Annotated in this window: 38 protein-coding genes, 1 tRNA gene and 3 rRNA genes (2 of these 42 cut by a window edge); 6 read left to right on the top strand and 36 right to left on the bottom strand. The window is 48.0% G+C overall.

The features are described from left to right. From cysS to Q0V21_RS18265, 6 genes are all read right to left on the bottom strand, one after another. A protein-coding gene (cysS, locus tag Q0V21_RS18240; protein WP_301879986.1) for a cysteine--tRNA ligase crosses the window boundary here: on the bottom strand, positions 1-337 show its beginning. 1,064 nt of this gene lie to the left of the window's left edge; the window shows 337 of its 1,401 coding nt (coding positions 1-337); its start codon is at positions 335-337; its stop codon lies off the left edge, out of view. A gap of 29 nt (positions 338-366) precedes the next feature. Continuing rightward, positions 367-1,032 (bottom strand): serine O-acetyltransferase, encoded by a 666-nt coding sequence (gene cysE, locus Q0V21_RS18245; protein ID WP_079348929.1) that lies wholly within the window; start codon positions 1,030-1,032, stop codon positions 367-369. Positions 1,033-1,626: 594 nt separating this feature from the next. Beyond that, positions 1,627-3,090 (bottom strand): glutamate--tRNA ligase, encoded by a 1,464-nt coding sequence (gene gltX, locus Q0V21_RS18250; protein ID WP_301879987.1) that lies wholly within the window; start codon positions 3,088-3,090, stop codon positions 1,627-1,629. Between the two features lie 33 nt (positions 3,091-3,123). Continuing rightward, complete coding sequence (ispF, locus tag Q0V21_RS18255) at positions 3,124-3,600, bottom strand: 2-C-methyl-D-erythritol 2,4-cyclodiphosphate synthase (RefSeq protein ID WP_024633608.1); 477 nt, start codon at positions 3,598-3,600, stop codon at positions 3,124-3,126. Beyond that, positions 3,597-4,289, bottom strand: coding sequence for a 2-C-methyl-D-erythritol 4-phosphate cytidylyltransferase (ispD, locus tag Q0V21_RS18260; RefSeq protein WP_079348927.1), 693 nt, complete (start codon positions 4,287-4,289; stop codon positions 3,597-3,599). Before ispD ends, ispF begins: the two co-directional genes overlap by 4 nt. A gap of 103 nt (positions 4,290-4,392) precedes the next feature. Beyond that, positions 4,393-5,478: a PIN/TRAM domain-containing protein gene (locus Q0V21_RS18265; protein WP_079348926.1), complete on the bottom strand. Its 1,086-nt coding sequence runs from the start codon at positions 5,476-5,478 to the stop codon at positions 4,393-4,395. 174 nt (positions 5,479-5,652) lie between these two features. On the opposite strand from Q0V21_RS18265, the gene Q0V21_RS18270 reads away from it, so the two are divergent. After that, the gene (locus Q0V21_RS18270; protein WP_024633611.1) at positions 5,653-6,048 is read left to right on the top strand and encodes a nucleoside triphosphate pyrophosphohydrolase family protein; all 396 of its coding nucleotides are present in this window, start codon (positions 5,653-5,655) and stop codon (positions 6,046-6,048) included. Positions 6,049-6,197: 149 nt separating this feature from the next. Here Q0V21_RS18270 and pssA read toward each other — a convergent pair whose 3' ends face one another. From pssA to Q0V21_RS18330, 12 genes are all read right to left on the bottom strand, one after another. After that, the gene (gene pssA, locus Q0V21_RS18275; protein ID WP_301879988.1) at positions 6,198-6,929 is read right to left on the bottom strand and encodes a CDP-diacylglycerol--serine O-phosphatidyltransferase; all 732 of its coding nucleotides are present in this window, start codon (positions 6,927-6,929) and stop codon (positions 6,198-6,200) included. Between the two features lie 43 nt (positions 6,930-6,972). Then, positions 6,973-8,049, bottom strand: a complete 1,077-nt coding sequence (disA, locus tag Q0V21_RS18280) for a DNA integrity scanning diadenylate cyclase DisA (protein WP_079348924.1) — start codon at positions 8,047-8,049, stop codon at positions 6,973-6,975. 13 nt (positions 8,050-8,062) lie between these two features. Beyond that, the gene (gene radA / locus Q0V21_RS18285) at positions 8,063-9,430 is read right to left on the bottom strand and encodes a DNA repair protein RadA (RefSeq protein WP_079348923.1); all 1,368 of its coding nucleotides are present in this window, start codon (positions 9,428-9,430) and stop codon (positions 8,063-8,065) included. Between the two features lie 288 nt (positions 9,431-9,718). Beyond that, positions 9,719-12,181, bottom strand: coding sequence for an ATP-dependent Clp protease ATP-binding subunit (locus Q0V21_RS18290; RefSeq protein ID WP_024633615.1), 2,463 nt, complete (start codon positions 12,179-12,181; stop codon positions 9,719-9,721). Between the two features lie 183 nt (positions 12,182-12,364). After that, complete coding sequence (gene mcsB, locus Q0V21_RS18295; protein ID WP_301879989.1) at positions 12,365-13,435, bottom strand: protein-arginine kinase McsB; 1,071 nt, start codon at positions 13,433-13,435, stop codon at positions 12,365-12,367. Between the two features lie 28 nt (positions 13,436-13,463). Next, entirely contained in the window at positions 13,464-13,988 is a 525-nt protein-coding gene (gene mcsA / locus Q0V21_RS18300) for a protein-arginine kinase activator protein McsA (RefSeq protein ID WP_079348920.1), read from the bottom strand. A 30-nt stretch (positions 13,989-14,018) separates the two neighbouring features. Continuing rightward, positions 14,019-14,480: a CtsR family transcriptional regulator gene (locus tag Q0V21_RS18305; RefSeq protein ID WP_024633618.1), complete on the bottom strand. Its 462-nt coding sequence runs from the start codon at positions 14,478-14,480 to the stop codon at positions 14,019-14,021. Between the two features lie 487 nt (positions 14,481-14,967). Beyond that, the gene (locus Q0V21_RS18310) at positions 14,968-16,143 is read right to left on the bottom strand and encodes a GNAT family N-acetyltransferase (protein ID WP_301879990.1); all 1,176 of its coding nucleotides are present in this window, start codon (positions 16,141-16,143) and stop codon (positions 14,968-14,970) included. 232 nt (positions 16,144-16,375) lie between these two features. Continuing rightward, positions 16,376-16,492 (bottom strand): 5S ribosomal RNA (gene rrf, locus Q0V21_RS18315). A 139-nt stretch (positions 16,493-16,631) separates the two neighbouring features. Continuing rightward, a 23S ribosomal RNA gene (locus Q0V21_RS18320) occupies positions 16,632-19,557 on the bottom strand. 252 nt (positions 19,558-19,809) lie between these two features. After that, positions 19,810-19,885, bottom strand: a tRNA-Ala gene (locus Q0V21_RS18325). Positions 19,886-20,040: 155 nt separating this feature from the next. Next, positions 20,041-21,592 (bottom strand): 16S ribosomal RNA (locus Q0V21_RS18330). The 16S, 23S and 5S rRNA genes sit together here with 1 tRNA gene alongside, the layout of an rRNA operon. Positions 21,593-22,294: 702 nt before the next feature. On the opposite strand from Q0V21_RS18330, the gene Q0V21_RS18335 reads away from it, so the two are divergent. Continuing rightward, a complete protein-coding gene (locus Q0V21_RS18335; protein ID WP_301879991.1) occupies positions 22,295-23,647 on the top strand; it encodes a molybdopterin-dependent oxidoreductase in 1,353 nt (450 codons plus the stop codon). A gap of 156 nt (positions 23,648-23,803) precedes the next feature. On the opposite strand, the gene ligA is transcribed toward Q0V21_RS18335, so the two are convergent. From ligA to uvrB, 15 genes are all read right to left on the bottom strand, one after another. After that, positions 23,804-25,822, bottom strand: coding sequence for an NAD-dependent DNA ligase LigA (gene ligA, locus Q0V21_RS18340; RefSeq protein ID WP_301879992.1), 2,019 nt, complete (start codon positions 25,820-25,822; stop codon positions 23,804-23,806). A gap of 114 nt (positions 25,823-25,936) precedes the next feature. Further along, positions 25,937-28,297 (bottom strand): DNA helicase PcrA, encoded by a 2,361-nt coding sequence (gene pcrA, locus Q0V21_RS18345; RefSeq protein WP_301879993.1) that lies wholly within the window; start codon positions 28,295-28,297, stop codon positions 25,937-25,939. Between the two features lie 416 nt (positions 28,298-28,713). Further along, a complete protein-coding gene (gene pcrB / locus Q0V21_RS18350; protein ID WP_443146344.1) occupies positions 28,714-29,400 on the bottom strand; it encodes a heptaprenylglyceryl phosphate synthase in 687 nt (228 codons plus the stop codon). 296 nt (positions 29,401-29,696) lie between these two features. Then, a complete protein-coding gene (locus tag Q0V21_RS18355) occupies positions 29,697-30,572 on the bottom strand; it encodes a phosphatidylinositol-specific phospholipase C/glycerophosphodiester phosphodiesterase family protein (RefSeq protein WP_301879994.1) in 876 nt (291 codons plus the stop codon). Between the two features lie 188 nt (positions 30,573-30,760). Beyond that, the gene (rfbD, locus tag Q0V21_RS18360) at positions 30,761-31,642 is read right to left on the bottom strand and encodes a dTDP-4-dehydrorhamnose reductase (RefSeq protein WP_301879995.1); all 882 of its coding nucleotides are present in this window, start codon (positions 31,640-31,642) and stop codon (positions 30,761-30,763) included. Continuing rightward, positions 31,639-32,664 (bottom strand): dTDP-glucose 4,6-dehydratase, encoded by a 1,026-nt coding sequence (gene rfbB / locus Q0V21_RS18365; RefSeq protein WP_079350032.1) that lies wholly within the window; start codon positions 32,662-32,664, stop codon positions 31,639-31,641. Before rfbB ends, rfbD begins: the two co-directional genes overlap by 4 nt. Before the next feature lie 53 nt (positions 32,665-32,717). Then, positions 32,718-33,266 carry a dTDP-4-dehydrorhamnose 3,5-epimerase gene (gene rfbC / locus Q0V21_RS18370; RefSeq protein ID WP_079350031.1) on the bottom strand — a complete coding sequence of 183 codons (549 nt, stop codon included), beginning with the start codon at positions 33,264-33,266 and terminating at the stop codon, positions 32,718-32,720. Positions 33,267-33,447: 181 nt separating this feature from the next. Continuing rightward, entirely contained in the window at positions 33,448-34,326 is an 879-nt protein-coding gene (gene galU, locus Q0V21_RS18375; protein ID WP_079350030.1) for a UTP--glucose-1-phosphate uridylyltransferase GalU, read from the bottom strand. A gap of 73 nt (positions 34,327-34,399) precedes the next feature. Beyond that, positions 34,400-38,017 carry a DEAD/DEAH box helicase gene (locus tag Q0V21_RS18380; RefSeq protein WP_301879996.1) on the bottom strand — a complete coding sequence of 1,206 codons (3,618 nt, stop codon included), beginning with the start codon at positions 38,015-38,017 and terminating at the stop codon, positions 34,400-34,402. 282 nt (positions 38,018-38,299) lie between these two features. Continuing rightward, positions 38,300-40,813, bottom strand: a complete 2,514-nt coding sequence (locus Q0V21_RS18385) for a U32 family peptidase (RefSeq protein ID WP_079350028.1) — start codon at positions 40,811-40,813, stop codon at positions 38,300-38,302. A gap of 485 nt (positions 40,814-41,298) precedes the next feature. Beyond that, the gene (locus tag Q0V21_RS18390) at positions 41,299-43,197 is read right to left on the bottom strand and encodes a stalk domain-containing protein (RefSeq protein ID WP_367620533.1); all 1,899 of its coding nucleotides are present in this window, start codon (positions 43,195-43,197) and stop codon (positions 41,299-41,301) included. Between the two features lie 43 nt (positions 43,198-43,240). Then, a complete protein-coding gene (locus tag Q0V21_RS18395) occupies positions 43,241-44,407 on the bottom strand; it encodes a S1C family serine protease (RefSeq protein ID WP_301879997.1) in 1,167 nt (388 codons plus the stop codon). A gap of 274 nt (positions 44,408-44,681) precedes the next feature. Continuing rightward, a complete protein-coding gene (locus tag Q0V21_RS18400) occupies positions 44,682-44,894 on the bottom strand; it encodes a hypothetical protein (protein WP_024631564.1) in 213 nt (70 codons plus the stop codon). Positions 44,895-45,418: 524 nt separating this feature from the next. Next, entirely contained in the window at positions 45,419-48,277 is a 2,859-nt protein-coding gene (gene uvrA, locus Q0V21_RS18405) for an excinuclease ABC subunit UvrA (protein ID WP_024631566.1), read from the bottom strand. Between the two features lie 602 nt (positions 48,278-48,879). Then, positions 48,880-50,871 carry an excinuclease ABC subunit UvrB gene (gene uvrB, locus Q0V21_RS18410; RefSeq protein ID WP_301248394.1) on the bottom strand — a complete coding sequence of 664 codons (1,992 nt, stop codon included), beginning with the start codon at positions 50,869-50,871 and terminating at the stop codon, positions 48,880-48,882. Between the two features lie 169 nt (positions 50,872-51,040). Here uvrB and Q0V21_RS18415 point away from each other — a divergent pair, with 169 nt between their 5' ends. Both Q0V21_RS18415 and Q0V21_RS18420 read left to right on the top strand, forming a co-directional pair. Continuing rightward, positions 51,041-51,838: a flagellar motor protein gene (locus Q0V21_RS18415; RefSeq protein ID WP_301879999.1), complete on the top strand. Its 798-nt coding sequence runs from the start codon at positions 51,041-51,043 to the stop codon at positions 51,836-51,838. Continuing rightward, complete coding sequence (locus Q0V21_RS18420) at positions 51,822-52,664, top strand: flagellar motor protein MotB (protein ID WP_301880000.1); 843 nt, start codon at positions 51,822-51,824, stop codon at positions 52,662-52,664. Before Q0V21_RS18415 ends, Q0V21_RS18420 begins: the two co-directional genes overlap by 17 nt. Before the next feature lie 188 nt (positions 52,665-52,852). Here Q0V21_RS18420 and Q0V21_RS18425 read toward each other — a convergent pair whose 3' ends face one another. From Q0V21_RS18425 to Q0V21_RS18435, 3 genes are read right to left on the bottom strand one after another with little or no spacing between them, the layout of a single operon-like run. Continuing rightward, positions 52,853-54,031: an ABC transporter permease gene (locus tag Q0V21_RS18425; protein WP_301880001.1), complete on the bottom strand. Its 1,179-nt coding sequence runs from the start codon at positions 54,029-54,031 to the stop codon at positions 52,853-52,855. Next, positions 54,024-55,214 carry an ABC transporter permease gene (locus Q0V21_RS18430; RefSeq protein ID WP_301880002.1) on the bottom strand — a complete coding sequence of 397 codons (1,191 nt, stop codon included), beginning with the start codon at positions 55,212-55,214 and terminating at the stop codon, positions 54,024-54,026. Before Q0V21_RS18430 ends, Q0V21_RS18425 begins: the two co-directional genes overlap by 8 nt. 11 nt (positions 55,215-55,225) lie before the next feature. Then, positions 55,226-56,161, bottom strand: a complete 936-nt coding sequence (locus Q0V21_RS18435; protein WP_301880004.1) for an ABC transporter ATP-binding protein — start codon at positions 56,159-56,161, stop codon at positions 55,226-55,228. Positions 56,162-56,369: 208 nt separating this feature from the next. On the opposite strand from Q0V21_RS18435, the gene Q0V21_RS18440 reads away from it, so the two are divergent. Both Q0V21_RS18440 and Q0V21_RS18445 read left to right on the top strand, forming a co-directional pair. Beyond that, positions 56,370-57,644, top strand: a complete 1,275-nt coding sequence (locus Q0V21_RS18440; RefSeq protein WP_301880005.1) for a sensor histidine kinase — start codon at positions 56,370-56,372, stop codon at positions 57,642-57,644. 19 nt (positions 57,645-57,663) lie between these two features. Then, positions 57,664-57,671: the 5' end (the start) of a response regulator gene (locus tag Q0V21_RS18445; RefSeq protein WP_301880007.1), read on the top strand. The gene runs 685 nt beyond the window's last position; the window shows 8 of its 693 coding nt (coding positions 1-8); the start codon lies at positions 57,664-57,666; its stop codon lies off the right edge, out of view.

Raw genomic sequence — 57,671 nt, forward strand, 5'->3', positions numbered from 1 at the left:
GATTACTGCTTGCCTTTGGAATACCCAGCCCTTCGAGGTCTTCGTAATAAGCCGCAATAAACTTCTCGGCGACATGAGGAACATCCGTCCCAAGCTGCTCGGCTTTACGAATGAGCTTGTCATCGACATCCGTGAAGTTCACGACATAGTTCACCTCATGACCGGTCTGTTCCAGGTATCCGCGAACCGTGTCGAAAAAAATAACCGGACGTGCATTTCCGATATGAATGTAATCATATACCGTTGGCCCGCACACATACATTTTCACTTTTCCTGGCTCTTGAGGAACAAAATTCTCTTTGGTACGACTCATCGTATTGTAAATTTGAAGCGTCATAGTCACTTTCCTTTCATCCGTTTTCATCATTATTCTATTGTACCACGGGAAGACTCACTTTCACGGGTACTCTGCAAAGTACGCACTTCTTCACGCAATCGTTCGATTTCTTGCTGCATGCTACGCAGGGAGTCGATGACCGGATCGGGAAGCTGTTGATTCAGACGGTCCACCCGGCGCCCATCCTGCTTCACGATTCTGCCCGGTATGCCTACAACGGTGCTGTTTGAGGGGACTTCCTTCAGCACAACCGAGTTCGCACCAATATTGCTTTGATCCCCCACACTGAAGGAACCAAGCACCTTCGCCCCGGATGATATAACCACATTATTGCCAATTGTCGGATGTCTCTTCCCTTTTTCTTTACCCGTTCCGCCAAGCGTTACCCCCTGATAAATGACAACATCATCCCCAATTTCACACGTTTCCCCAATTACGACTCCCATGCCATGGTCAATAAACAGCCGATTGCCAATGGTAGCCCCAGGATGGATTTCGATGCCTGTCATAAAACGGCTGACCTGTGAAATGAAGCGGGCGAAAGAAAACCATTTCCGCTTGTATAAAAAGTGTGCCATCCGGTGCGCCCATATCGCATGCAGCCCCGAGTAGGTAAATACAACCTCAAACCAACCCCGGGCCGCCGGATCGTTTTCAAACACCGCCTGGATATCTGATCTGATCTTCTTGAACATGCTCGTTCCCCTCTTGTTCAGGTCTTCGTCCTCCGGCTTACCGGATGGCGCGGCCCTCATGGTAGTGTACTTCCGACTCGACCTAAACAGAAAACGCCCCTGCAGCTATTTAAGCTGCAGAGGCGTTTATCGCGGTCCCACTCTGCTCGGTTCATGCCTTAACATACAAGAACTGAGCAGCCTGTTATAGCTGCTTCATATCCTAGCACAAGAATGAACCCTCAACAGTTCCGTAACGGGAACCAACCGTCACAACCTATCCTGACGTTTTCCTCTCTTCTACAAAACAAGAGGCGGGGCCGGATTCGGCTGTGCAGCTCACGGGTGCATTTCGACTGGCGGACAGCGGATGGCTCACAGCCACCGCAGTAAAGAATCTTGTTCTCTACTGCAGGACCATCCTCTCTGAATCTGTCCGGTTCAGCCTACTTCTCCCGGTCTTTGCTGTTTTTATGATGAATGATAAAATCATACCATTTAACCTTTGTGTTGCTATTATAGCGAAAAGGTTATGGACTGACAACAATCTTCCTTCATATCGGTCTGAACGAAGCTCCACCCTTAAGTCCAAAGCAGACTAAAACAGGGGTACTCTTACGCGCCTTTAACCTGAGCATGCAATCGATCAATAACCGTATCGCGACCAAGCAATACAATCGTTTGGTTTAGATCGCGGCCATGAGTCTGTCCTGTCAGAGCAACACGGATTGGCATAAACAGCTGTTTGCCCTTAAATCCGGTCTCCTTCTGAACTTCCTTGATCAGCGCAGCCATCTTGCTTGGTGTAAATTCGTCGCTTGCCTGTACCTTATCAGCAAATGCTTTCAGAACGGTTGGCACCTGCTCTTCAGCCAGTACAGCGGCCCCTTCACTTTCCAGCTCCATGTGGGAACGGAAGAACACTTCCGACAATTCCACGATATCGGAGGCAGAATTCATCTGTTCCTGGTAGAGGTGAACAAGCGTATATGCCCATTCTTTCTGTTCCGGAGACAGCTCAGTCGGAATACGTCCCGCTTTTTGCAGATGGGGAATCGCCATTTCGGCAATGCGATCCGGGTCCGCATTTTTGATGTAATGGTTGTTCAAGTGAGCCAGCTTATGGGTATCAAATACCGCCGGGCTCTTGGACAGACGCTTCGTATCAAAAATGGAGATTAACTGCTCCTGCGAGAAGATCTCTTCTTCTCCTTCAGGCGACCAGCCAAGCAGGGAGATGAAGTTAAACATTGCTTCCGGCAAATAGCCGAGCTGATCATATTGTTCAATAAACTGAATAACAGACTCATCCCGTTTGCTCAGCTTTTTGTGGTTTTCATTCACGATCAGCGTCATATGACCGAATTGCGGAGGTTCCCAGCCAAGCGCTTCATAGATCATCAGTTGACGCGGTGTGTTAGAGATGTGATCCTCTCCACGCAGGACGTGAGAGATCTTCATCAGGTGATCATCCACAGCAACTGCATAGTTGTACGTGGGAATGCCGTCTTTTTTCACAATAACGAAGTCGCCGGATTCCTTGCTGTTGAATGAGATTGTACCTTTTACCATATCATCAAACGTATATGTCTGTTCTGTCGGTACACGGAAACGAATACTTGCCACACGGCCTTCCGCTTCAAATGCACTTTGTTGCTCCGGTGTCAGATCACGGTGTTTGCCCGAATAACGCGGTGTTTCTCCACGAGCTGTCTGTTCCTCGCGTTCTTGTTCCAGCTCTTCTTCTGTGCAATAACAGCGGTAAGCCAGACCTTTGTCCAGCAATTCCTGCGTATATTTACGATAGATGTCCAGACGTTCCGTCTGACGATATGGTCCGTACTCTCCGCCGACATCAATACTTTCGTCCCACTCGATTCCGAGCCATTTCAGGTATTTCAGCTGGCTTTCTTCACCACCGGCAATGTTGCGTTTCACGTCCGTATCCTCAATACGAATAATGAATTTGCCGTTATTATGTTTGGCATACAAATAGTTAAACAGCGCTGTACGGGCGTTCCCGATATGCAGGTGTCCCGTTGGACTTGGCGCGTAACGCACGCGAACTTCGGTGCTCATAATATCCCCTCCGTCTCTAATTGGTTGATAATATCACACGCGAACAAGGCAAACAACCGATTGGGCTGCTATGCCCTCTCCCCGTCCGGGGAATCCCAGTTGCTCTGTTGTTGTCGCTTTGACATTCACCTGAGTTACATCCGCTTCCAGTGCCTTGGCAATAATCTCGGCCATCTGCGGAACGTAAGGTGCCATCTTCGGTTTCTGTGCAATAATGGTTGAATCGATGTTCCCCAGACGGTATCCGCGATCCTTCACCAACTGCCACACATGCTCCAGCAGTTTCAGGCTATCGGCATCCTTGAACTCCGGATCGGTATCCGGGAAGTGTTTGCCAATATCCCCAAGCGCAAGCGCACCAAGAATAGCATCACTAATGGCATGCAGCAGCACGTCTGCGTCCGAGTGGCCCAGCAGTCCTTTTTCATAAGGAATCGTCACCCCGCCAATAATGCATGGGCGTCCCTCTACCAGCTGGTGTACATCAAATCCTTGTCCTACACGTATCATCGCTTCTTCTCTCCCCCCAGGATAAACGCAGCGTATTCCAAATCTTCCGGTGTCGTTAATTTGATGTTCGTATAACTGCCTTCCACAACCTTGACCGACATTCCCTGGCGTTCAGCCAGCATCGCGTCATCCGTTCCGAGAAATCCGTCCCGTTCCGCCGATTCGTATGCGAGCACCAGGGAAGAAAGACGAAAAGCCTGCGGGGTTTGAATGCTCCACAGACTGCTGCGGTCAGGCGTCGCCGTAACGATTCCCTCCGCATTGACTTGTTTGATCGTATCCTTCACTGGAACGGCCAGTACAGCTGCTCCACCCGACATGGCCGCCTTCATACACCCCATAATCTGCTCACGGTTTATAAAAGGGCGTACCCCGTCGTGAACGAGGACCCAATCCGTCCCCAGTGCCTTAAGGCCTTCGTGGACAGAATGCTGTCTCTCTTTCCCTCCGGGGATGACACGGACACGTGATTCCAGTCGGTATTCTTTTACCCAATCCTGGCAGCGTTCAACATCGGCAGATCCTGTGACCAGCACCATTTCGCTGACCTCGTCCAAAGCCGCAAACACTTCGAGCGTATGTATGAAAACGGGCTTGTCCTGCAGCAGCAGAAACTGCTTGCTCTCGGTCGTTCCCATCCGGGTCCCTCGACCTGCTGCCACAATGACAACGCCCCACCCTTTATCCATGCCGCAATCCCTGCCTTGTCTGTCAGTTTATCGTCTTAAGATACAAAATATCTAACTTTCGATATAAAATATCGTTAAACGATACACTACCCATCATACCGCTTTATTGGGCTTTTTCCAACAGTTTCGGCTTGGCAAAAATCATTCGTCCTGCTGACGTCTGCAGCACGCTGGTCACCAGCACTTCCATCATCATGCCGATATACTCGCGTCCGCCTTCCACAACAATCATTGTGCCATCATCCAGATAAGCTACACCCTGACCATGCTCCTTGCCATCCTTGATAATCTGCACCATAATCTCCTCACCCGGTAATACCACCGGCTTAACAGCATTGGCAAGATCGTTGATGTTTAACACGGATACTCCTTGCAATTCGCAGACCTTGTTCAGGTTGAAATCGTTGGTGACGACTTTACCCTGAAGCACCTTGGCGAGCTTGACCAGTTTGCTGTCCACTTCGGAAATTTCCTCGAAATCTCCTTCGTAGATGAGTACTTTAACATCCAATTCCTTCTGAATTTTATTCAGTATATCAAGCCCTCTGCGTCCTCTGTTTCGCTTGAGCAAGTCCGATGAATCAGCAATGTGCTGCAATTCCTCCAGAACGAATTCCGGGATTACAATCGTGCCCTCAATAAATCCGGTTTTGCATATATCTGCGATGCGACCATCGATAATGACACTGGTATCCAAAATTTTGTGCTCTTCCAGACGTCTTTCCTCGTCCACCTCGGGATGACCCCAGCGTCCTGACATCCAGAATGCCGCCAGATCGTCTTTCTTTGCCATGGCAAGCATATAGCCTGCATAGCTACTTACGACCGTCAGTGCCACCTGCAGCACTTCTCCAGCCGTCCCCAGCCATGCCACACAAGGATATAAAAGCAAGGCTATCAGTAAACCAGCAACGGTACCAGCGGCACCTGCAGCCAATTCATTCATCGGCACCTTTGCTAGAGAATCAATCCCATTCTGCAGTCTGGTTGCCATTAATGTTCCACCGATGTTGCATACAGACATAAACATTACTGCTCCTAATAGCGTTGCTACCCCAGCCCCTAACAGTCCTGCTGACTGAATCCATTCAGCCATCCAAGGGACAGATTTTCCTGCCAGATGATATGCCGTGTAGCCGAACCATGCACCGCACAATCCTGTAAAAGTTAAAATGCCTTTTTTCCACATAAGTCCCTGCACCTCCTTCAATATATCTTCATCTTTATATCCAGTATGATCCAATTCCCGGATTGCTAATCCCGCTTTACAAGAACTTTTTGGAAATGTTGAAATCGTCAGTTGAAAGAAGGTAAATTATTGGCATATAATGAATTCAATTCATATCCCGAGGTGAGTAGCAAAATGAGTACGCTAAGTTTACAGGCTTTTCAGGATCAAGTTTCCGAGCTGTTGCTGCGTCATCGCAGCCTGATTGATGTACTGTCCAAAACGGGACAAGCCGGAGCTTCTGTCAATCGTGCCGTATCCAAGGCCATTACCGAATGCGGCTGCATTGAGCTGCACGCCACCAAGCAGAAATATGCCCCGGAGAGCGATATCGCTCAATCCAAAGGGCTGCTGGAAACGCATGTGGAAGGTGAATTGTGCGAGAATTGTAAAGAGGTGATCAGCTCTGAACTGGGGCGGAACCTGTTTTATATGTCGGCTCTCTGCAATCTGCTGGACATCAACATGGAAGAAGTCGTAAATCACGAGTCACAGAAATGTTCGACGTTAGGGATGTTCAATTTGTCGTAAACAATACGTATTTCGTTGCAAATGGTTAAGTTACCTTATAGATTTGGAAAACAAAAATAAGCACGCATTCTCCGTTCAGGAGCGTACGTGCTTTCTTTGTATTGTTTGGATATAGGAGACACCGACCGACTTCCAGAATGATGGAATGCCTAGCGATCGGAAGGACGTGAAGACTTCTCTTCTTTACGCTTTTTGGCGCGGTTACGTGAGGCTGCCGTCCGCACATTATGCTTCATTCCATATAGAGCGTATAACACAAGTGGAATAAAGATCAATTTGGATAGTTGTTCTGGGAACATGACCGCCACCACTACCGCAAAGACGATAACCCATGGTGCAATCCAGATCGCTTTACGCGGCAGACCAACCTTTTTGAAATTGGGATATTTCAGCGAACTTACCATCAGATATGATAACAGCAGCGTCGCAATCATCATACTTACAGGACCGATATCCTTGTTAAACAGGGACAGTGTAGCCAGTACACCTCCGGCTGCTGGAATCGGCAAGCCTGTGAAGTACCCGGGGATACCGGGGCGAACATTAAACCGGGCAAGACGGATGGCACCACAAATGGGAAAGCTTGCGGTTGCGATCCAGGCAAGAACCGGAGTTGCATCCTGAAACGAGACCATGAATATAATCAGGGCCGGAGCTGCACCAAATGACACCATGTCAGACAAAGAATCCAGCTCTTTACCAAATTCACTCTGGGCATTCAGTGCCCGTGCTACACGACCATCGAGGCCGTCAAGCAACATCGCAATAATGACCAAAATAGCAGCCAAACTATAATTCCCATCAATTGCAAGCAGGATTGCCATCATTCCAAGAAACAGATTACCCAAGGTAAAGAGATTCGGAATGAATCTGGTTAACATCGTTGTTTCACCTCATTATTTTCAAGCCGTTATAGGCAAACCCTTACATCTGTCTGTCAATAAACATCTGCTCCTGCAAACGCTTGAGACCTTCCTTAATAGTCCGGGCGCGTACCTCTCCAATCCCGTCCACTTCGTCCAGCTCTTCAATTGTAGCCATAATGACATGAGGCAATTGTTCGAATTGACCCACCAGGTTATGGATAATGACATTCGGCAGGCGGGGGATCTTATTTAATACCCGATATCCGCGAGGCGCAACCGAATCTTCGGAGGTAGCCGCTGACGAAGGGTATCCCAGCAGACGTACAATATGATGTGCATCCAGCAATTCATCGTCCGACAATCTTTTCAGACCCACGATAATCTCACGGATTTTGTCATCACTGTCAACACGGGCATAGTCCTTATACAGCAACCAGGCTTCCTCTTCCGTTGTACCAACGAGTTCCTCCATCTGCATGGAGATCAGACGTCCCTCGTTGCCGAGTTCATGAATGTAACGTTTGATTTCCGTTTTGATGCGCATAACCATTTCTGTACGCTGAATGACATTCACCACCTCAGGAATCGTGACCAGTTCCTCGAACTCGGAGGCACTCAGATTCGTAAGGGACTGTGTCAATACAGCTTTGTATTTCTCCAGGGTTTGGATCGCTTGATTCGCTTTGGTCAAAATAACCCCGATTTCCTTGAGGGAATACCGTAGTGTTCCTTGATATAAGGTGATAATATTCCGGCGCTGCGATATAGATACGACTAATTTACCTGTTTGTTTCGCGACACGCTCAGCCGTCCGGTGACGGATCCCCGTCTCAGATGAAGAGATGGATGAGTCAGGAATGAGCTGAGTATTGGCGTATAGAATACGCTTCAAATCCTCGCTAAGGATAATGGCACCGTCCATCTTGGCGAGTTCATACAGATAGTTCGGAGAGAAATCACAGTTAATCGAGAATCCTCCATCCACCACTTCCATCACTTCAGGGCTGTATCCTACAACCAGCAGTGCACCCGTCTTGGCGCGCAGCACGTTCTCCAGACCTTCGCGGAAAGGTGTACCTGGTGCGATCAGCCTTAACAATTCGTTCATATTATCCAGTTGGCTCGAATCTTTCATCTTGTTATGCCCCCTAATCTAAAGCAACCGCTAGTGCATCTGCCACGGTATTCACACCGATCAGTTGTATCCCGCGAGGATGTTTCCAGCCCTTTAAGCTTTTTTCTGGTAAAATAACACGCTTAAAGCCCAATTTCTGAGCTTCTTTCACCCGTTGTTCAGCCCGTGAAACAGCCCGAACCTCACCCGTCAAACCGATTTCGCCAAAGACGACGTCATCCGGTTTGGTCGGTACATCCCTCAGACTGGATGCAATGCTGACCGCAACCGCCAAATCGATAGCTGGTTCATCCAGCCGCACGCCCCCAGCTACATTTAGATACGCATCCTGTGTTTGCAAAAACATGCCCATTCTTTTCTCAAGTACAGCAATAATGAGGTTCAGCCTGTGATGGTCTATCCCTGTGGCCATGCGACGTGGGGAAGGAAAGTGTGTAGACGAGATGAGCGCCTGCAATTCCACGAGCAGAGGACGTGTGCCCTCCATGCTGGCAACTACCGTAGAACCCGCTACACCAAGCGGACGTTCCGACAGGAAGAGTTCTGAAGGGTTACCCACTTCACGAAGTCCTTCTTCACCCATCTCAAAAATGCCAATCTCATTGGTCGAACCAAAACGGTTCTTTACCGCACGTAAAAGGCGATACGTATGATGCCGCTCTCCTTCAAAATAAAGAACACAGTCCACCATATGTTCCAGCATACGTGGACCGGCAATGGCGCCTTCTTTCGTAACATGCCCCACAAGCACGGTTGCAATGCCTCGGCCTTTGGCGATCCGCATGAACCGTGACGTACATTCCCTTACCTGAGCTACACTGCCGGGTGCACTGGTGACTTCTGGCAGATATACAGTTTGAATGGAGTCGATGACAAGAAAATGCGGCTGGATCTGCTCCACCGCTTCCTCGACCCGCTCCATATTGGTCTCACACAATACATATAACTCAGGAGACAGCGCACCCAAACGGTCAGCACGCAATTTGGTTTGCTTGACTGACTCTTCACCCGAGACATATAACACACGCAAACCTGAATGGGTCAAAGCATGAGATGTCTGCAACATCAACGTTGATTTTCCAATTCCGGGGTCTCCGCCCACCAGAACGAGAGATCCCGGAACAATTCCGCCGCCCAAAACCCGATTCAGCTCTTCAATTCCAGTCTGTACACGCGGTTCCTGACCGCTATCTATATCTATGATGGGAAGTGGCTTATCTTTACTCTCAAAGAGAGGGGAATTTCTCCCTTGTGTTTTGACCACCGTTTCGGTTTCTTCCACCATTGAATTCCAAGACTGACAACCCGGACATTTGCCGTACCATTTGGGGGCTTCATAGCCGCATTCCGTACACTGAAACTTGGTTTTAACTTTGGCCACTTCAGCACTCCTAGGATTTATTTTATAACAGCATTTTGCATTTTTCGACGAATTTTGCCCTATATGCCCTGACGTGTAGGGTTAATAAAAGTTTACCATTGTTTGAGATTTTTCGTAAAGGATTATCGCAAACTTTACACATGTTCGTAGCAGTTCAAATGTCGTTTTGATAAACAACAGAGCTTTCGGGCTCTAACTGGTCCAAAAAACACAAAAAATCCTTCCCAGCTAAAGCCAGGAAGGATTTTTGTTTTATGCATCAGAATCAGTAAACTGATTAAGGGTCACTTATTTTGTTTCGATTTCCTCATTGGAAGGAACTACAACGTCTTTTTTCGTTACAGACAATGCTCCGTTCTCTTCGTCAATAAGCAACGAATCTCCTTTGACCACATTACCTGTGAGCAACTCTTCAGACAATTTGTCTTCGATATGCTTCTGGATCGCCCGACGAAGCGGACGAGCACCATAGGCTGGATCAAAGCCTGCTTTGGCAAGGAAATCCTTGGCATTGTCAGTGAGCTCGAAGTCGACCTCATACTCACGCAGCCGTTTACGAAGCTCTTCACTCATAAGGGTAACAATCTCAGCAATGTGTTTCTCTTCAAGAGAGTGGAACACGATAATTTCATCAATCCGGTTAAGGAACTCAGGACGGAAGCTTTTCTTCAGCTCATCCATCACTTTACCCTTCATGTTATCGTAATCCGCACCTGCATCCACAACTGCTGTGAAGCCCAGTGTAGAGTTACGTTTGATCGCTTCTGCACCGACATTGGATGTCAAGATGATCAACGTATTACGGAAGTCCACGACGCGACCTTTGGAATCAGTCAGACGGCCATCTTCAAGGACTTGCAGCAAGATGTTGAATACTTCCGGATGTGCTTTCTCGATTTCATCGAGCAGGACGACGGAGTAAGGTTTACGACGAACTTTCTCTGTCAGCTGTCCACCTTCTTCGTATCCCACATATCCCGGAGGCGCTCCGACCAGTCTTGAAGTGGAATGCTTCTCGCCATACTCGGACATGTCAATCCGGATGACTGCATTCTCATCTCCAAACATGGCTTCTGCAAGCGCTCGAGCCAGCTCGGTTTTACCTACCCCAGTAGGACCAAGGAAGATAAATGAACCCATCGGACGTTTTGGATCTTTCAATCCAGCACGGGCACGACGAACTGCACGGCTGACGGACTTCACAGCCTCATCTTGGCCAATGACACGTTCATGCAGAATCGATTCCAAAGTCATGAGACGTTGTGTCTCTTCTTCTTTCAGCTTGTTCACCGGAATTCCAGTCCAGTTGGCTACCACTTGCGCAATATCCTCAGGCGTTACTTCCGAATCCGTGCGGCCTTGTTTTTCTTTCCATTGGTTCTTCGTTACATCCAGCTCTTCACGGATTTTTTGTTCCGTGTCACGCAGAGCTGCTGCTTTTTCGAACTCCTGGCTTTGTACCGCTGCGTCTTTTTCCTTACGGATATCTTCGAGACGGCTTTCCAGTTGTTTGAGGTTTGGTGGGATCGTGTAAGAGTTCAATCTTACTTTGGAACCCGCCTCATCAATCAGGTCGATCGCTTTGTCCGGCAGGAAACGGTCTGTAATGTAACGATCAGACAGTTTAACCGCCTGTACAATCGCTTCATCGGTAATTTTAACCCGGTGATGCGCTTCGTAACGGTCACGCAAGCCGTGTAAGATCTGAATTGCTTCTTCTGGAGAAGGCTGATCTACCGTAATCGGTTGGAAACGACGCTCCAGAGCAGCATCCTTCTCGATATATTTGCGGTATTCATCCAGTGTTGTTGCACCGATGCACTGCAATTCTCCACGGGCCAAAGCCGGTTTCAAAATGTTCGAAGCATCGATTGCACCTTCCGCTCCGCCTGCACCAATCAAGGTATGCAATTCGTCGATGAACAGGACAATGTTACCCGCTTGGCGAATTTCATCCATAATTTTTTTCAGACGATCTTCGAATTCACCACGATACTTTGTACCTGCAACAACGGAACCCATATCCAAGGTCATGACACGTTTGTCACGCAAAGTCTCTGGAATTTCGTTGGCGATAATTTTTTGTGCAAGTCCTTCAGCAATCGCTGTTTTACCTACACCTGGTTCACCGATCAGTACCGGGTTGTTCTTGGTACGACGGCTGAGTACCTGGATGACACGCTCAATTTCTTTGCTACGTCCAATAACCGGGTCCAGGTTGTTCTCTCTCGCATAAGCCGTGAGGTCACGTGCCAGACTGTCCAGCGTTGGTGTGCTGACATTGGCAGGGGTTCCATTATGACTGGATACGGCTTCACTGCTGCCCAGCAGTTGCAGCACTTGTTGACGTGCCTTGTTCAGGCTGATACCGAGATTGTTCAGCACACGTGCTGCAACCCCTTCGCCTTCACGAATTAATCCGAGCAGGATGTGCTCAGTGCCTACATAGGTATGACCCAATTTACGGGCTTCATCCATAGACAATTCAATTACTTTTTTCGCACGAGGCGTATATGCAATGTTCGTAGGTTGCTCTTGGCCACGGCCAATCAGCGTTTCTACTTCATCTTGAATTTTTTCCAATCCGAGTCCCAGGCCGATCAGCGCTTTGGCTGCGATGCCTTCGCCTTCACGAATGAGGCCGAGCAAAATGTGCTCTGTACCGATGTTATTATGACCAAGACGGACAGCTTCTTCCTGCGCCAATGCGAGCACCTTTTGGGCACGTTCCGTAAATCTTCCAAACATCATATCTCCTGCACCTCCATGGTTTTGGATAAAACGGGGGCTGTTGAAAGAATCCCGCCGTATTCTTCATATCATTTTTGTTTGCAGCCGTGCTGCGAATAAAATCATTCAGCATTTATTATAAAATGCTTTATTATATAAAGCCGCAGATGCGACGTGAAACCTTTGTTAATAACTCTTGTTAGCCTAAGACTGATTGGCTGCACTAATCGTATCACGGATCAACTGAGCACGATAAATGTCACGCTCATCTGTCCGCATGTCTTCCCCAAATGTTTTCTGCAAAAAGCCCGGCTGGGTCATCACATTCAGCTCGTTCATCACGGTTATGGACAAGCCGTCCAACAAGCCGAGATCTACACCAAGTCGAACATCAGACAGACGCTGTGCAGCTTCCTTTGAGTCGACGATAGCTGCATGGGACAGAATGCCGTAAGAACGCATAACTCTGTCGGTAATCCGCAATCTGGAGTCGGTAATTAACCGCTCTCTGGCGGTACGCTCATGCCCGATCATTTGTAACACAACACTATGCAGGTTATCGATGACTTCATGTTCTGTCTGCCCCAGTGTGATCTGGTTCGAGATTTGGAACAGGTTGCCCATCGCCTCACTGCCTTCACCGTAAATTCCTCGTACAGTCAGTCCGACTTGGGAGACTGCGCTTAGAATGCGGCCGATCTGCTGTGTCATCACCAGAGCGGGCAGATGCATCATGACAGATGCTCTTACACCTGTACCTACATTCGTAGGACAGCTGGTTAAATATCCTCTGCGGTCATCAAAAGCATAATCCACATGCGCTTCAAAAGCATCATCTATGGCGGAAGCTTTCTCCCAGGCTTCTTTCACCTGGAACCCCGGATAGAGGCACTGGATACGAAGATGATCCTCTTCATTAATCATAATACTGACAGACTCATCCTCACTGAGAATAACAGCACCATTTCTGGATTCGTTCGCAAGACTGGGACTGATCAGATGTTTCTCCACCAGTACCCGTTTGTCAAGGTCATCGATATCAGTCAGATCCAGGGTATGAAAATCTCCAAAGGCATGAACGTCGTCGTATTGAAGTACCTCGCTCAGCTTATTCAGCACTTCTTCCGATTGCTCATTGGAAGCCAGCATCGGAAACGGATAATGCTGCAGGTTGCGTGCGATCCGGACCCGGCTGCTAATCACAATTTCGGAATCAGCCGCATCACTACGCATCCAGTCGCTGAGCGCCTTCTCTGTAAAACGCAGATTAGACATTACGCATCCCTCCTACTCATCACAAACTTTACTCCTGAGCTATTTCTTTTTCAAGTTCCCTGATCTGATCACGAATTTGAGCTGCTTCTTCAAACTCCTCTTGCGTGATGCTCTCCTGAAGATCCCGTTTCAAATCAGCAATCTGTCTTTTGACCTTGATGCGACCACCTGCTCGTGCAGGCACTTTACCCACGTGAGAAGTGCTGCCATGAACCCGTTTGAATAGCGGGTCTAAACGACTGTCAAAATATTTATAACATGAACTACAGCCAAAGCGGCCGATTTTGCTAAACTGTGAATAGGTCATGCCGCATTCTTCACAACGAAGGGATTGCGCAGGTGTAGCTCCCGCACTTCCATTCTTGCCTGAGGGTTCAAAATCAAGCAACCCGGACAATAGGTTGTGAATGGAAAAACCATTGGATGTTCCGGGAATCATTTCCCCTTTTTCACGAGCACATGACTCACAAATATGGAATTCCGTCTTTTCTCCGTTCACGATCTTGGTGAAATGGAGTGTAGCCGGACGTTTGTTGCATTCTTGGCACAGCACAATGATGTACCCCCTTGATCCCGATAGTTTTCATTTACCGAGCAAAGATATTAACATCGCCTTTAACATTCTGGCACGAATTTGATCCCGGTAAGGAAGTTTGACCAATATAATCTCTCTCGATACAGCTGCCCGCATCAACCCGGCTTCCCTTTTGCTTAAGAAACGTGCTTCTTCCAGTTGGTAAATCAGACCTTCGGCAGCTGTCTGCCCGATCTCATCTCCAATACTATGGTGCAAATGGTTATGCAGAGCCGAGTGAGCCGGCAATTCAATCCGCTGTATGCGAACATAACCGCCGCCGCCACGTTTACTCTCTACAAGGTAACCTTTTTCGAGTGTAAATCGGGTGCTGATGACATAATTGATCTGGGAAGGCACACATGAAAATTGGTCAGCCAGATCATTACGTTGAATTTCGACCATTCCTTCGGGACTTTCATGCAAAATACTCTTCAGATATTGTTCGATAATATCAGAGATATTACGCATCCAATCATCCTCCACTGTCTGAAACGTTAAGTCAATAAGGACCCACACGCCCCTACAGAGTACACCTTCTCAACCCATTTAACCAATTTAACCAATCAAGGAAACAGCGAAACTGATCTTTCATGGTCGTTTACAGGAGAGCGAAGGACGCTCGAAGGTCCTTTAATATTGCCTATATCCGCTGATGTGTACTACCTTCAAAATGGCTCCCATCACCGGATTGCAGAAAGAAAGCTACGTAAGTATTTAACCTTTAGTTGACTTTGACTTTCTTTGACTTTATATACATTATAGCATATTTTGTGGTTTTGCCAAGAGGGAGCACTATTCATTTTTTACGATTTTACACGAAATATTCGGCTGACACAAAAAAACCTCTCCAAAAGAGCTGGAGAAGTCTATTTTCCTCACACTAGCAACGTATTGCTATGCAAGCTAAATCTCTATGAAAATGAGTCAGAACTCTCGTCATGAGAGTCAAAACGCATCAGAAGAAATCAAGTAAATACGTTTCCCGTTTAGGGATCGCTTGTTCCAAAGCCTTAATCGCTTCTGTCGGTCCTTCAATTCTGCCTATTTGAGCCATCTCCGTAGGTCTGCGATAACCCATCAGCATCGCGGTGAGCGCCTGAATGTCTACCTTAACGGTCTGATCTTTAGCTGCCGGCTCAGTTGTTTTCCAAATCGAAGCTGTACCGTTCATCGCCACATTCAACTGCCATACCCCTTCATTCCATGGTGCATGGGCATCCTCTACCTGAAGATTAATCTGTACTGGTGAGTCTTGACTCGCAAAAGGATACTGTGAAATAAATTGTTCCACACTGACAATACGTGCCATGAAGAAAGGTACAATTTCCTGCTGAATTCGCGGATTATCCAATTGAAAAGCAAGCATATCACTGGCTGGTGCCTGTAAGGTAACTTCCTCTATCATTGAATCATGGTTAGCTATAAAGGTCCACAAGGCTTGTCTAGCCTCTTCATTCAGATAAATGATCTCTCTAATGCTAAACTTTCTTTCTTTAACCTCATACAAAAGATACCCTTGCGCTCTACCAGCTTCATCATAATATACAGCCTTCTGGTTGGCTCCATTAGTGAGAACAGAATTCTCCCATCTCGCATCATCCCGAATCAAAGTTCCGTTATAGCGCTCAGCATAAGCACTGTATACTTCCTTTAATGTGTTGAGTCCCGGATCACCGCGCCGAATTGTTCCAGGGGTTGCCTTTTTCGCAGGCAGATGAGCTGTAGGCACTTTATATCGTTTAAATTCAACATAAGTCTCCCAACCATACCTCCGATAAAAAGCAAACGAGAACGGATGCAAAAACGATATACTTTGTTTATTACGGTTCATTTCCTCCAGCGCATGCTTCAACAGCCCAGCTACCCAGCCTTTGCGTCTATATTCTGGCCATGTGGCTACACCCGCAATACCACCCATCTCGAATGATCTCCCATGGATATAGGTTTGAAAAGGAATAATGTGAAGTTTCGCACCCAATTGCCCTTCCTCAAATACACCCCATATATCCTGTGAATCAAATTGACTCCGCCGCCTGTCCGTTTGTTCTTCACTCATTACCACTTGAAAAGCATACTCGGAGAGTGCCATAGCTGGTTCAAAATCATCTACCGTCAATTTCTGAATTTCCATGTCGTCCTGCACCCCGTTCTCTAAGTTATGATATCTTTCAAATCATGTCCTGATACGTGATGTATGTATCCAATTATGAGTGTGTCAGAGGAACGGGACAAAGTCAAACAAGAGATGCACGGGCATCTCTCAGGAAATAACATATATTCGTATATTATAATCGTTTCACCTATGATTTATAGTAAAAACGCAAATAAAAACCACCACCGAATAACATCGGCAGTGGTTCTTCGCTTGGCGGCGTCCTACTCTCCCAGGACCCTGCGGTCCAAGTACCATCGGCGCTAGAGGGCTTAACGGTCGTGTTCGGGATGGGTACGTGTGGAACCCCTCCGCCATCGCCACCAAACGAGCATTTGTGTAACAAATGCGTTCGCGTTCCATTCGGTCCGACACGGCTGTGTGGATGAATGGTTCAGCGGTTGTTCAGAGATCATTCTCTGAAAACTAGATCCGAAACGAAATTCGCGATGTATCACCTGCATATCTTGGATAAGCCCTCGACCGATTAGTACTGGTCAGCTCCATGCATTGCTGCACTTCCACCCCCAGCCTATCTACCTCGTCGTCTTCAAGGGGTCTTACATACTGGGAAATCTCATCTTGAGGGGGGCTTCACGCTTAGATGCTTTCAGCGCTTATCCCTTCCGTACATAGCTACCCAGCGGTGCTCCTGGCGGAACAACTGGTACACCAGCGGTACGTCCATCCCGGTCCTCTCGTACTAAGGACAGCTCCTCTCAAATTTCCTACGCCCACGACAGATAGGGACCGAACTGTCTCACGACGTTCTGAACCCAGCTCGCGTACCGCTTTAATGGGCGAACAGCCCAACCCTTGGGACCTACTTCAGCCCCAGGATGCGATGAGCCGACATCGAGGTGCCAAACCTCCCCGTCGATGTGGACTCTTGGGGGAGATAAGCCTGTTATCCCCAGGGTAGCTTTTATCCGTTGAGCGATGGCCCTTCCATGCGGTACCACCGGATCACTAAGCCCGACTTTCGTCCCTGCTCGACTTGTAGGTCTCGCAGTCAAGCTCCCTTATGCCTTTGCACTCTTCGAATGATTTCCAACCATTCTGAGGGAACCTTTGGGCGCCTCCGTTACTCTTTAGGAGGCGACCGCCCCAGTCAAACTGCCCACCTGACACTGTCCCCGCACCGGATTACGGTACCAGGTTAGAACCTAGATACGATCAGGGTGGTATCCCAACGGTGCCTCCACGCAAGCTGGCGCTCACGTTTCAAAGGCTCCCACCTATCCTGTACAGATCGTACCCAAATTCAATATCAAGCTGCAGTAAAGCTCCATGGGGTCTTTCCGTCTTGTCGCGGGTAACCTGCATCTTCACAGGTATTAAAATTTCACCGGATCTCTCGTTGAGACAGCGCCCAAGTCGTTACGCCATTCGTGCGGGTCAGAATTTACCTGACAAGGAATTTCGCTACCTTAGGACCGTTATAGTTACGGCCGCCGTTTACTGGGGCTTCGGTTCACAGCTTCGGATTGCTCCTAACCGCTCCCCTTAACCTTCCAGCACCGGGCAGGCGTCAGCCCGTATACTTCGCCTTACGGCTTCGCACAGACCTGTGTTTTTGCTAAACAGTCGCTTGGGCCTTTTCACTGCGGCCCCCTCGTGCTATTCACACTACCGGGGCACCCCTTCTCCCGAAGTTACGGGGTCATTTTGCCGAGTTCCTTAACGAGAGTTCTTCCGCGCGCCTTAGAATTCTCTTCTCGCCTACCTGTGTCGGTTTGCGGTACGGGCACCATCACCTGGCTAGAGGCTTTTCTTGGCAGTGTGAGATCATGACCTTCGCTACTCTAATTTTCGCTCCCCATCACAGTCCAGCCTTACGATGTGCGGATTTGCCTACACATCAGCCTCACTGCTTAGACGGACATCCATCAGTCCGCGTCACTACCCTGCTGCGTCCCCCCATTGCTCATAACGGCTTACGGTGGTACAGGAATTTCGACCTGTTGTCCTTCGACTACGCCTTTCGGCCTCGCCTTAGGTCCCGACTTACCCTGAGCGGACGAGCCTTCCTCAGGAACCCTTAGGCTTTCGGCGGATCAGATTCTCACTGATCTTTTCGTTACTCATACCGGCATTCTCACTTGTATAATGTCCAGCGCTCCTTACGGTACACCTTCAACCCTTATACAACGCTCCCCTACCCCTGATGCAAAGCATCAAGCCATAGCTTCGGTGGTGTGTTTAGCCCCGTTACATTTTCGGCGCAGAGTCACTCGACCAGTGAGCTATTACGCACTCTTTCAATGGTGGCTGCTTCTAAGCCAACATCCTGGTTGTCTGTGCAACTCCACATCCTTTCCCACTTAACACACACTTGGGGACCTTAGCTGATGGTCTGGGCTGTTTCCCTTTTGACAATGGATCTTAGCACTCACTGTCTGACTCCCGGAAGTAAGTCTATGGCATTCGGAGTTTGACTGAGCTTGGTAACCCTTGCGGGCCCCGCACCCAATCAGTGCTCTACCTCCACGACTCTGTTTTCCGAGGCTAGCCCTAAAGCTATTTCGGGGAGAACCAGCTATCTCCGAGTTCGATTGGAATTTCTCCGCTACCCCCACCTCATCCCCGCATTTTTCAACATGCGTGGGTTCGGGCCTCCAGTGCGTGTTACCGCACCTTCACCCTGGACAGGGGTAGATCACCCGGTTTCGGGTCTACGTCCACGTACTAAGTCGCCCTATTCAGACTCGCTTTCGCTGCGGCTCCGGCTCTTCACCTTAACCTTGCACGGGAACGTAACTCGCCGGTTCATTCTACAAAAGGCACGCCATCACCCCTAAAACGGGCTCTGACTTTTTGTAAGCACACGGTTTCAGGTTCTATTTCACTCCCCTTCCGGGGTGCTTTTCACCTTTCCCTCACGGTACTGCTTCACTATCGGTCGCTAGGAAGTATTTAGCCTTGGCAGATGGTCCTGCCGGATTCATACGGGGTTTCACGTGCCCCGCACTACTCGGGATCCGTCTCGGAGGGAACCAACTTTCAACTACAGGGCTTTTACCTTCTTTGGCGGGCCTTTCCAGACCTCTTCACTTAACCGGTTCCTTTGTAACTCCATGTGAGACGTCCCACAACCCCAGAGAGCAAGCTCTCTGGTTTGGGCTTCTCCGCGTTCGCTCGCCGCTACTGACGGAATCACTATTGTTTTCTCTTCCTCAAGGTACTTAGATGTTTCAGTTCCCTTGGTATGCCTCTACATAACCTATGTATTCAGTTATGAGTAACTGGAAATTACCCCAGCTGGGTTTCCCCATTCGGACACCCCCGGATCAAAGCTTGCTTACAGCTCCCCGAGGCAGTTTCGTTGTTCGCCACGTCCTTCATCGGCTCCTAGCGCCTAGGCATCCTCCGTGTGCTCTTAGTAGCTTAACCATTTTGCTCCGGTTTCGACTGCTAGCTTCCCTTGTTTTGCTTACGCAAATCCAAAAGTCGCTCCCATTCGATACCATCGCAATAGCAGTCTACCTTATAAACACTTCACTTGTTTACACAAGTTCAGCTAGGATGATTGTTGATCGGTTACTTGCACCGAACAAGCATTCATCCCTAAAAGGAATGTTCTAAATCGCAATTTTCGTTTCGATATCTAGTTTTCAAAGAACAAGCTAAATAGACGAAATTCTTTGGTGGAGCCAAGCGGGATCGAACCGCTGACCTCCTGCTTGCAAGGCAGGCGCTCTCCCAGCTGAGCTATGGCCCCTCAAATTCCATCAAAACTGAACAAATGGATAAGTAACTGTGTTTTTGCTTTTCATTTCATCCACACCGAAGTGATGGACCGAAACGAATCGCTGTCGCAGGTTCTGAGAACCTGCTTATTTGAATGTTTCCGTTACAGGAAACGATTCTCCATAGAAAGGAGGTGATCCAGCCGCACCTTCCGATACGGCTACCTTGTTACGACTTCACCCCAATCATCTATCCCACCTTCGGCGGCTGGCTCCTTGCGGTTACCCCACCGACTTCGGGTGTTATAAACTCTCGTGGTGTGACGGGCGGTGTGTACAAGACCCGGGAACGTATTCACCGCGGCATGCTGATCCGCGATTACTAGCAATTCCGACTTCATGCAGGCGAGTTGCAGCCTGCAATCCGAACTGAGACCGGCTTTTTAGGATTCGTTCCACCTCGCGGTTTCACTGCCCGTTGTACCGGCCATTGTAGTACGTGTGTAGCCCAGGTCATAAGGGGCATGATGATTTGACGTCATCCCCACCTTCCTCCGGTTTGTCACCGGCAGTCACCTTAGAGTGCCCACCCGAAGTGCTGGCAACTAAGATCAAGGGTTGCGCTCGTTGCGGGACTTAACCCAACATCTCACGACACGAGCTGACGACAACCATGCACCACCTGTCTCCTCTGTCCCGAAGGAAAGGTACATCTCTGTACCGGTCAGAGGGATGTCAAGACCTGGTAAGGTTCTTCGCGTTGCTTCGAATTAAACCACATACTCCACTGCTTGTGCGGGTCCCCGTCAATTCCTTTGAGTTTCAGTCTTGCGACCGTACTCCCCAGGCGGAGTGCTTAATGTGTTAACTTCGGCACCAAGGGTATCGAAACCCCTAACACCTAGCACTCATCGTTTACGGCGTGGACTACCAGGGTATCTAATCCTGTTTGCTCCCCACGCTTTCGCGCCTCAGCGTCAGTTACAGCCCAGAGAGTCGCCTTCGCCACTGGTGTTCCTCCACATATCTACGCATTTCACCGCTACACGTGGAATTCCACTCTCCTCTTCTGCACTCAAGTCACCCAGTTTCCAGTGCGATCCGGGGTTGAGCCCCGGGATTAAACACCAGACTTAAATGACCGCCTGCGCGCGCTTTACGCCCAATAATTCCGGACAACGCTTGCCCCCTACGTATTACCGCGGCTGCTGGCACGTAGTTAGCCGGGGCTTTCTTCTCAGGTACCGTCACCTTGAGAGCAGTTACTCTCCCAAGCGTTCTTCCCTGGCAACAGAGCTTTACGATCCGAAAACCTTCATCACTCACGCGGCATTGCTCCGTCAGGCTTTCGCCCATTGCGGAAGATTCCCTACTGCTGCCTCCCGTAGGAGTCTGGGCCGTGTCTCAGTCCCAGTGTGGCCGATCACCCTCTCAGGTCGGCTACGCATCGTCGCCTTGGTGAGCCGTTACCCCACCAACTAGCTAATGCGCCGCAGGCCCATCCCCAAGTGACAGATTGCTCCGTCTTTCCAGTTTCCTTCAGGAGAAGAAAACAACTATTCGGTATTAGCTACCGTTTCCGGTAGTTGTCCCAAACTTGAGGGCAGGTTGCCTACGTGTTACTCACCCGTCCGCCGCTAACTATCGGAGAAGCAAGCTTCTCTTCAAGTCCGCTCGACTTGCATGTATTAGGCATGCCGCCAGCGTTCGTCCTGAGCCAGGATCAAACTCTCCAATAAAGTATTGAAAAGAGCGATAAGCTCATTTTGAAACTGACGATTCATTATGAATCAAAAGTTACTATCCATTTGTTCAGTTTTCAAGGAACTTGTGTCCGTTCGTGTTGACGCTTGTCAACCGGACAGGAATCTTATCTTATCATGTTGACCAAGTAGTCGTCAACTCTTTTTTTTCGTCAGCGTTCAAAGCGTTTCGACAATCATTCGTTTGAGGCGACAAGAAATAATATATCATGATCTAATTCATTTAGCAAGCACTTTTTAATAACCTTTATATAAATACTTTATAATCCGCAAGTACCATAAATAAAGAAACTCTTAACTACAGCATTCGACAGCTTATATCAATCCAGAAGAATCGACTATATTTACATACAGATACTTTCGGTTTACTGAACAAATGAATAATTCTATTTACTAAAAACGGATAGCCCATCTACTTTTACGCAAATAGTATTAGATAACTATTTAGAGGATACTTATATATAAGAAGTGTTTTCCTCTACTCCCTTTGATGTAAGTGATCCAAACGCTCTATAATACGGTATATATAGTATAGATTAAGGGATGAATGCTACTTCCATTCCAATTGTTTATGACAGCTGCTCGATGATACTTAATTCAGAACCGCTTTCTAAATCACAATCGGCTTTATTCATATTGAAGATACAAGGATGAATAACCTATATGGGGTGAAGGCATATGAAACAATGGCTGAAGGACATTCGAAAGGGTTATGGTAAAAAGCTCGTTTCCATTCATGCATGGAATGCCTGGATTGTTGTCATCCTCGCGGTAACAGGTCTTATGTTAGTTGGTGGTTTCTGGCGTGAGTTACTCGGGATTGGACGCGTATGGTTAAAGTGGCTGCATATTATCGTCGGGCTAGCTATGCTGGCACCCGTAGTATATTACTTGCTTTTGGCAGGAAAGCACTGGAAACAACTTCGCAATAGGCCTTGGCAGAGAGCAAATACTATCGTTGTTCTTGCACTGCTGGTAGGGTGGCTGTTATCAGGTATTGTGTTATGGCAGTTCAAGATCGCTGGACCGAGATGGTCGAACGCTGCGCTTCTAATTCATGATTTGCTGACTTGGGTTGGCCTGCCTTATATTATCTACCACTCCATCACGCGAACCAAGTGGTTAAAAGACCCTGCACGACGCGCAGTAAATACAACGACAATAGTAGCAGAAGCTAGAAAAATGGCTCATCCAACTGATGCTCCTGATGAAATTACGCCACCAGCAGCGATAGCTCCTACAGAATCTTTACGTACCCCAAAGGATGGTTCTCTCCATCAAACTGAGAAACCTCAACCTGTGTATACACGGCGGGCATTTATTCGGTCTGCTGTTGGCGTGGGGCTAGCTGTGACTTTGGGACCTACTTTTATATCTTGGGTTGGACGGAACCTCAATATAGACAACAACATTGATAGCATGCTGGAGAATGACCCCAATCGCATGGTGCCCTTACCGCAAGCATTACCTGCTTCTTCACCACCCGTGGGAGGCGGAGCCGAAGGTCATTTTCGCGTTTATACGGTAACACCGATACCTTCCTTTTCCAATGCAAACTGGTCATTCCGGCTCGATGGGCTTGTTGAACGGGCGCAAGTCTGGAACTGGGAACAGTTCGTGAAGCTTGCACGTACGGTTCAGGTTAGTGACTTTCATTGCGTTACAGGCTGGTCTGTATATAAGAATACTTGGGAAGGCATATCCCTTAAAAAACTATTGACTCAAGCCGGAGTTAAACCCGAAGCGCAAAGTGTTAAGTTCTACTCTGGAGATGGTGTGTATACGGATGCCATTACGATGGATCAGGCGCAGATGGATGATATTATGGTCGCTGTCATGCATGATGGCAAACCGATCCCCGCAGATCTGGGCGGTCCGGTACGATTGGTCATTCCCCAGATGTATGCCTATAAGTCCGTCAAGTGGCTGAATCGCATTGAACTGATCGACAGCGACCATATCGGTTACTGGGAAGAACGTGGATACGACAAGGACGCATGGCTCACGGGTGCTTCCCAGGCGCGTTCCTGATTTAAGTTGATACGGATGTAAGGTTAAGTTTAAATATACGTGTAAACCAAAGACCCCCGTTCCACTCATTCGTTCTACAGGGGTCTTTAAGTTATTTATCATTCACTTGGATGACAAAGCGTTCTAAATCACCCAGTCATACTTCACATTCAGGATCTATCCCTGTTGATTCAAAAGACGTACGAGTTCGTCCTCATCCTCAATGGTAGGTATGCCGAGATCGTGAGCTTTGGCCAGTTTGGAACCGGCCTTCTCTCCGGCAATAACAAGGTCTGTCTTTTTGGAGACACTGCCCGTTACCTTCGCTCCAAGCGCTTCCAGTCGTTGCGTTGCCTCTTCCCGCGTCAGTTGATGCAGCGTTCCGGTCAGCACGACCGTTTTGCCACTGAAGAAGGAATCTTCCACAATCGCTGCTGGTGCCTCAGGCGCCTGGGCTTTCACACCCAAATTCAGCATTTTCTCAATCGCCGCCTGTGTAAACGGATCTGCAAAAAAAGTCACAATGCTTTCGGCTACAATACCACCGACGTCCGGAAGTTCAACGAGCTCCTCTGCCGTAGCATTCATAATGGCATGCAGGTCGCGGTAATGATCAGCCAGCATGCGTGTAGTTGATTTGCCTGTATTCGGGATACCCAGTGAATATAGGAACGAAGCGAGGTCACGATCCTTGCTCTGCTCCAGGGCAGCAATAAGGTTGTTTGCTTTCTTTTCACCAAACCGCTCGAGCTTAACCAAATCATCGAATTGCAGTGTATACAGGTCAGCGGGCTCACGCACGTTCAATTCATCATACAGCTGAATCGCCGTTTTCTCGCTGAACGTCTCGATGTCCATTGCATCACGGGAAGCAAAATGAGAAATGCGGGCTACGGTCTGTGGTTTGCACGCCAGCTTGTTGTTACAGAACAAATGCGCTCCACGCTGTTCCAGCGGGAATCCACATGCCGGACATTGCTCAGGGAACACAATCTCCTCGCCATCACTCTCTTCAGTCACTTTGCCCAGAATTTCAGGAATGACATCATTGGAACGACGGATAAAGACACGTGTGCCCAAGGCAAACTTCAGATTTTTCCGCTCAATGTCACCGACGTTATTCAATGTGCAGTTCTGTACCGTTACCCCAGCAAGCTCAACCGGTTCTACCCGCGCAAGCGGAGTCACTTTGCCGGTACGACCCACATTCCAAACAACAGAGTTGAGAACGGTCGTAGTCTCTTCGGCCTCAAACTTGTACGCCACCGCCCAACGAGGGAATTTGTCTGTGTAACCCAGTGCCTCACGGGTGCGCATGTCTGTAATTTTGATAACGGCTCCATCAATCAGATAATCCAGTTGGGCACGGCTCTCCTGTATCGCTGCAAGCTGGTCCATCACATCATCAAACTCATGGAAATACGTAATCGATGGATTGACTTTGAATCGATTTTCACGGAGAAAATCCATCATCTCCTGATGGTTGGCAAACTGAATATCATCCGAATAACCTACATTATAGAAATAGGCGTTTAACCGCCGCTCAGCGGTTGTCTTCGGATTCAGGTTACGCAGCGCTCCTGCTGCTGCATTACGGGCATTTTTAAGCGGCTCTGCTGCGGTTTCATTATATCGATTCAACACAGACAGATTCATGATGCCTTCACCCTGGACTTCAATCGTGCCGCCTGTATAAGGGATTTTGAGCGGGACAGACTTAATCGTTCTAACCTGAGCCAAAATGCCCTCACCTACGGTTCCGTTCCCACGGGTAGAGGCTTGAACCAACTCTCCGTTCGTGTACGTTAGATTCAGGGTCAGACCGTCAAACTTCAGTTCAATGACATAGCCGGGTTCAGGCAACGGATTGTCCGGATTTTTGGTGTTGTAATCATTGACCAGCTTGAGCACACGCGTATTCCAGCTCCGCAGCTGCTCAATATTCTGGGCTTTGTCCAAGCTCCACAATGGAGATAAGTGGCGATGCGGTGTAAACCCTTTGAGCAGTTCACCCCCCACACGCTGTGTCGGAGAATCAGGCAAAACCATGCCACTCTCCTGTTCCAGCGTAACCAGTTCATCGTACAGAAGATCATACTCCTTGTCGCTGATCTGCGGCTGATCCATCGTGTAGTACTGATAATTATACTGGTTCAGCTCGGTAACGAGTTGCTCCATCCGGTGCATCGGGTCCATATAGGGCCATCCCTCCGTAAATAAAATTTAAATCTATGTAGAACGAACATTCATATGGCACTCGATCTCCGCTGACATTACAGCTTGTGCAACATGAATGTTTCGTTCTTAAATCTATTCCACTTTGGTAATTGGAGCAAAACCTGCAAGCAGACGTTTTAGACCCACCGGGGCCGGGAATGCGATCTGAAGCTCCGTGTCATTACCCGAGCCTTTCACCCCAACAATCGTACCTGTCCCCCATTTGCCGTGCTGTACTTTATCTCCGGCTTTGAAACCTGCTTCTCCATTAGAAGCTGCGGGTTTGGACGCAGATGATGGCGTAGAATAAGCTGGGCGGGAAGTACTTGTGGTCACACGCGAAGTTGGCGTGGATGTGGTAGCAGAGGAACCACTTCTGCTTTGTTGTTCGAAAAGCTTGGCCGTATTGCCCCCACCAAAGTTACTTCCACCACTTGCCCCAAGTCCACGACCACCATATGATCCACCTGCGCTGCTACCACGACGGTAGCGGTCACGAGCCATTGAGGTATCCTCTTTAAGCTCATCCGGGATTTCATCCAGGAAACGCGAAGGCGGGTTCGCAGTTGTACGTCCGAACAAGGTCCGCATTTGCGCGCAAGACAGGAAGAGTTGTTCTTCCGCACGCGTAATCCCTACATAAGCCAGCCGGCGCTCTTCCTCCAGCTCTTCGTTGTCCATAAAGGCCCGGCTGTGCGGGAAAACCCCTTCCTCCATACCAACGATAAAGACGACAGGGAACTCCAGACCTTTGGCACTGTGCATTGTCATCAAGGTAACTGCGTCACTCTGATCCTCTTCATCATCGTTCATGCTGTCGATATCCGCAATCAGTGCAAGATCGGTGAGGAACGAAACGAGTGTTTTGTCTTCATTATTTTTCTCAAATTCCATCGTAACGGACAGGAACTCATCAATGTTCTCCAGCCGTGCACGGGATTCGAGCGTGTTTTCATTTTGCATCTCTAGTCGGTACTGACTCATCTCGAGAATCTTCTCGGTTAGTTCAGTCACAGACAGATATTCTACCATCTGATGCAGCGCGGCGATCATGTCATAGAACTCCACCAACGCATTCCGCGTTCGACCAGCAAAACCAAGATCGTCCACAACTTGAAGCACACGGTATATTGAAATCCCCCGTTCTCCTGCCGCAGCTGCCAGCTTCGCTACCGTTGTATCACCAATGCTGCGTTTCGGCACATTAATAATCCGGGTTAGGCTGATGTCATCGTCAGGGTTGGAAAGCAGGCGCAGATACGCCAGAATATCCTTGATCTCTTTACGATCATAGAACTTGATGCCGCCAACAATCTGATACGGAATATCAGACTTGATCAAAATTTCCTCTATAACCCGGGACTGTGCGTTTGTACGGTACAAAATGGCATGGTTCTGATAGGATTTGCCGTTCTTCACATTTTTACTAATCTCGGAGGTTACAAAGTATCCCTCATCATGTTCGGAATCCGCACGGTACACCTTGATCTTTGAGCCACCCTCTTTGTCCGTCCACAGCTTCTTCGGTTTGCGCCCAGTATTCAGGCCGATTACCTCATTCGCTGCATTCAGGATATTTGAAGTGGAACGATAGTTTTGCTCCAGCAAAATCGTACTTGCTTCAGGATAGTCCTTCTCAAAATTCAGGATGTTGCTGATATCCGCTCCACGCCAGCGATAGATCGATTGGTCACTATCCCCTACGACGCAGATACGGTGATGACTATCAGCGAGCATGCGGCAAAGCATGTATTGCGCGCGGTTGGTATCCTGATACTCATCCACGTGAATGTACTGGAATTTCTTTTGGTAAAAGTCGAGAACTTCCGGTACCTCTTTGAAAAGTTGAATGGTCGCCATGATGAGATCGTCAAAGTCGAGCGAGTTGTTGGCTCTGAGTTTTTTCTGATACATCTTATATACCTTCGCCACAATGCCTTCGAAATAGTCAGCAGCCTGCTTCTCATATTGCTCCGGACTGATCAATTCATTCTTCGCGGTGCTCATCATCGACTGAACAGCTTTCGGTTCAAATTTCTTGGTATCGATGTTCTGGTCTTTCATACAACTACGAATTACAGATAATTGGTCAGATGAGTCCAAAATGCTGAAATTTGAGGTGAATCCGATACGTTCTATGTCACGGCGCAGAATACGCACGCACATGGAGTGAAACGTCGAAACCCAAATATCACGGCCCTGAGAGCCGCCAACCAGTTGGGATACCCGGTCTTGCATCTCGCGTGCCGCTTTGTTCGTAAAAGTAATAGCCAAAATGCCCCATGGCGGTGCTTTTCGTGTTGCAATCAGATAGGCAATCCGGTGTGTGAGCACCCGGGTCTTGCCACTACCCGCTCCAGCCATTATCAGTAGCGGTCCATCCGTCGCTTCGACGGCTTGCCGTTGGGGGGGGTTAAGCCGTGCAACGGCATCATGTATATTTACAGGTTGCATGCATGCATGCTCCTTTCGTTGGTTGAGATCGATATAAGGTCACTAACAATTACACTTGCCACTCCGATGACAGAATTAACTTTCGATCGCTGTTATTCCCGGATTTTATTAATTAAATTTCTAAAGGTGAATATCCGGTAATAAAGGCGAACGCTCCGCTTCTCCAGCTTATTTCTGTCCTCTCCGTTCGCGTGTAAAAATAGTCAGCTTATAATTTAGAGATAGTTAAAATAACAAGAAAACTGTAATGACTCTTTCAGTTTTTAAAAAGGGACTTCGTTTCTTCAGATTGGTTCTGCCCTATCCGTTCTCGTGTAAAACAACATTGCGCTCATATAAATTGTTTAATGAGTAAGGTCAAAGTTCTATTTTAACAGATCAGGAGGGTAAATTGGGGGAATGGTAAACTAAACCGATTAAACGGATTGTTTCACAGCTTGGACTGTCTCCAGCGCCTTGTTCAAATCACTGTACACAATGTTGCCAACCACAACGGTATCTGCGACCTGAGCGGCTTGTCCAGCTTTCTCCGAACTATCAATCCCGCCGCCATAGATGAGATGCGCCTTGGTGAGTTGTCTGTGCGTCTCTCCAACCAGCTCCATATCTCCAAACGTCCCACTGTACTCCATGTATACGATAGGCAGGTTAAGCAGACGTTCCGCAGCCTGGGCGTAAGCAACCGCAGCATCAGTCGTCAATTCCGTATCCGCTCCTGTCATTCGGGCAACAGTGGAGTCGGCATTGAGGACAATATAGCCTTCTGCAATAAGCAGATCCCATGGAATCAGATAACCGTAACGCTCAATGGCTTGCTGGTGTTGTCCAATGATCCATTGGCTATCCGTTGCATTCAGTACCATCGGAATCAGATATCCGTCAAAACCGGGCACAACGGCCTCCAAATCGGATACTTCCAGCACACAGGGCAGCTCGTAGCGACGTACTCGGGACATCAGGTCCACCGTGTTATCATAGGTAATTCCCGAAGATCCCCCTACCATAATGGCATCGGTCCCCGACATGCAAATTAGGTCGAGTGCTTCATCCGTTATTTCCCGGTCCGGGTCGAGCTTAAATACATGTCTCCACTGCTTAATCATGTCTATCAACGAACATTCCTCCAGAGGTTCTTCTGCATCCTAAAAAGCTTGTAAACTAAGTCTAAGTCAGCAGGGATTGAGTGTCAATGTTCGTATAAAAAGGGGAACAAAAAATCACAGACTTTTCCCTGGAATTGCAGGAGAAGCCTGTAATTTTAATAGATACGATTGCGATGTTACAGAAGAATTCAAGTTAGGTACCAGGTGCAGGTGCCACTACGAACATCAATATTATGAGTAGAGCTCAACAGTCTTTCGTAGGAGCACTGTATCCATTTGAATCAAAATATAATATCTCAAGGCTTCCAGGCAAAACGTGTGTTCATATCATCCAATTCCTGCTCGGTCAATACATCCGAATACACGCCGTACACGCCCCATTTCTCATAATTCGCCACCTGGTCGGTGTCATTAATGGTGTGCACGTAGGTAACGGCTCCTGCCTGCTTCAGCTTGGCAACGAAATTCTGATTCACTTTATACTCCGGCATAGTTACGGCATCGATGTCATTCTTTTGTACAAAATCAACCACCTGGGCTTCCGTATCTTGCGTAGCATAAAGAGTATAGATAATAGAAGGAAATGCGTAGATTTCTTTCACGGTTTCGAGCATCGGCTCGTTATAGATCTGCACAACGACCCGATTAAGGATTGTCGGATCATGTTGCTTGGCTGCGTCCACGAGTGATTTCAGCACCTGCTGAATATCCTCATCCTTCTGTTCTTTGGTATCGGTCACGATATACATATCCTGGTACTTGGCCAATACGTCCATAATGCCGTCGGCATCCATGGGTTGGTACTTGCCCAGAATGGGCGTATTCATAAATTCATCATGTGTCAGCGCCCCAGCCTGTTTGTCTTCGGGTAACTCCTCGTCCTGTCCCAGCATTTTGCTCATGTTGGCGGTCCATTCATGTCTGGCTACTGCTTTCCGGTCCGAGGTAAGCATAAAGTCGATCTCAAACACACGTGTGCCCTTCTCATAATTGGCAATCATCGCCTCATAGGCATTGGTGTAAGGCTGCTCACGGATACTGCCCATCGCATGGGCAATCAATCGATAGGCCGTAAATCCATCGTGCTGCTCCTCGCTTTGACTGTCATAGGCAAAAAAGAGTGTGCCCACGGTTACGATGAGTAGTGTAATGACTGCGGCAATTCGTTTCATATGGCGTTCACATCCTTAATAGGGTGATAGGGAAGAAAAGAGTATGATAATCATGATATGACGAAGCATGTGCGGTTTTTCCTTTTTGATAGCTAACTACCCTGATTGGAGAGGTGTAAAACAAAAAGCCGCCCGAAGGCGGCTGTAAAATCTAGGGATACAATATTCGGATGAATAAGAAGCCCTACCTAATCGGCTTGCTCTACACTTAATTCATTCAGGAATGCGATCAAAGCCTCTCTCCAAGCTCTCATAGGTTGCAGACCATTTGTACGAATAGCGAGATGATCCATTACGGAATATTGAGGGCGAGGAGCAGGACGCGGAAATTGCTCGGTGGTACAGGGCTCAAGAACAGCGCTTTGTTTGAATCGGGATTGCTTGGCTGCTTCTTCGGCGATGGCCTGAGCAAATTCATACCATGTGCATGTTCCCGAATTAGAGGCATGGTAGATACCGTATTTTTCAGTTAAAGAAAGCTCACTTACGAGTCTAGCTAAATCCACAGTATATGTGGGTGATCCTTGTTGATCATGAACCACCTGAAGTCGGGGACGCTTCTCCAGAAGCTCCAGCATGGTTTTGACAAAATTGCTACCGTGTACTCCAAATACCCATGATGTTCGGATAATAAACCATCGCGTACAGAGCCCCTCGACCAGTCTCTCTCCCGCAAGCTTCGACTTGCCATACACAGTCTGCGGATTTGTCACATCAAATTCCTGATAAGGTCTCGTTGCTGTGCCATCAAATACATAATCCGTACTAATATAAATGAGTTTGGCTTTCACTTTCTCCGCAGCAACTGCAATATTTCTAGTGCCTGCTACATTGACTGTGTATGCCATATCCTCATCTGTTTCGGCCAAATCGACGGCTGTATATGCAGCACAATGAACGATAATGTGAGGCTGGAATGCATTAATGGTTTCTCTGCATTGCTGTTGGTCGGTAATGTCCAATTGATCCCTGTCACAGGCCATGACATCATGACCACCTGCTTGAAATGTTTTCACAACATCGTATCCGAGCTGTCCCGCAGCTCCCGTTACCAGTACTCTGTACTTCATTCTGAGGAATCACCCATTCGCTTACCATACTGAAGTTGAACATAATCCTGATACGTTCCTGATTGTATTTGTGTCCACCAATCCTGATGGTTCAGATACCACTGAATGGTTTCCTTAATCCCTGTCTCAAAATTGTGCACAGGCTTCCACCCAAGCTCTGTACCCAACTTGGTCGGGTCAATTCCGTAACGCCGGTCATGCCCCGGCCGATCCTGAACATATTGAATCAAATTGGCCGGCTTGCCCAGTTGTTTTAGAATAGTCTCAACAATATATAGATTGGTCCGCTCATTATTTCCCCCAATGTTGTAAACCTCTCCGATCTTGCCATTGTGAATGACCAAATCGATAGCGCTGCAGTGATCCTCTACATAAAGCCAATCACGAATATTCAGTCCATCGCCATAGACAGGAATAGCCTCATCATTTAATGCACGGGATATAATTAAAGGAATGAGCTTCTCTGGAAATTGAAAAGGTCCATAATTGTTTGAACAACGTGTAATGTTTACAGGCAAACCAAAGGTTTCATGATACGCTCTTACAAGCAAATCTCCACCAGCTTTACTGGCAGAGTATGGACTATTCGGCATCAAAGGTGTCTCTTCTGTAAACAACCCTATGGGGCCGAGTGAGCCATATACTTCGTCTGTAGATACCTGAACGTATTTGGTAACTTGATATTTCTTCGCCGCATCCAGCAAAATCTGAGTCCCTAGTACATTGGTACGCACAAAAATATCTGGGGAGAGAATGCTGCGATCCACATGAGATTCAGCTGCAAAATTAACCACTACGTCAATTCCTTTGGAGATGATTTGTTCCATCTGCTGTACGTCAGTGATATCCGCTCGGATAAACGTGTATTGAGGATTGGATTCCACGGATTGCAAATTCTCCAGATTGCCTGCATAAGTTAGGGAATCCACGTTAACAATTTCATAATCAGGATGCTCACGAAGCATATACATCACAAAGTTGCTGCCGATGAATCCAGCTCCACCAGTAACGAGTAGTTTCATGCCGTCTCTCTCCTTCTGCCTCCAGATACAGAAGTACCTGAGAAGTCTTTTTGTTAGTCAAAGTTCAGTTCTGCATCTTTGAGTAACGGATGCTTTTGGTCTTTCTCTGATAAAGTAGGAGCCGTAACAGGCCAATCAATCGCGAGTGCAGGATCATTCCACAAAATACCACGGTCATGTTCAGGGGAATAGTATGCATCCACCTTATATGTCACCTGGGTATGTGGCACCAGTGTACAAAATCCATGAGCAAAGCCTTGAGGGACAAGCAACTGCCGCTGATTATACTCACTGAGAATGACACTTTTCCACTGTCCGAAGGTTGGTGATGAGGGACGAATATCTACAATAACATCATAAATAGCTCCGGATATAACTCTGACTAACTTCGTCTGGGCTCTCGGTTGAAGCTGGTAATGAAGTCCGCGAAGAACTCCAGCTTCGGCGGACAGGGATTGATTGTCCTGAACGAACACATGATGTATACCATTCTCATACAGAACACGCTCATTGTAGCTTTCCATAAAATATCCCCGATGATCGCCATATACCTTGGGTTCCAATATAGCTGCGCCATCCATAAACAGCGGAATCACCTTCATGTTACCCCTCCGTTTTTGCTAATAACAGCATTTCTTCATAATAACTATGTATATGTAGGGCATCAGGCAAGTGATCGTTCATTGGCCTGGTTATATCATGATATTTCAATACGTTGTTCCATAAAATAATCAAAACCCAGCCGTGTTTAATTTTCGGCTGGGCTTACTACTAGCGATTTCTCTATTTGTTCTGAACAATCTGCTCCAAATACTTCAACAAATCCTCCCGCAAATCCGGGCGCTGAAGGGCATAATGAATCGTGGTTTCAATAAAACCAAGCTTCTCCCCAACATCATGGCGCAGGCCGTCAAAGTGATAGGCCAAAATCTGGCGCTGGTCGTTCAGACGGGACAAGGCATCCGTCAGTTGGATTTCTCCACCTACCCCAGCAGACTGCTGACCCAGGATATCGAAGATATCCGGCGTCAGAATATAACGACCCATAATAGCCAGATTGGAAGGTGATTCTTCCGTCTTGGGTTTCTCGATCAAACGACGCGCGCGGTACACACGATCTTCGGTACGAGATACCAATTCTCCGTCCACAATCCCGTAACGCGACACTTCGCTCCAATCGACTGGCTGTACGCCTACGATCGGTGATTGCAATTCATCATAGACTTCGATCATCTGCTGAAGACAGGGATGATTAGACTCCACAATGTCGTCCCCAAGCAGAACAGCAAAAGGTTCATCCCCAATAAACTTGCGGGCACACCAGATGGCGTGTCCAAGGCCCTTTGGTTCCTTTTGACGAATATAATGGATGTCTGCCATTTCGGAGGGCTTGCGAACTTCATTCAGCAGATCCCACTTCTGTTTACCAGCCAGGTTCTGCTCCAACTCGAATGAATAGTCAAAATGATCCTCGATGGCCCGTTTACCTTTACCTGTGACGATAATGATATCCTCAATGCCCGAAGCCACAGCTTCTTCAATAATGTACTGAATCGTCGGCTTATCGACGATGGGCAACATTTCCTTGGGCATCGCCTTCGTGGCAGGCAGAAACCGGGTACCGAGCCCGGCTGCTGGAATAATTGCTTTGCGAATACGCACGCTAGAATCACCCCTTCTGGTGGAGAAATAATTATATATTTGATGAAACGAAAACTAATATGGCTAGACTTCATTATACCATCAACAATTCCCTAATATCCTGCTCGGATAAGGTGGTGGATCCTCCATCTCCAGGTTCAATGACTTCGGCAATCAGATCTTTTTTGCGCTGCTGCAGCTCCAGAATCTTCTCTTCAATCGTCCCTTCCGTAACGAGACGAATAACCTGGACGACTTGTTTCTGCCCCATACGATGGGCGCGTCCAATGGCCTGTTCTTCCACGGCGGGATTCCACCAAAGGTCATATAAAATAACCGTATCTGCACCCGTTAAGTTCAATCCGGTACCGCCAGCCTTCAACGAGATCAGAAACAGCTCAGCTTCACCCTCGTTGAATCTGCGGCACATCTCTACCCGACTCTGTGCAGGTGTCTGACCATCCAGGTAGAACAAATCTCTCCCCTGTGCAGCGAGCGTCTGTCGAATCAAATTCAGCATGCTAGCGAACTGGGAGAAGATGAGAATCCGCTTGCCCGCAGCCAGACAATCCTGAACCGTCTCCAGCAGCTGCTCCATTTTCCCGGAATCTCCCTGATAACCCTCCACAAAGAGAGCGGGATGACAGCACAACTGGCGCAGGCGTGTAATGCCTGCCAGTATTTTGATGCGGTTCTTCTGAAAACCGTTCTCTTCCATATCCTTGGATGTCTCATCCTGAAGCTGTGACAGGTACGCGGCATACAGTTTCTTCTGTTCGTCCTTCAGCTCGGAGCGCTGTACGGTTTCAATACGATCCGGCAGTTCTTCCAGCACATCTTTCTTTAGACGACGGAGAATAAACGGACGGACCATCCGGGCAATGCGCTCAGGAGGCAGATCCCGGAATCTGCGATAACTAGGGAACAACCCCGGGAATACCGCTTCAAAGATCGACCAAAGCTCATCCAGTGAGTTTTCTACGGGTGTTCCTGTAAGTGCGAAGCGACGTGGTGCCTGAATCTGTTTAACAGCCTGAGCCGTTTGCGAAGAAGAATTCTTGATCGCCTGGGCTTCATCCAAAATAAGCGTATGAAACGTTCTTCCGAGATATGTGTCCAGATCGCGGCGCAATAGCGGGTAGGACGTCACAATAACATCTGCGTCATCCATGCCTGCGAGCATACTGGCTCGTTCATCTTTTTGACCTGCTGCAATCATTACTCGCAAATGCGGAGCAAATCGGGCAAATTCATTCGCCCAGTTGTACGTTAATGAAGCTGGTGCAACCACGAGTACAGGAGGATGAGCAGTATGTTGATCCAACAATCCGGCCTTTACTTCATCCGGGATGTTACTTCCAAAATTTCCACCATCAACAATGTGATTAGCATCATCAAGATTGCTATGGTGCTGTTGCGGCTTTTCTTTCAGTTCTGCCGCGATATAGGCAATACTTTGCAGCGTTTTGCCAAGCCCCATATCATCGGCCAAAATGCCGCCAAATCGGTAAAATGCGAGTGTACGCAGCCACTGATATCCACTAGCCTGATAATCACGCAGCACAGGAGCAAGCGCATCCGGCAATGCAAAATCCATCCGCTCGGGATCACGAAGATCATCCAGGAAACGTTTCAGGGAATTTCCCCACTTCACATGTCCCGAAACCTCGTCCCGGCCAGGGAGCTGCAGAGCCCGAACGGCAGGCAGGCGGATATGACTGCTCTTGATGTCGCCCGAAGCAAGTCCAAGCGAATCCGCCATGTGTGCGAAGCTGTCCGCCCCTTCATTTTCGAGAGAGACAAACACACCGCTGCGCAAACGGAAATACGGTTTCTTTTCCACGATGTTACGCATCATTTCCTGAAGTTCCTGCTCATCTACACCTTCCATCTCGAATGAGATCTCCAGCCAGTCCAACCCTTTACCCAGATCTGCCCGCACTTTCGGCGGTGTCGGATAGGATTGCACCATAGCCTTCACGGCATTCGGGATATAGATATCTACCTGCTTCTCAAGCTCCGGCAGCAGATGATACATCACATCATATATCGCGTCTTCTCGTTCACTTGCCCATACACTTCCATCCCGTTCCAGGAAAGAGCGATCTAGCCGGTCGATAAGGTTACGCTCTGCATGGCGGTCACGTACCAAAATCACCTTTTTTTCTTCTTCATCAATCAAATATTCAGCCAGCGGATTAATCACCATTACACCATAATCAAACTCCAGACGCGCTGTAATCCGTTCCCGATAGAAATCGATATACAACTTTGGTGCAAGCTCCGGCTCTGCGATTCGTTCTCTCACCTGGGAGTCGATGGACAGATGCCCCAGTGTACGCAGTTCCGGCACAACATGCTGAACGAATTCGTCCACCTGCTGAGCGGAAATATCGATACTTTCCTTGATCCCATAAGAAGTGAGCGCTCTGCTCAGATCCTCCAGACTTCGCATCTGCATCGGCTCCAACATATGCAATTGCCCTTCCACCACGGCAGCATCATAGGCTGGGAGAAGAATCAGCTCACGCAATCCGGAAATTTCAAGCTGATACCCTTCATTAGTACCCTGCGCAATACGGTAAAATAAAGGCAGTGCCCCCTCACCCAAAGTGAGCGGTCCATTCGCCAACCCCGTTCCCTCCATCCGGCTATCTGCCTGAAGCAGCAAATCCAGTAGAGGCTTCCAGACCAGTGGAGCAATCAATATATCTCTGCCGTCTGAAGCTCCCAAGTAACCCGAGATGGACTCACGGTATGCTTCCTCACTCTGCCTCATCCGAATAAGCATAGACAGGATCGCCTGATCCTGGGGACTAAAATAATGCATTGACGGATCGTAGAAAAACAGCTTGGTAAACGACATGGGTTCACCATTCTCAATGCAGTTCAGGAATTGCTTCACTTTCTGAACGACATACAGGCGTTTATTTCCTACTTTCAGTTCGAGCGCGAGTTTGGCGCCGCCTTTGTGAACCTGCACAAGCTTGCATATAAATTGGAACTGCAGCTCCTCCCGTAATGAAGACCGGGTCACAGGCGCAGTGTATTTACGCTCATTTGCATGCAAGGGGCTGCGTTCTTTGGCAAACATGGAAAGAATCTGATCCGCTGTGCGGTACGAAGGTTTATCTGCTGATCTTCCCCATCCAGGGGCAGAACTTGGTCGACCTGCTTGAGCGAAAGGTTCAGAGGGTGGATTCAGGTCAGAATCGCGACGGTGCCTTGAATTGGAAGAAGAGTCGGGACGTTCCCAATGACTTTCTTCCACCAGTGTGCCTACTCTGGAAACAGAGTCGTAGCCGAAAGCAGAATTAGAAATTAATCCATGACTGGATTGAGTAATTCCTTTCCTTTTCCCCTCCTCAGTCTTTTTGGCTTGCTTCTTGTCCGCTTTATTGTTCGCAGCATGGCCGCCCAGTTCCTCTTCCCCCCGTTCATTGATCGCCAGGAGGACTGCAGCGACATGCTTGCAATAGTCATAATAGTTGCCATACGCAGGACAGTTGCAATAGGCTTCAATTTCACCTGTTTCATCCAGATCTACCGTTACTTGATATCGTTTGGTCCCTCGAACTACAGCATCGTAATGACACTCATCCTCGCTGACAATCAGATTGGTCACTCTTCCAGATAAATTATAATCTTCTCCCCGTTTGAATGCCGTGACCCCGCACAGCAATTTGATATCCATCATCGTGAATGGCGCCACGCTTCTTCGCCTCCTATGTCATGTGTTGTAGCTTTCTTAGCCAATAATAAACAATACACCGATGCAAACATTCTCTGATAAACAAGATACCACATACAAATCTGAACTCGGTATAGTTCAAGTCTCTTTTATAGAAAAAACCCCAAGAGCTCCGTAAAGCAGAGATTGGGGTTGCTTCAAGCCAGTTGCCTGTCGCGGCAATTTATGGATCGAAAAATAATATGATCTGAGATGTCAACTTATTGTCGTGATAATTGTTGCAACCTTGCATACTGGTGTCTATTATTTCACCAGTTGACCACGTGTTACGCCAAGCTGGTTGGTTGCTTTCAGTGTTTTCCATACTTGTGTCCCACTGATCTCGCCACGCAGAGCACGATTGTACAGATCAATAACCTCGCGCACCTGCTCTGGAGTTTCCTCCAGGAATTCCACACGGTAGCGGGATACACCTAGATCCATAAAGTTGGTCAGATATTCAGCACCAGATTGCTCCACCGCATTATACACGGTATTGCGGCAGCCTTCGTCCACACGTACAGGGTGGGACATGCCGATCCGGTCTTGCAAAGAAGCACGGTGATCTTCACATGGACGTCCACAGTTCGTAAAGTCTGTTCCTTCACTCATAAACGTACAATACACACAGTGCTCGGTATGGAACATCGGCAGATGCTGATGAATAACCACTTCGGTCTGACTTGTACGGGAGTGTCCCAGCAAATCAACCATTTGCTGAATGTTCAGGTCATAAGAAGGCGTAATCCAGTCGCAACCCGCTTCCAGGAACAGTTCCACTGCCTTGTGGTTGGCGATGTTCAGTGAGAAGTCACCGATCAATTCCGGGTGCTTCGCATCCGGGTTCTCCATCCGATGGCGCAAGTAGAAGTACAATGCACCCGTATTACGTACAAGCACAGCATCCGGCTGCAAACGCAGGATGTTGTTGTGATACCCGTTCTCCCCAGGCATATGAATGCGTGGTGTTGCCAACGCAATCTTGCGGCCTGCGGCACGAACGGCTTCCACTGCTGCCGGGAACTGCTTGATAAACTCAAAGTCGGCGTAGATCATGCCGACGCCTGCTTCCAGCGCTGCCTCTACTTGTGGCAGGCTGCGGCAGAGCGCGGTCAGCTCCGCTTGACCGCGAGCGACTGGCGATGCCGGTTTAACCGCATCGCCGTAAACTTCTACCGCCCGTTTCACGTAGACGGGCGGTTTAGGGCGCTCGCCCGCGAGTTGTTCCACCGCCTGACGGCGAATGTTATTCAACTCGCGCATCGGAATGATGACGTCACCGTGCAGGTTGACGTCCAGCTCTTCCAGCTGGAATACAGTGCCGCCCAGACGTCCGAATTGCTCTTCGAGCAGTTCGTGCGTCATAGGACGCTTCTGGGCAATATCCAGTTCCATCTCGGAATTCACACGGACCGTCGTACCCTTCTGTACGTCCGTCCACCAGGTGCTAAGCGGCTGCCCCGGGCTGCCGATGACTTTCACGTTTACCGGGAAGATACGATAAGGCTTCTCGGTTTCAAAGCTTTGACGAAGACGTTTGTCCAGTGCCGGATCATTCGTTTTCCATACTTTGTCGCCAACTTTCACGCGGCGCAGGTCCACGTCACTACGGCCTGGTACGACGTCCACGATCCAGCCTTCCTCCGCTTCGCCTTCAAGCTTCACGCCTTTACGACGTACATCGTAGACACGTCCGCCTTCTTCCTTCTTCGTCGGATCTCCGGCATCAAATACGATTCCGTCTCCACGTTTTACTGGTGCATCGAGCTTCAGGACAACACCATCACGTAATACTTGGTCTACACGACCCAGATAGACGCCACGGCTTTTAGGGAACGTACCGTCAACCAGTTGTTTATTGTTCGTTCCGTCCAGGAAACCGTGCGTGAATCCACGCGAGAAGCTCTGCTGCAATTCACGAACCTCTTCTTTACTTGGAGGCGTATTATCTCCATCAAAGTAACGGTCGATCGCTTTGCGGTATTTACTAACCACGTTGGCCACGTATTCCGGCGTTTTGAGACGTCCTTCGATTTTGAAGGAAGTTACGCCCGCTTCGATCAGTTCCGGCATCAAGTCAATCGCAGCCAGATCCTTCGGAGACAGCAGATACGCTACATCGCCCATCGGCTTATGCTCGCCATCCACCATCAGGTCGTACGGCAGACGACAAGCCTGTGCACATTCCCCACGGTTGGCGGAGCGTCCGCCCCACATTTCAGAAGTCAAACATTGCCCGGAATAGGACACACACAGCGCACCGTGCACGAATACCTCCATTGGCAACTTCGCCTGTTCTCCGATCTTCTGAATCTGCTTCAGGTTGTTCTCCCGTCCAAGCACGACACGTTCCATATCAAACGGCTTCGTAAACTCCACCGCTTCCGGTGACGTAATCGTCATTTGGGTTGAACCGTGAATCGGGAAGTCCGGTGAGATCTCGCGGATCATTTTGACCAGGCCCAGATCCTGTACAATCACGGCGTCCACACCTGCATCGACACAAGCGTCGATCAGTTCTTTGGCATCCGTCAATTCATTTTCAAAAATCAATATATTAAAGGTCAAAAAACCTTTTACGCCATAACTGTGCAAAAACGCCATAATCTCCGGCAGCTCGTCCATACGGAAATTGTTCGCACGTGCCCGTGCATTAAATTTTTCGACTCCGAAGAAAATCGCATCCGCGCCGTTGGCTACCGCCGAACGCATACAGTCCCAGTCACCTGCGGGTGCCAGAAGCTCAACGTCTTCTCTTCGTATTGTTGCTGTTTTCATGTGTATCCTCCCCATAACCGGCATAGCCGGATTTCATCCCTGTACCCTGTACGTTAAATCCTGTACCTTGATTCCATACGCCTGCATTGTCACTGTATCGCTATATCTATACATTATGTCTGTATTGCCTGATTCCCAAGCCTACAGTCATTCTTATTTTTCAGAACAGCAGTCATAACTCCTGAACTAGTATAGTGTACCACTTCTGCAACGACTCTTCTACGCTTTCCTGAAAAAACCGTTTATCATTTTCATTTCCATCTCTACAACAATAGATGCACACTATATACATTGATCTAAAAAATATTTACACTCGGCACTCCGATGACAGAACAACCTTCCGATCGCTGTTATCGTGTAAATGTTTGCTCCAGTTTACATCGACCACTTCAGTCGAAGGATCTATATAGATATAAAAATATAATAAACCGGAAGGTCTTATGACCCTCCGGCAACATGTATCTCTGTTATTTCAGCATTTTGCATTATTTAATAAATGTAAATGAGTTCACGGCTTTTTCCAGCGCTGCTGCCTGGACTTCCGTCTTGTTGGCGTCATTCAGCCCACTTGTTATCGTATACGTCGTTCCGTTCTGTTCAAACACAATCTGACGTCCGGTATATGGCACACCATTGTCCACTTCATGATAGATGAAGGAAAACGCAGGCACACCCGCAAACGTCATCTCCTCACTGCTAATCAATTTGAAGTTTTTACGTGTTTTGGTTGCTTCCGCATATGCCTCTCGAAGTTGACTGACTGTCATTTCAATGGATTTGTCCTCACTCGCGGCAATGGAGAATTGCCCCCCTGTGAACGTATAAACGACAGGAGAATACTCAAATCGGTCATTGTACGGCGTCCAGTAACGTGGAATATCCACACTGTAATGATAACGTTTGGATGTTCGTGTGATGGATTTTGTTTTATCTGTCAAATACGGGTCTTCATCCAGCTGTCCGAAATTATCGGCTACCGTATCAAAGTCAATCTCAACACTCTTCATGATACTCTTAAACCATTCACGGTCCTTCGTCTGCTCCTCAGGGAACGTATACTCTGCATAGTAACGATACCCGTTTTTTTGCAAAAGAACATCGAACTCCGTCTGCCATCCATCGCCAAAGTTATAACGGAATTCATTCACCTCGGCAGTCTCGCCTGATACATCCATCGTATACGAACCGATCGGCTCATAACTTTCAGGCGTGAACGTCTCACGCATCCACTTGTCCAGTTGGCCGCTCCACTCCTGGACTGTTGCACCCTTCGGTGCAGATGTAACACGAAGTTGCAGATATGCACCATCCTTGGCTTCGTATATCATCTGGGTGTTGTCCATAGACCAGCCTGCTGGAATCTTCAATTCAATGCCATAATCGTCATTCCAGGTAGCGCGCATACCCTCATCCACGGTTGAAAGATCCTTAATCGTACGATCCGACTGAACATACGTAGGTTGGAATGAGTTGAGCAGCGCTGCACGTTTGCCCAGATCCTTGTAATTCAGAGCTCCATAATCGGCGAGGTATACATCATATTGGCGACCATCCTTGATATATTGACGCATTTCCCATAAAACACCGTCCGCATCTTTAACCACTATCCGGGCATACGGGGTTTTCCCTTTGGCAATCGATTCCCGATCAAGCACTGTATCTCCGGCCTCTTTGGCTTCCTGAACAAGTTGCTGTAACAAATCATCCGAGTCCAGATTGACATCCTGGTCACTCACATACACTTCAAGATAATAACTGCTGTCCTCTGCGCCAAAAGTCATCATGCGCTCCTGCTCACCCGTTTGCAGAATCATGAGGTCGGATGGATAATTCATGGACCAGCCATAATAACTGTTACCAATTCTTGTTTTGCCTTCATCCAGATTAATGCTGCCCTCGTCGTCATCCGTCGATTCATCCGTTTGTAATAAACGAATGACCATCTCTCCTGAGCTGCTTGGGGCAAGTGTAGCGCCAATCCCCGCAGCTACCGGGCGAAGTGGCACCATGAGCACCCCGTTCATCATTTTTGGGGCCGCGCCCATCTCTTTTTTGATACCATCCACCCAGGCAATCGAACTGCCAATCGTTAAGGTGACGGTATGCGGACCTTCTTTGACTTTGACTACATCATTCTTCTCCAGTCGAATTTCGCTGCCAAAAGCCTTCTTAAATACACCGACGGGAACCATCGTAACCCCTTTGAATTTATATGGTTTAGCGATTGTCTGCTTGCTGCCATTGATGTAGGCACTCGTACTACCTGCGGTGATCCGCAGCTCGCTTGTCGTAAGATCGGATGCCCATGCAGGCAATGCCGCTCCAATACTCAGCATCCCGGCTAACATACCTGTGCTCAGCACACGTAAAAAAGATTTCTTCATTCCGTTCATTCGTCCTCTCTGGATCCGGATTGCTCGCCGGGCTTTATTGGTCTTCATCTACAGGGAACTGCTCATCTTCATCGTCTTGGATATCCGCTCGATCAGCAAGGACCACCGTACGAGTGACAATATCGCCTTCCGTTTGCATCACCAGTTTGACTTTCTGTCCTGGCACATACTTTTTGAGCAGCTCATTAATATCCACCACAGAGGACACACGTGTGCCTGCCACACTGTATAACACATCCCCCTCTTTGATTTTCGCTTTCTTCGCTTGAGCTGACAGTACGCCGGTAATCGTCAAAGGATCATCTGTAGGCAGGCCCACAATCGCTGACCAGCTCTCTTCCAGTTGCAGGCCAAGGCTTGCACGCTTGATTTTCCCGTATTCAAAGAACTGATTGATAATATATTGAACGGTATCTACTGGAATCGAAAATCCCATGCTCTCGATACCCACTGCTGAAAATTTCATAGAGTTAATACCCACGACTTCGCCTTTGAGGTTGACCAGAGGTCCGCCGCTGTTGCCTGGGTTTATGGCCGTATCTGTTTGAATCAATCGATAGGTGGCCTCCACTCCCCGATTAAGACCACTGATTACGCCTACTGTTGCCGAGTTACGCAAAGAGAAGGATATCGGTGTACCGATAGCAATAACGGTTTCTCCAACGGTTGTCTGTGAAGCTTTGGCAAAGGTCGCCGGTTGAAGAGACTTGGCATTAATTTTGATCAAAGCGATATCGCTTAACGGGTCACTGTATGTTTTGGTGATTTTATATGTATTGCCATCGGTCGTCACAACCAGCGGATCGGTTAACCCATCAACCACATGGGCATTCGTCACAATCCAGCCGTTGGAGCGGATGATCACGCCAGTACCATGAGCTAGATTATAACGATCCGATGTGACGCCATCCTGTAATTCAGTAGATTTGCCGATGATGCCTACAACAGACGGAGATACTTTTTCAATTACTTTTGGGACTGCTTCACTGCCCTTATACTGAAACGTTCCGGATTTGGCATCATATTGACCACTTCCTCCGAGTGCTTTGACCAAATCTGTTGAACTAACATATACTTGTCCATCTACCACTTTGGCTTGCATTCCTGATGAAGACTCCGCTGCGCCAGCCGCTGCTGCAACACTGATCGAGAGTACAGCAGCCATCAGCGTGGCTACGCCCTTTTTCCCCAACACTCTCATTCTCTCACCTAACCCTCTCTATATATCTTCCGTTATGCAACCGAACCATATGACTCATTGCTGAATCTCTTTCTCTACCATCTGCAATACCGGTATCCTTCAATTTAACATACAAATTATTCCTGTACAATCGCTTCAAGCCCTATTTTTCAACAGAAAAAACCCGCATATTTCCACACATTCTGTAAACACAAAAAAACACCCTCCTAAACTCCCCTGGAAAGTGTTTGTCTGTTCTTCTATTTGCTGTTTTCAAATAAGTTCAGCGGTGTCTCTATGAACCAAACCAACCGGTAATCATGGCATAGTCGGTCAACAGAAATACCAGCAGACTGACTACTGCAAATCCGATAGCAAACAAATTTTTCTTCGGTGCACGAATCAGGCGTACCACTCCGATGAAAATCAGGATCGTAAATAAGATGACAAAAATATCAAACGCATTAAAATTTGAAGTACTCGCCGTGGCAGCTTCTGCAAACAGCATGGATAGACAGACCTCCTCACCATAGTTGAACATGCATTTTGCAACAACCCAATCATTGAATTCCAATCAGCAGGATGTAAATTGAAATGAGACTCTCATTTACAACTTGTATCCAGAACCGATTCAAGTGATGCAAAATACAGAATGCTAACGCATACCCTAATATCTTCCTCTATGTTATCTGTACCCTGCCTGTAATGCAAGCCCTATCATCCAGAAAAATGAAAAAAATCCAGTTTGGCAGTCGATTGATGGAATGCTTGCTCTATCGCATATGTAAACACTTTCACCCATGTCATATTGAGATTGGCCAAACGCCACAATATCAGAAAACCCTTCTCTTGGGAAGACGAGAACATCAGATGATACATGGATGCCTCACACTTCGCAATAAGAAGGGTTAGATAATATTTTATTCCTATAGCCGTACTACATAGCCTTGCAGCTAGTTTGAATGAACTACCAAAGATGACTACTCGGAAAAGGTAGATCCATGTCCACTTTCTCAGGATAGCCTTGGGCAGCTACTCCGTCAATTGTAGCGTCTTGCTTCGTTCTGTATCCCGCTCCAATACTGGCTTCAAGTACTTGCCTGTATAAGAAGCTTCCACTTTAATAATATCCTCTGGCGTACCTGTCGCAACAATGGTTCCGCCACCGCTTCCGCCCTCAGGACCCAGATCAATGACATAATCGGCTGTTTTGATTACATCCAGATTATGCTCGATCACCAGTACTGACTCTCCGGAATCCACCAGACGATGCAATACGGTCAGCAGGCGATCAATATCATCGACGTGCAGACCTGTGGTTGGCTCATCCAGAATGTAGATGGTTTTACCCGTACTGCGACGATACAGCTCAGAAGCAAGTTTCACACGTTGTGCTTCACCACCGGACAAGGTTGTTGCAGGCTGCCCAATGTTAATGTAGCCTAGCCCCACGTCAAGCAAGGTTTGCATTTTGCGATGAATTTTAGGAATGTTCTCGAAGAATTGCGTTGCATCCTCTACTGTCATTCCCAGCACATCTGCAATATTTTTATTTTTGTATTTGACTTCAAGGGTTTCGCGATTGTACCGTTTGCCTTTGCAGACCTCGCAAGGGACATAGACATCTGGCAGGAAGTGCATTTCGATCTTGATAATGCCGTCCCCGCGACAAGCTTCACAACGTCCACCTTTAATATTGAAACTGAACCGGCCTTTTTTGTATCCGCGCACTTTGGCTTCATTGGTCTGTGCAAACAGATCACGGATGTCATCAAAGACGCCCGTATAGGTAGCCGGGTTGGAACGTGGTGTGCGTCCGATTGGCGACTGGTCAATATCAATGACCTTATCGATATGCTCCAGACCCCGAATCTCTTTGTGCTGACCTGGGCGCACCCGTGCGCGGTTCAAGTCCCGAGCCAGCGTTTTATACAAAATCTCATTAATTAGTGTCGATTTACCTGAGCCGGATACACCCGTTACAGCCGTGAATACACCCACCGGAATTTTTACATTCAGGTTTTTCAGGTTGTTTTCCTTCGCTCCGCGCACTTCCAGCCAGCGGTCCCCGACACTACGGCGCTCGGTACGTACCGGAATAAACTTACGCCCACTCAGATATTGACCTGTTAACGAGTTCTCGTCATTCATGATTTCTTCCGGTGTTCCCTGGGACATCACAGTGCCGCCGTGGATACCTGCACCCGGACCAATATCGATGATATAGTCGGCAGCAAGCATCGTATCTTCATCATGTTCAACCACGATCAGTGTGTTACCGATATCCCGCATATGAGCGAGTGTAGAAATTAGACGATCATTATCCCGTTGATGCAGACCTATACTTGGCTCGTCCAGAATGTACAGTACACCCATCAGACTGGAACCAATTTGTGTCGCCAGCCTGATCCGTTGGGCTTCACCACCGGACAACGTTCCGGCAGCACGGCTAAGGGTCAAATAATCCAGGCCTACGTTCACCAGGAAGCCAAGACGGCTGTTGATTTCTTTTAAAATCAGTTTGGCAATGGTTTGCTCTTTTTCACTCAATTGCAGTGAGTCGAAGAAACGACCTGCTTCTCCAATGGACAAGCTTGTCACATACGCCATATTGTGATCGTTAATTGTAACGGCAAGACTCTCACGCTTCAGTCTGTGCCCTTTGCAAGAACCACACGGCTTCGCACTCATATAACCTTCAATGAATTCTCGGATACCTTCGGATGCTGTCTCACGGTAACGACGCTCCAAGTTATTCACAATACCTTCAAAGGTAACCATTGCTTCTTTCCGTTGCCCAAAGTCATTCTCGTACCGGAAACGAACTTTCTCCGTACCTGTACCCTGCAGCAGCTTGTTCATCTGCTCTGCAGGAAGATCCTCTACAGGCACATTCTGCGGGATGTTGAAGTGTTCACATACCGACTTCAGGAATTGCGGATAATAGGTGGATGTACCGCCTGTCCAAGCGTCAAACGCACCCTCTTCAATCGTTTTACTTCGATCCGGTACTAATAGATCCGGGTCAACAATCATTTTAACGCCCAATCCATCACAATCGGGACAAGCCCCAAATGGACTGTTGAAAGAAAACATCCGTGGTGCCAGCTCTTCAATGCTGAATCCGCACACTGGGCAGGCAAAGTTGGAACTGAAACGCAGTTCTTCTTCACCCATAATATCTACCAGCAGCTGTCCACCGGACAGATTAAGTGCAGTCTCAATCGAATCGGCCAAACGTGATTGCACATCTTCCTTAATCACGATCCGGTCAACGACGACTTCAATCGTGTGTTTCTTGTTCTTTTCCAATTGGATATCTTCAGACAGGTCACGTAATTCCCCATTCACCCGAACACGGACAAAGCCTTGTTTGGAAATATCGGAAAACACACTTTTGTGTTCACCCTTACGGCCTGAAACGATCGGTGCCAAAATCTGCAGCCGGGTCCGTTCAGGATATTGCATCACGCGGTCTACCATCTGCTCTACGGTCTGGGAGGTGATCTCCACGCCATGATCCGGACAATGGGGATGTCCCACACGTGCAAATAACAGACGCAGGTAATCATAGATTTCCGTAACGGTTCCGACGGTAGAACGCGGGTTACGACTTGTCGTTTTCTGATCTATGGAAATAGCCGGCGACAATCCTTCAATGGAATCGACATCCGGTTTCTCCATTTGCCCCAGAAACTGTCGTGCATATGCCGATAATGATTCCACGTAACGTCGTTGTCCTTCGGCATAGATTGTATCAAAAGCCAGCGAGGACTTGCCTGAGCCACTCAGACCGGTCAATACGACAAAACGGTCACGCGGGATGGTGATATCAATGTTTTTGAGGTTATGCGCTCGCGCGCCTTTGATGACAATGTTCTCGCTCGCCAATAGTATTCATCCTCTCAATGTTGTAATTCCAACCTTTATTAAAGGCTTTTCGATCCCTCCCAAACCCTCCCTTCCAAGGGAGGGCCCCAGAGGGCGCAGCCCTCTGGACACCCGAAACAGGCGGTGCGTGGTGAATGGTCGGGTCTTGCTATGTGAATGGTTGTTGTGTGCCCGCAGCTTCGTCCAAGATTCCGGCTCTTGCCGGTATCCTGGACGGCTGCCTCTACCACGAGAGGACGCTCACGGCTCCGCCTCATTCGCGAGAGGTCGCCATTGCCTTCGGCTCGGCTCCCCTTAAACACCGGGACGCTCACGGCTTTGCCTCGCTCACGAGAGGTCACCATTACCTTCGGCTCGGCTCCAAAGGACACAACTTCCAAATGCTTTCCTATAAACCTTTTAACCAATTTCAACTTCTCTATCAGTATAGACCTGATTTTAAGTTTTCAACATGCCTAATTATCGATAGATTATTGATTTCCTTACTCAACAAGAGAACGGCCACGCGGCCGTTCTCTTGTTGAAGATCTATCCTTGCAGCGAAATATTCACTATCTGTGCCTCTACTTATCTCTAAACAACCTGCAACCGGCCCTTACGAGCTACTCCGCGCGCAGTTCCAACAATGCATCGCGAAGTTCAGCCGCACGCTCAAACTGCAGGTTTTTGGCAGCATCCTTCATCTCTACCTCTAGGCGTTGAATAAGCGCCTGACGATCCTTCTTCGACATCTTCTCGGCAGCGCCTGTAAGATAGTCTTTTTTGGATTCGGCAACTTTGGTTGCTTCAATCACATCACGCACTTTTTTCCGAATCGTCTGTGGTGTAATGCCATGCTTTTCGTTATATTCAATCTGGATTGCGCGGCGGCGTTCCGTTTCCTTAATCGCCTTATCCATCGAATCCGTCACTTTGTCACCGTACAGAATGACTCGACCTTCGCTGTTCCGTGCCGCCCGGCCAATCGTTTGGATCAGTGAACGTTCAGAACGCAGGAAGCCTTCCTTGTCGGCATCCAAAATGGCTACCAAAGAAACTTCTGGAAGATCCAGACCTTCCCTCAGCAAGTTGATCCCGATCAGTACATGGAAAACCCCCAGCCTGAGATCACGCAGTATCGCCATACGCTCTAACGTCTTAATCTCGGAGTGCAAATAACGCACCTTGATCCCGATCTCCTTGAGATAATCCGTTAGATCCTCGGACATCTTCTTCGTTAATGTGGTGATCAGGACCCGCTCATCTTTTGCAATCCGGTCGTTAATCTCACTGATCAGGTCATCGATCTGACCCTTCGTTGGACGCAGTTCAATAATTGGATCAAGCAGACCCGTTGGACGAATGATCTGTTGTACCATCGTATCCGTATGCTCAATCTCGTAGGGACCCGGTGTTGCAGATACATAGATGATCTGATTCATCTTTCCCTCGAACTCTTCGAATTTGAGCGGACGGTTATCCAGCGCAGATGGAAGACGGAAACCGTGATCCACCAGTACGGTCTTCCGTGCTTGGTCACCGTTATACATCGCACGGATCTGTGGCAAGGTCACGTGGGACTCATCGACCACAATCAACATGTCATCCGGAAAATAGTCCATCAATGTGTACGGTGTATCGCCACGTTCGCGGAATGTCAGTGGTCCGGAATAGTTCTCAATTCCTGAACAGAACCCGACTTCCTTCATCATCTCGATATCGTACCGTGTGCGTTGCTCCAGTCGCTGAGCCTCCAGCAGTTTACCTTGTTCTCTCAACACTTCAAGACGCTCTTCCAGTTCACGCTCAATGTTCACCAGCGCGACGCGCATCGTTTCTTCTTGGGTTACGAAGTGAGATGCCGGGAAAATAGCGATATGTTCACGTTCGCCAACCAGTTCTCCGGTTAACACGTCAATCTCCGTAATTTTCTCAATCTCATCACCGAACAATTCAACCCGAATCGCATGTTCACCCTTCGATGCCGGGAAAATCTCGATAACATCGCCGCGAACGCGGAACGTGCCACGCACAAAGTTAATGTCATTTCGCTGATATTGAATCTCTACCAGACGCGACAAAATCTGATTACGTGGTTTCTCCATCCCTACCCGCAAGGACAGAAGCATGCTGGAATACGAATGCGGCGAACCTAAACCATAGATGCAGGATACACTCGCTACAATAATGACATCCCTGCGTTCAAACAATGAACTCGTAGCCGCATGGCGCAACTTATCAATCTCTTCATTAATACTTGAATCCTTCTCGATATACGTATCCGAGGAGGGAATATAGGCCTCTGGCTGAAAGTAATCGTAGTAACTGACAAAATACTCAACCATGTTATTTGGAAAAAAGTCTTTGAACTCACTTGCAAGCTGTGCTGCCAGCGTTTTATTGTGGGCAATAACCAGCGTGGGACGTTGCAGCTTGGCAATCGTCTGTGCAATCGTGAATGTCTTACCCGTACCGGTTGCACCCAGCAGCGTCTGGTATCTCTTCCCCTCCTGAACACCCTTCACCAACTCTTCAATGGCTACAGGCTGATCACCTTGGGGAGAAAACTCTGACTCGATTTCGAACGTTTTGTCGCTCATTATAATATCGCTCATTGCCGTATCTCACCCTATCGTCTAAAATAATAGTCACTATATATTGTCGAAGTTCCCCGAATTTACATATGGGAAAACTTATAGTAATAGGAATATTTGTTCCCGTTTAATTATACCAAGTCTATGCAAGTGATGCAATCGCGAAGTAAAGATAGGAGTGGGTTAATTTATGGATATTGCGACACTTATCGGCATTATTGCCGGGATTGCCGCAGTCATTAGTGGTTTTTTATGGGAAGGCGGCCAATTATCCGGTCTGATGCAAAAGACGGCTGCTCTAATTGTATTTGGTGGAACGATTGCTGCAGTCGTTGCCAGTTTCCCTGCACATCGGCTGCGTACGATTCCTGCCGCCCTCCGCATGGCCTTTGGGCGTAATAACAATGACTCAAGCCAGTGGGTTGAAGAACTTGTAGATATGTCTTCAATTGCTCGCCGCTCAGGCGTACTTGCACTGGAACGAAAAGTGATGGACCATCCGCATCCATTTTTGCAAGATGGTATTCAGATGGTTGTCGATGGCACAGATCAGGATGTTGTTCGCCAGATCATGGAGATGGAGATTGATTCCGTCGAACAAAAATATGATGGATATGCCAAAATCTTTGAATCAGCAGGCGGTTATGCCCCAACGATGGGGATCATTGGTACCGTAATGGGACTTATTCAGGTACTTGGCAGTCTGACCGATCCTACAGGACTCGGACCAGCGATCGCTGTTGCCTTTACCGCAACCCTGTACGGGGTCGCCAGTGCCAATCTTATCTTTTTACCCATTGCGTCCAAAATTAAATCCCGTGGCGCAGACGAAATTCAGACGATGGAAATGCTGCTCGAAGGAGTACTTTCTATCCAGAACGGGGAGAACCCCCAGCTCGTGCGTAAACGGCTGGAGTCCTTCACACTCACTCACCGCCAGATTATACGTCCTGTAGTGAAGGAGGGATTGGATGAGTCGGCGCAGTAAACGGCGCGGAAAACGTGAACCTGGAGATCATCGAGATCGCTGGATGATTACCTATGCCGATCTCATTACCCTGCTGCTGATCTTTTTTGTGATCATGTATGCCATGAGCCATCTGGATTCTGGTAAATATGATGTTGTTACTCAATCATTGCAAAATACATTTAACCAATCCAATTCCCTGCTTGACCAAGGTGAAGGGATTGCCGGTACAGCGGGACAAGCCATCATCAAAAATCCACCTTCCCAGATTCAGGGAGAAGAACCCGGAGAAGGCGAAGGATCTTCTTCCGGCTCCGAGACAGGTACGTCAGAAGATGATAATCAGCCACTTACGGAGCGGGAAGAGCAATTCAGATCACAGGAACTGGAACTGCAAAATCTCTTCAATGTAATTACTCAGTATATCGAGGACAACAAACTGGAAAATCAGATTTTTGTTGCGGACAAGCCTCAGGGCATCTCCATTACACTCAGTGACCGCTTCCTGTTTGATCAGGGACAAGCAGCCCTCAAAAGCGATGCTGCCCCCACGCTGAGCAAATTAGCAAGCCTGTTCCGTGATCTGAGCACCGTTGTCAGCATTGAAGGCCATACGGATAACGTTCCTGTCGGGGCGAATGCTACCTATAAAGACAATTGGGAGCTTTCCGGTGAACGCGCACTGTCTGTATTGCGATTTTTTATCGACAAAGAAAAGCTTGACCCTGACGGTTTTCAATATGCCGGATACGCGGACACCCGCCCAACTGGGGATAATACCACCGCCGCAGGACGGCAAAAAAATAGACGTGTGGAAATTACCGTCTTGCGTCAACTCCAGCCTTAATCGCCAACATTTCGTATGAAACATCCTAGCACTATTATAAAAAGCACGTTTTACTGAATTCGATTCAGCAGAGCGTGCTTTTGTTTTTACTTCTATCTCCTATTGCTAAACAGCAGATCATTTATTTTCTTCGTTTTATGGTAATGGCACCTGATGGATCACCTTCAACTTACAACCGATTTCATACATTATGCATCCACGCCTGGCTGACTTGGACGAAGAATCGCAGAACCCACCGTCAGCAAGATGGCTGCCATCCCAAACAGAATCAGCAGCGGCAGGGCAATATCCGATATCGTACCACCAGCGGAGATCGTTTCAACCGCCTGGATCGCCCATTTCTGAGGAACAAAATTAGCGAGTTTCTGCATATAATCCGGCATGATTGACAGTGGCCAGAAACAGCCGCCAATCATACACGTCGGTGTGATGATTAGTGAATTCAGCATGTTTGCATTTTTAGATTCACGAATCAATCCGGCAACCGTACTCGCAATCCCCATCGAAACCAGCATAAACGCGGCCAGGATGAGAAGATGGATACCAAATGGAATTCCCGCATCGTAATGAAGCACCCATCGGCTAATCCCCAGCACCAAGACAATTTGGATCAAACCGATCGCAAAACTTCCCAGAAAATTACCCAGCGCGATTTCATAGGCGTGGACCGGAGCTGTGTAGACTCGTGCCATCGTACGCTGCCTGCGGTCCTCCATTATGACGGCTACTGCACTTGTAAGCAAACCCATCATGAACATGATTGTAAATCCCGTCACATTGTTCAGACCCGGTTTCGGATAAATGTGAAGATCGGTTGCTTCACCCGAAATTTGATGTTTGCTCGTTTCCTGTAACAACTGTTCGAATTTCTCTTGGTTTAATACAGGATCAGGGGCCGCACCAGCAGGACTACCTGTTGTAGTCAACACTGCTGTTGCAGACTGTTTCAGCCCGGCTGCCAAACCTTCAACCGCGGCTCTTAATGTATAGGAGCTTTCACTTACACGAAGTTCTACCAGTTGTACTTTCGTTTGCTTGCCTTGCAGCAGATCATCTGTATAATGCGCCGGAATGATGATGCCGGAACTCCCCTTTTGCTGGGCGATGGCTTCCTTAAGCTCCGCTACATCATCCATTGGCTTGAGCAGATACTCCTCCTTGCGGGCAAGTTCATCCACAATCATCGCACCTGCCGCACCATGATCCTCGTTTATATAGGGAATAATTGCACGCGTTTCATGCTGCCCCCCAAATATCGAAACTGCCCCTGTGACGACTAAACAAGGAAGAAGGAGAAATGTGATGAAACCCCACTTACGTCCAAGTGTGCGTCTAATCATTAACCAGGCAATATTCAGACTATTCATAGCGGTATCCCGCCTTTCTGTAGATCAATGCCGCAAGTACCAATAATACTGCACCTACCGTACCAAGCATCATGATATTGTACATAATCTGACTTAGTGAAGCATTAAGCATCATTTGCAAAAAACTCTGAAGAGCCCAATGATTTACCGTAAATTCGCTAATCTGCTGTACAAAATCGGACGCTATGGGTGTGAAGCCACCACTGATAAACGTCATCGCAATGATTATGCCCTGTAGAGCAGCACTTGCCGATGCAACATTTTTGCAGACCAGGGCGACAATCACGCCGAGAGTCATGGAAGCCAGCGTGATCAGCACACAGATCAAAACAAGCAGCCATGGATGTGTACCCCAATTTACGCCGTATAACCAGTGTGTCATCAGTACAATAATGATGGCCTGCATAAAGGCAAGCAGGCTGTTTCCTGCAATTTTCCCTGCAAAGATAACGCCATTGCCTATTGGGGCAGCCTGCAGACGGGTTAACGTTTTTTTATCACGCTCGCCGAAGAGGCTGTTGCTGGTCGTCAGTCCAGAATATAGCATGAACATAGCCAGCATAGAAGCTGCATAATATTGGGAGGCACTGTATGATGTCCCGGCCTTTCCAGGGCTGCTTATAGCAATATAAGAGGAATTGGCAGCGTCTGATTCAGAAGAGGAAGCCATGGCAGCGACCACTTCGGGACCAAATACGTTTACCATAGCGACCTGCCTGTTCAGTTCATCCGTAAACCGGGTAAACAATGTTTCACCCACAACATTGAGCGTGCCATCTCTCCCCAGTATCCATTGCAACCTCGCTTCTTCCCCATTCATGATCTGCTCCTCCAGATTGGATGGGACAACTACGGCAAAATCAATGTCACCACGTCGCAGTGCACTTACAGCCTCTTCCTCCGTAGAAATGTTCTGTACCTTCATCATGTCGGCTACCGCCGGGGATGTCACAAATGTATTCAAAGCTTCGCTGATCGCACCGGAACCGGAATTTTCTTCAGCCTGAATGATTCCTACTCTCACAGGGTCAGGAATGGCTTCTTTTGCCGTGCCCATTGTACTGGAAAGTGCAGTACCCAATATAAAGATGAGCAGCAGCGGCAGAATAAACAGATTCAGCAGAACCGAGCGAATTTTCAGAATCCGTCTCAGCTCAAAGATGCAAATATGCCATATGTTCATCTGAGATCCTCCTAGTCCCGAAGCGTACGTCCGGTCAGATTGAGGAACAACGTTTCCAGATCAGGCTCTTCGACCTTGAGCGATTGGATGGAAATTTCATGTTTGCTGCAAATGAAAAGCATATCCTGTAGATCCTGCTGGGCGGATGGCAGCGTAATGGTCAATATATTGTCTGATACTTCTACCGCCCGGACACGGGGGTGAAGCTTTAACTCCTCCACAACAGCGGGACCGACGCCCAAAGTGGTCAGAACGATTTTTTCCTCGGATGCAACCCGTTCTCTCAGCTCTGCTTCGGTGCCGCAGGCAATGATATGCCCCTGATCCATAATCGCTACCCGGTGGCTGATTGCAGCTACTTCCTCCATGTAATGACTTGTATAAATGATGGTTGATCCCATCTGATTAAGCGTGCGGACAGACTCCAAAATATGATTACGCGATTGCGGGTCAATACCCACTGTCGGTTCATCCATGATGATTAAATCCGGGCGATGCATAATGGCACACGCAATGTTCAGCCTGCGTTTCATCCCGCCAGAGAACGTGGATGGGGTATCCTTCGCTTTGTCCTGCAATCCTACAAATTCGAGGGATTCCTGCACTCTTTCTTTAAGCATCTTTCCACGAAGTCCGTACAACCGGGCAAAAAAAGTTACATTCTCCGCAGCAGTCATCGTTTCGTATAGAGCCAGATCCTGTGGTACCAGCCCGATTTTGCGTTTCACTTCAAGCGGCCGTTCCTTGACCGATATGCCATCCAACCGAATTTCACCTTGATCAATCTTTAAAAGACCGGCAATCATGCTAATAGTGGTACTTTTCCCTGCTCCATTGGGTCCAAGCAATCCAAAAATTTCACCTTTACCGACACTCAGATTTAAATGATCCACCGAGAGCTTGCTGCCGTATCGTTTTACTACATGATCAACTTCTAGCATAGCCATAGATTATGCACTCCTCTTCCGTCCAGCTTCCTACCATTGAATTATATATCTGTATTGTAACGAATTGTGATCTTCTGCGAAGGTACGAAAGGTCATGAAACAAAGGTGACTTAAGTCATCTTCGGATGAGAAAACTGCCTATGATATAATCGACATAGATTACCGGAAGGTATACCTTCACTTTTAAAATAAAGGATGTCTCTGACATATGCCGATGCGGTTGTTGCAATACGGTTTACTTATAGTTCCCTCGGTCCTGTACATTCTGGTGCTGCCCCTGGAACAAGAAGATAGCTATACGCTGTATATTATCATTACACTTGGACTCGCGGTGTGGAAAGATTTCACCCGTTCAGGTATGCAGCGTTTGCTGCTTGTGGCCGAAATCCTTTTCAGCTGCTGGCTGATCGCTCTATATGGCCCATTTATGTTTTTCCTCTCCTTATCTGCGCTTTATGTGTACATGTACAGACTAGATGGGGCCCAGCGCTGGTTAATGCTCGCAATTCAGCTTATCGCCAGCAATATCGCGTTACATTGGTATTACGCCCCACCACAGGGGCTTCATGCATGGCTTATACTTCACACAAACACTGCCATTCCTTTTACCTTCACCCAAGAGACAATGGCTCGGGTTACAGGTAACCTGCTCCTGCTCATCACCGCAACACTCTCTTGGCAGGGGTCTAGAACTGCGAGCAGCCGGGGACAGCTTGAACAGGTGTATGATGAGCTGCGCAGTAAACATTACGAGCTTCAGGACGCACGAGAGCAATTGCTGCAATTCACGAAGCAACTTGAAGGAGCTGCACAGGTTGAGGAGCGTACCCGAATATCCCGGCAGCTTCATGATGACATTGGTCACCGCCTGATTCGCACCAAAATGATGTCTGACGCAGCCCTTCTAACCCTCCCTATACATCCGGAACAGGGCACGGAAATGGTGAGACAGATTCGGGATCAATTGGCCGCCAGTATGGATGACATGCGAACCACGCTCCACAAATTGCGGCCAAACTCTTATATATCCGATGCCTACGCACTAGATCGTCTGTTGGAAGACGTTGGCCGGGAAACGGGTGTGAAGACGCGTTACGAAGTGCGTGGGCATTCACATGTACTCTATCCCAGCATACAGATCGTCTTGTACAAAAATGCTAAAGAGGCCCTGACCAATGTCCTCCGTCATGGAAATGCCACTACGATTACGGTGGAATTGGAATTTGGAGAAAGAGAGATCTGTATGTCTATCAGCAACGATGGGAAGATCCATACCCTTTCCGCGAAGGAACAAACAAAAGGAAGCCATGAAGGATCTCGTGCTAACCCGAGTGTAAAAGCAGCGTTTACAGGGCTCGGCATGGGGCTTGAAGGAATGCGTCTACGCACACAGTTGGTTGGAGGGAAACTGGAAATCAAGTCGGACTATCCCTATACGGTGATTACACGACTGCCCATAACGAACAAAGCTGAACTGATATGAAAAAGGAAGTGATTTGCTCATGTCTGA

Source organism: Paenibacillus sp. 11B (genome assembly GCF_030487755.1).
GTDB lineage: Bacteria > Bacillota > Bacilli > Paenibacillales > Paenibacillaceae > Paenibacillus > Paenibacillus vandeheii.

Coding starts and splice junctions, on each gene's coding strand:
- cysE (WP_079348929.1), bottom strand. CDS start 1,032: ATGTTCAAGAAGATCAGATCAGATATCCAGGCGGTGTTTGAAAACGAT.
- gltX (WP_301879987.1), bottom strand. CDS start 3,090: ATGAGCACCGAAGTTCGCGTGCGTTACGCGCCAAGTCCAACGGGACAC.
- ispF (WP_024633608.1), bottom strand. CDS start 3,600: ATGATACGTGTAGGACAAGGATTTGATGTACACCAGCTGGTAGAGGGA.
- ispD (WP_079348927.1), bottom strand. CDS start 4,289: ATGGATAAAGGGTGGGGCGTTGTCATTGTGGCAGCAGGTCGAGGGACC.
- Q0V21_RS18265 (WP_079348926.1), bottom strand. CDS start 5,478: ATGTGGAAAAAAGGCATTTTAACTTTTACAGGATTGTGCGGTGCATGG.
- Q0V21_RS18270 (WP_024633611.1), top strand. CDS start 5,653: ATGAGTACGCTAAGTTTACAGGCTTTTCAGGATCAAGTTTCCGAGCTG.
- pssA (WP_301879988.1), bottom strand. CDS start 6,929: ATGTTAACCAGATTCATTCCGAATCTCTTTACCTTGGGTAATCTGTTT.
- disA (WP_079348924.1), bottom strand. CDS start 8,049: ATGAAAGATTCGAGCCAACTGGATAATATGAACGAATTGTTAAGGCTG.
- Q0V21_RS18290 (WP_024633615.1), bottom strand. CDS start 12,181: ATGATGTTTGGAAGATTTACGGAACGTGCCCAAAAGGTGCTCGCATTG.
- mcsB (WP_301879989.1), bottom strand. CDS start 13,435: ATGTCTAATCTGCGTTTTACAGAGAAGGCGCTCAGCGACTGGATGCGT.
- Q0V21_RS18305 (WP_024633618.1), bottom strand. CDS start 14,480: ATGCGTAATATCTCTGATATTATCGAACAATATCTGAAGAGTATTTTG.
- Q0V21_RS18310 (WP_301879990.1), bottom strand. CDS start 16,143: ATGGAAATTCAGAAATTGACGGTAGATGATTTTGAACCAGCTATGGCA.
- Q0V21_RS18335 (WP_301879991.1), top strand. CDS start 22,295: ATGAAACAATGGCTGAAGGACATTCGAAAGGGTTATGGTAAAAAGCTC.
- ligA (WP_301879992.1), bottom strand. CDS start 25,822: ATGGACCCGATGCACCGGATGGAGCAACTCGTTACCGAGCTGAACCAG.
- pcrA (WP_301879993.1), bottom strand. CDS start 28,297: ATGCAACCTGTAAATATACATGATGCCGTTGCACGGCTTAACCCCCCC.
- pcrB (WP_443146344.1), bottom strand. CDS start 29,400: ATGATTAAGCAGTGGAGACATGTATTTAAGCTCGACCCGGACCGGGAA.
- Q0V21_RS18355 (WP_301879994.1), bottom strand. CDS start 30,572: ATGAAACGAATTGCCGCAGTCATTACACTACTCATCGTAACCGTGGGC.
- rfbD (WP_301879995.1), bottom strand. CDS start 31,642: ATGAAGTACAGAGTACTGGTAACGGGAGCTGCGGGACAGCTCGGATAC.
- rfbB (WP_079350032.1), bottom strand. CDS start 32,664: ATGAAACTACTCGTTACTGGTGGAGCTGGATTCATCGGCAGCAACTTT.
- rfbC (WP_079350031.1), bottom strand. CDS start 33,266: ATGAAGGTGATTCCGCTGTTTATGGATGGCGCAGCTATATTGGAACCC.
- Q0V21_RS18385 (WP_079350028.1), bottom strand. CDS start 40,813: ATGAAAACAGCAACAATACGAAGAGAAGACGTTGAGCTTCTGGCACCC.
- Q0V21_RS18390 (WP_367620533.1), bottom strand. CDS start 43,197: ATGAAGAAATCTTTTTTACGTGTGCTGAGCACAGGTATGTTAGCCGGG.
- Q0V21_RS18395 (WP_301879997.1), bottom strand. CDS start 44,407: ATGAGAGTGTTGGGGAAAAAGGGCGTAGCCACGCTGATGGCTGCTGTA.
- Q0V21_RS18400 (WP_024631564.1), bottom strand. CDS start 44,894: ATGCTGTTTGCAGAAGCTGCCACGGCGAGTACTTCAAATTTTAATGCG.
- uvrB (WP_301248394.1), bottom strand. CDS start 50,871: ATGAGCGATATTATAATGAGCGACAAAACGTTCGAAATCGAGTCAGAG.
- Q0V21_RS18415 (WP_301879999.1), top strand. CDS start 51,041: ATGGATATTGCGACACTTATCGGCATTATTGCCGGGATTGCCGCAGTC.
- Q0V21_RS18420 (WP_301880000.1), top strand. CDS start 51,822: ATGAGTCGGCGCAGTAAACGGCGCGGAAAACGTGAACCTGGAGATCAT.
- Q0V21_RS18425 (WP_301880001.1), bottom strand. CDS start 54,031: ATGAATAGTCTGAATATTGCCTGGTTAATGATTAGACGCACACTTGGA.
- Q0V21_RS18430 (WP_301880002.1), bottom strand. CDS start 55,214: ATGAACATATGGCATATTTGCATCTTTGAGCTGAGACGGATTCTGAAA.
- Q0V21_RS18435 (WP_301880004.1), bottom strand. CDS start 56,161: ATGGCTATGCTAGAAGTTGATCATGTAGTAAAACGATACGGCAGCAAG.
- Q0V21_RS18440 (WP_301880005.1), top strand. CDS start 56,370: ATGCCGATGCGGTTGTTGCAATACGGTTTACTTATAGTTCCCTCGGTC.